The sequence below is a fragment of the Streptomyces sp. B15 genome (assembly GCF_018070605.1).
GTDB classification, from domain to species: Bacteria; Actinomycetota; Actinomycetes; order Streptomycetales; family Streptomycetaceae; genus Streptomyces; species Streptomyces smyrnaeus.
The window spans coordinates 1-41,940 of sequence record NZ_JAGPXJ010000068.1; the positions used below are offsets into that span (position 1 = coordinate 1).

General features: G+C 72.0%; 40 protein-coding genes. 17 read left to right on the forward strand and 23 right to left on the reverse strand.

Annotated elements, in window-relative coordinates; all coding sequences use genetic code 11:
* Positions 1 to 50 precede the first annotated feature (50 nt).
* From KBY19_RS25775 to KBY19_RS25800, 6 genes are all read right to left on the reverse strand, one after another.
* Positions 51 to 1,421, reverse strand: coding sequence for a sensor histidine kinase (locus KBY19_RS25775; RefSeq protein ID WP_210966807.1), 1,371 nt, complete (start codon positions 1,419 to 1,421; stop codon positions 51 to 53).
* A gap of 79 nt (positions 1,422 to 1,500) precedes the next feature.
* Positions 1,501 to 1,863: a cupin domain-containing protein gene (locus tag KBY19_RS25780; RefSeq protein ID WP_099882332.1), complete on the reverse strand. Its 363-nt coding sequence runs from the start codon at positions 1,861 to 1,863 to the stop codon at positions 1,501 to 1,503.
* Between the two features lie 185 nt (positions 1,864 to 2,048).
* Positions 2,049 to 3,716 carry a serine/threonine-protein kinase gene (locus tag KBY19_RS25785; RefSeq protein WP_210957494.1) on the reverse strand — a complete coding sequence of 556 codons (1,668 nt, stop codon included), beginning with the start codon at positions 3,714 to 3,716 and terminating at the stop codon, positions 2,049 to 2,051.
* Between the two features lie 44 nt (positions 3,717 to 3,760).
* On the reverse strand, positions 3,761 to 4,252 hold the full coding sequence (locus tag KBY19_RS25790) for a hypothetical protein (RefSeq protein WP_099882336.1): 492 nt from the start codon (positions 4,250 to 4,252) through the stop codon (positions 3,761 to 3,763).
* Positions 4,253 to 4,298: 46 nt separating this feature from the next.
* Complete coding sequence (locus tag KBY19_RS25795) at positions 4,299 to 6,461, reverse strand: serine/threonine-protein kinase (RefSeq protein ID WP_210966808.1); 2,163 nt, start codon at positions 6,459 to 6,461, stop codon at positions 4,299 to 4,301.
* 264 nt (positions 6,462 to 6,725) lie between these two features.
* Positions 6,726 to 7,484 (reverse strand): phosphoglyceromutase, encoded by a 759-nt coding sequence (locus KBY19_RS25800; RefSeq protein ID WP_099882340.1) that lies wholly within the window; start codon positions 7,482 to 7,484, stop codon positions 6,726 to 6,728.
* Between the two features lie 126 nt (positions 7,485 to 7,610).
* On the opposite strand from KBY19_RS25800, the gene KBY19_RS25805 reads away from it, so the two are divergent.
* Positions 7,611 to 9,086, forward strand: a complete 1,476-nt coding sequence (locus KBY19_RS25805; RefSeq protein WP_185017417.1) for an MFS transporter — start codon at positions 7,611 to 7,613, stop codon at positions 9,084 to 9,086.
* Here KBY19_RS25805 and KBY19_RS25810 read toward each other — a convergent pair.
* Together KBY19_RS25810 and KBY19_RS25815 are read right to left on the reverse strand one after the other, a co-directional pair.
* On the reverse strand, positions 9,048 to 11,126 hold the full coding sequence (locus KBY19_RS25810) for a GAF domain-containing protein (RefSeq protein WP_210966809.1): 2,079 nt from the start codon (positions 11,124 to 11,126) through the stop codon (positions 9,048 to 9,050). The two genes, KBY19_RS25805 and KBY19_RS25810, sit on opposite strands and share 39 nt — an antisense overlap.
* A gap of 10 nt (positions 11,127 to 11,136) precedes the next feature.
* Positions 11,137 to 11,967, reverse strand: coding sequence for a 3-hydroxybutyrate dehydrogenase (locus KBY19_RS25815; RefSeq protein WP_099882346.1), 831 nt, complete (start codon positions 11,965 to 11,967; stop codon positions 11,137 to 11,139).
* A gap of 241 nt (positions 11,968 to 12,208) precedes the next feature.
* Between KBY19_RS25815 and KBY19_RS25820 the strand changes: the two genes are divergently transcribed.
* Positions 12,209 to 13,204, forward strand: coding sequence for a PHB depolymerase family esterase (locus KBY19_RS25820; RefSeq protein WP_210957497.1), 996 nt, complete (start codon positions 12,209 to 12,211; stop codon positions 13,202 to 13,204).
* A 60-nt stretch (positions 13,205 to 13,264) separates the two neighbouring features.
* Here KBY19_RS25820 and KBY19_RS25825 read toward each other — a convergent pair whose 3' ends face one another.
* Positions 13,265 to 14,833, reverse strand: coding sequence for an oxidoreductase (locus KBY19_RS25825; RefSeq protein ID WP_210966810.1), 1,569 nt, complete (start codon positions 14,831 to 14,833; stop codon positions 13,265 to 13,267).
* A 187-nt stretch (positions 14,834 to 15,020) separates the two neighbouring features.
* On the opposite strand from KBY19_RS25825, the gene KBY19_RS25830 reads away from it, so the two are divergent.
* Entirely contained in the window at positions 15,021 to 16,325 is a 1,305-nt protein-coding gene (locus KBY19_RS25830; RefSeq protein ID WP_210966811.1) for an MFS transporter, read from the forward strand.
* 54 nt (positions 16,326 to 16,379) lie between these two features.
* Here KBY19_RS25830 and KBY19_RS25835 read toward each other — a convergent pair whose 3' ends face one another.
* Together KBY19_RS25835 and KBY19_RS25840 are read right to left on the reverse strand one after the other, a co-directional pair.
* The gene (locus tag KBY19_RS25835) at positions 16,380 to 16,856 is read right to left on the reverse strand and encodes a hypothetical protein (RefSeq protein WP_099882354.1); all 477 of its coding nucleotides are present in this window, start codon (positions 16,854 to 16,856) and stop codon (positions 16,380 to 16,382) included.
* A 12-nt stretch (positions 16,857 to 16,868) separates the two neighbouring features.
* Entirely contained in the window at positions 16,869 to 18,146 is a 1,278-nt protein-coding gene (locus KBY19_RS25840; RefSeq protein WP_210966812.1) for a helix-turn-helix domain-containing protein, read from the reverse strand.
* Between the two features lie 154 nt (positions 18,147 to 18,300).
* Here KBY19_RS25840 and KBY19_RS25845 point away from each other — a divergent pair, with 154 nt between their 5' ends.
* From KBY19_RS25845 to KBY19_RS25865, 6 genes are all read left to right on the forward strand, one after another.
* A complete protein-coding gene (locus tag KBY19_RS25845) occupies positions 18,301 to 18,552 on the forward strand; it encodes a hypothetical protein (RefSeq protein WP_307842752.1) in 252 nt (83 codons plus the stop codon).
* Positions 18,549 to 18,779 (forward strand): hypothetical protein, encoded by a 231-nt coding sequence (locus KBY19_RS25850; RefSeq protein WP_210957500.1) that lies wholly within the window; start codon positions 18,549 to 18,551, stop codon positions 18,777 to 18,779. Before KBY19_RS25845 ends, KBY19_RS25850 begins: the two co-directional genes overlap by 4 nt.
* Positions 18,776 to 18,898, forward strand: coding sequence for a hypothetical protein (locus KBY19_RS37335; RefSeq protein WP_282107118.1), 123 nt, complete (start codon positions 18,776 to 18,778; stop codon positions 18,896 to 18,898). Before KBY19_RS25850 ends, KBY19_RS37335 begins: the two co-directional genes overlap by 4 nt.
* A gap of 122 nt (positions 18,899 to 19,020) precedes the next feature.
* Positions 19,021 to 19,317, forward strand: coding sequence for a putative ATP-grasp-modified RiPP (tgmA, locus tag KBY19_RS25855; RefSeq protein ID WP_210966813.1), 297 nt, complete (start codon positions 19,021 to 19,023; stop codon positions 19,315 to 19,317).
* Between the two features lie 7 nt (positions 19,318 to 19,324).
* A complete protein-coding gene (gene tgmB / locus KBY19_RS25860) occupies positions 19,325 to 20,290 on the forward strand; it encodes an ATP-grasp ribosomal peptide maturase (protein ID WP_099882359.1) in 966 nt (321 codons plus the stop codon).
* Entirely contained in the window at positions 20,287 to 21,471 is a 1,185-nt protein-coding gene (locus tag KBY19_RS25865) for a methyltransferase domain-containing protein (RefSeq protein ID WP_307843623.1), read from the forward strand. Before tgmB ends, KBY19_RS25865 begins: the two co-directional genes overlap by 4 nt.
* A 132-nt stretch (positions 21,472 to 21,603) precedes the next feature.
* Here the strand turns inward: KBY19_RS25865 and KBY19_RS25870 are convergent, their stop codons facing one another.
* Both KBY19_RS25870 and KBY19_RS25875 read right to left on the reverse strand, forming a co-directional pair.
* Positions 21,604 to 21,852 carry a hypothetical protein gene (locus KBY19_RS25870; protein ID WP_099882361.1) on the reverse strand — a complete coding sequence of 83 codons (249 nt, stop codon included), beginning with the start codon at positions 21,850 to 21,852 and terminating at the stop codon, positions 21,604 to 21,606.
* On the reverse strand, positions 21,849 to 23,186 hold the full coding sequence (locus tag KBY19_RS25875) for a S8 family serine peptidase (RefSeq protein ID WP_210966814.1): 1,338 nt from the start codon (positions 23,184 to 23,186) through the stop codon (positions 21,849 to 21,851). Before KBY19_RS25875 ends, KBY19_RS25870 begins: the two co-directional genes overlap by 4 nt.
* A 276-nt stretch (positions 23,187 to 23,462) precedes the next feature.
* Between KBY19_RS25875 and KBY19_RS25880 the strand changes: the two genes are divergently transcribed.
* From KBY19_RS25880 to KBY19_RS25890, 3 genes are read left to right on the forward strand one after another with little or no spacing between them, the layout of a single operon-like run.
* Complete coding sequence (locus tag KBY19_RS25880) at positions 23,463 to 23,912, forward strand: phage holin family protein (protein ID WP_210966815.1); 450 nt, start codon at positions 23,463 to 23,465, stop codon at positions 23,910 to 23,912.
* Positions 23,909 to 24,286, forward strand: a complete 378-nt coding sequence (locus KBY19_RS25885) for a DUF3618 domain-containing protein (RefSeq protein ID WP_099882365.1) — start codon at positions 23,909 to 23,911, stop codon at positions 24,284 to 24,286. The genes KBY19_RS25880 and KBY19_RS25885 overlap by 4 nt, the downstream gene beginning before the upstream one ends.
* Positions 24,283 to 24,549 carry a DUF4235 domain-containing protein gene (locus tag KBY19_RS25890; RefSeq protein WP_099882367.1) on the forward strand — a complete coding sequence of 89 codons (267 nt, stop codon included), beginning with the start codon at positions 24,283 to 24,285 and terminating at the stop codon, positions 24,547 to 24,549. The genes KBY19_RS25885 and KBY19_RS25890 overlap by 4 nt, the downstream gene beginning before the upstream one ends.
* Before the next feature lie 180 nt (positions 24,550 to 24,729).
* Here KBY19_RS25890 and KBY19_RS25895 read toward each other — a convergent pair whose 3' ends face one another.
* Positions 24,730 to 25,242 carry a YbjN domain-containing protein gene (locus KBY19_RS25895; protein ID WP_099882369.1) on the reverse strand — a complete coding sequence of 171 codons (513 nt, stop codon included), beginning with the start codon at positions 25,240 to 25,242 and terminating at the stop codon, positions 24,730 to 24,732.
* The gene (gene mshA, locus KBY19_RS25900; protein WP_099882371.1) at positions 25,235 to 26,617 is read right to left on the reverse strand and encodes a D-inositol-3-phosphate glycosyltransferase; all 1,383 of its coding nucleotides are present in this window, start codon (positions 26,615 to 26,617) and stop codon (positions 25,235 to 25,237) included. Before mshA ends, KBY19_RS25895 begins: the two co-directional genes overlap by 8 nt.
* Positions 26,618 to 26,772: 155 nt before the next feature.
* Between mshA and KBY19_RS25905 the strand changes: the two genes are divergently transcribed.
* Positions 26,773 to 27,594: a class I SAM-dependent methyltransferase gene (locus KBY19_RS25905; protein ID WP_210966816.1), complete on the forward strand. Its 822-nt coding sequence runs from the start codon at positions 26,773 to 26,775 to the stop codon at positions 27,592 to 27,594.
* A 34-nt stretch (positions 27,595 to 27,628) separates the two neighbouring features.
* Here the strand turns inward: KBY19_RS25905 and KBY19_RS25910 are convergent, their stop codons facing one another.
* The 8 genes from KBY19_RS25910 to KBY19_RS25945 form a co-directional block, all read right to left on the reverse strand.
* Positions 27,629 to 28,918 carry a CHAD domain-containing protein gene (locus KBY19_RS25910; RefSeq protein WP_210957503.1) on the reverse strand — a complete coding sequence of 430 codons (1,290 nt, stop codon included), beginning with the start codon at positions 28,916 to 28,918 and terminating at the stop codon, positions 27,629 to 27,631.
* A gap of 111 nt (positions 28,919 to 29,029) precedes the next feature.
* Positions 29,030 to 31,240: an RNA degradosome polyphosphate kinase gene (locus KBY19_RS25915; RefSeq protein WP_247691428.1), complete on the reverse strand. Its 2,211-nt coding sequence runs from the start codon at positions 31,238 to 31,240 to the stop codon at positions 29,030 to 29,032.
* Between the two features lie 185 nt (positions 31,241 to 31,425).
* On the reverse strand, positions 31,426 to 32,400 hold the full coding sequence (gene mshD / locus KBY19_RS25920; protein WP_180289920.1) for a mycothiol synthase: 975 nt from the start codon (positions 32,398 to 32,400) through the stop codon (positions 31,426 to 31,428).
* Positions 32,397 to 33,827, reverse strand: coding sequence for a HAMP domain-containing sensor histidine kinase (locus KBY19_RS25925; protein ID WP_099886601.1), 1,431 nt, complete (start codon positions 33,825 to 33,827; stop codon positions 32,397 to 32,399). The genes mshD and KBY19_RS25925 overlap by 4 nt, the downstream gene beginning before the upstream one ends.
* A 56-nt stretch (positions 33,828 to 33,883) precedes the next feature.
* A complete protein-coding gene (locus tag KBY19_RS25930; RefSeq protein WP_099886602.1) occupies positions 33,884 to 34,639 on the reverse strand; it encodes a response regulator transcription factor in 756 nt (251 codons plus the stop codon).
* A gap of 50 nt (positions 34,640 to 34,689) precedes the next feature.
* The gene (locus KBY19_RS25935; RefSeq protein WP_099882381.1) at positions 34,690 to 35,838 is read right to left on the reverse strand and encodes a S1C family serine protease; all 1,149 of its coding nucleotides are present in this window, start codon (positions 35,836 to 35,838) and stop codon (positions 34,690 to 34,692) included.
* Positions 35,839 to 35,911: 73 nt separating this feature from the next.
* Positions 35,912 to 36,988 (reverse strand): LacI family DNA-binding transcriptional regulator, encoded by a 1,077-nt coding sequence (locus tag KBY19_RS25940; protein ID WP_099882383.1) that lies wholly within the window; start codon positions 36,986 to 36,988, stop codon positions 35,912 to 35,914.
* Positions 36,989 to 37,155: 167 nt separating this feature from the next.
* Positions 37,156 to 37,950 carry a response regulator transcription factor gene (locus tag KBY19_RS25945; RefSeq protein ID WP_099882385.1) on the reverse strand — a complete coding sequence of 265 codons (795 nt, stop codon included), beginning with the start codon at positions 37,948 to 37,950 and terminating at the stop codon, positions 37,156 to 37,158.
* A gap of 309 nt (positions 37,951 to 38,259) precedes the next feature.
* Here KBY19_RS25945 and KBY19_RS25950 point away from each other — a divergent pair, with 309 nt between their 5' ends.
* The 4 genes from KBY19_RS25950 (at position 38,260) to KBY19_RS25965 (ending at position 41,876) form a co-directional block, all read left to right on the forward strand.
* On the forward strand, positions 38,260 to 39,387 hold the full coding sequence (locus KBY19_RS25950) for an alpha/beta hydrolase (RefSeq protein WP_210966817.1): 1,128 nt from the start codon (positions 38,260 to 38,262) through the stop codon (positions 39,385 to 39,387).
* Between the two features lie 13 nt (positions 39,388 to 39,400).
* Positions 39,401 to 39,667 (forward strand): MoaD/ThiS family protein, encoded by a 267-nt coding sequence (locus KBY19_RS25955; protein ID WP_185017451.1) that lies wholly within the window; start codon positions 39,401 to 39,403, stop codon positions 39,665 to 39,667.
* Positions 39,664 to 41,052: a hypothetical protein gene (locus KBY19_RS25960; protein WP_210966818.1), complete on the forward strand. Its 1,389-nt coding sequence runs from the start codon at positions 39,664 to 39,666 to the stop codon at positions 41,050 to 41,052. Before KBY19_RS25955 ends, KBY19_RS25960 begins: the two co-directional genes overlap by 4 nt.
* Positions 41,053 to 41,159: 107 nt before the next feature.
* A complete protein-coding gene (locus tag KBY19_RS25965) occupies positions 41,160 to 41,876 on the forward strand; it encodes a DUF2993 domain-containing protein (RefSeq protein WP_099882389.1) in 717 nt (238 codons plus the stop codon).
* Positions 41,877 to 41,940: the final 64 nt, after the last annotated feature.

Below are 41,940 nucleotides of genomic sequence, written 5' to 3' on the forward strand. Positions count from 1 at the left end.
CGGTTCGACGGGTCAGGGCCCCGCCTCGCGCGCCCTCTCGCGTCCCCGCGCTACGGCCCCGCCTCGTACCCCGTCTCCGGAGGCGGCCACGGCAGCCGGACCAGCAGCGTGAACCTGCCGTTCTCCGGACCGTAGGCGAGGGTGCCGCCCTCGATCTCCAGCCGCTCCCGCAGCCCCGTCAGCCCGGCGCCGGCACCCGGGATCTCCGCTTCGCCGCGCCTCGGCTCGCGCGCCCCGGGCAGCGGGTTGCTGACCCGCACCGTCAGCTCCTCCCCCACGGTGCCCGCCACCCGTACCTGGACCGGGCTGCCGGGTGCGTGCTTGCGCGCGTTGGTGAGCCCCTCCTGAACCGCCCGGTAGGCGGTGCGCTGCAACTGGGGGCGCAGCGGCCAGCCTCCCTCGCCGTCGGCCCGCTCGGGAAGCTCCTGGTCGAAGCGGACAGTCTGGCCCGCGGCACGCGCCTCGTCGACCAGCTCACCGAGCCGGGTCAGATCCGGCTGCGGCCGCGCGCCGTCGGACGTTCCGACCGCCCCGCTGCCGCCGGCCTCGCCCGGGCGCCCGGCGGGGCAGGTGGCTTCCTCCTTCTCGTCCTCGCGCAGGACGTGCAGCACATCGCGCAGCTCCTCCAGCGCCTGGTGCGCGTTGTCGCGGATGACGGTGGCGCTCTCGGCGATCTCCGAGTCGTCCAACGCCGCGCCCTCGCCCGCCGCCGTGCGCCGTGTGCGGTAGGCGAGCGCGCCCGCGTGCACGGACAGCAGCGAAACGCGGTGCGCGAGCACGTCGTGCATCTCCCGGGCGATCGCCCGCCGCTCGGCCCGTCGCACGTCCGCCAGCCGCCGCTCATGGTCCGCCTGCGCGCGCACCGCGTCCTCCCGCAGCTTGAGCACCAGCTGCCGCCGGGCCCGGGTGGCGCTGCCCCAGGTGAAGAAGAGCAGGTAGAAGATGAGCACGAAGACGGCAACCGTCCAGCGCTCCTCGTGCGGCACCCCGTAGAACAGGACGTAGGGGAGCGTGGCCGCCAGATGCAGCAGCAGCACCAGCGCGGCCGGACGCAGCGGGATGCGCAGCGCCAGATTGAAGATGATCACGGCGAGCGCGCCGACGACGGTGTCGGTCAGTGCCGCGGCGGGCACCGCCGCCAGCGCCACACCCAGCGGCCACCGGCGCCGCAGCCACAGCGACAGGCAGGCCAGCGCACCCAGCGGCGGGTCGATCGCCACCAGCCAGCCGGGCAGGTACTCCTTGGCCTCAGCCTGCTGGAGCAGCGCCGCCCAGCACAGGACCGCCCAGCCGAACAGCAGGACGTCGACGACCCAGTCGCGGGCGCTGCGCCGCACCTGCCGCGGATCCGGCGGGCCGCCCGTGGTCAGTTCCCCGGGCAGCAGCCGCTGCGTCAGCGCCGAAACGGGGTGGATCGTCATGTTCCGAGCGTATGCGGGAGACGGCAGGGTGCCCGCCGGACCGGGGCCGGCCGGGCACCGTCGGGCATCGGGGCGCGAGTCAGCGCTTGGCGTACCCCGAGAAGCCCTGCCAGTCGACGAGGACACAGGGTTCCTGGCCGACGACCCAGGCGTCGTGCCCAGGCGGGCAGTCCAAGGCGTCACCGGGCCCGATCTCGACCTCTTCGCCGTCCTCCATCACGATCTTCATCCGTCCCGAGACGATGTACCCGGCGTGCGCCGCCTGGCAGCTCTCCGTCCCGGCGATCGGCTTGACGTGCTTGGACCACTGCCAGCCCGGCAGGAACGTCCCCCGGCCCACCTCGCCCCCGGCCAGGTTGACGACATCCAGTTGCCCCGTACCGCCCTCGAAGGGCCGGACCTCGTCCGGTGCGTCGAAGCTCTTGCGAACAAGTCCCGCCATGGCACGCCTCCCACATCGACCGTCCCCCGCCCCATCGTCCGGGGCCCGAAGCGTGATCGCATCCGGAAGGCCGGGCGGCGCGGATTGCGCCCGGGACGCGCGGTCGCGAGACCGTACCGGACTTCGCCGGGACCGGGCGCCGGACGAGCTCGGGGGACCGGGCGCAGACGACGGAACGCCTCCGCTCAGGTGCCGGGTCCGATCATGCCCATACACAAGCGGACGTTCAGTTCAGGTGATCCCTCCACGGTGAAGTAGTGATCCCTCTTGTTGTGGGGAACCCGCTCGCAGTCCTGCGAAGAACTCCGGCCCTCGATCCGGCCGACGACCACCATTCCGGAGGGTCGGCACCGCTTCACTGTCCATGCCCTCCCCTCGGTTCCTCCGTCGACGCAGTCGCCCCGGTCCGCGTTGTACGCGGCTCCGTCGCTGTGGCGGTACACGAGACAGACCGTCACATCGGGATCGCGGGCGGAATAGCGCCATTCGACGTGGTCGACGTAGTCGCACACGCTGCGGTCAGTGGTGTTGTCGAAAGCACGCAGGACCTCGAAAACTTCCCTCCCCCCGCACTTGGCCGGCTCGAAGTCCATCTCCTGCATAGTCCCGGTGTTGCGAAAGCAGTCGCCTCGAGAGACGTCGACGAATGGGTGACCGGACGCAGCTGTGTCAGCGGACGGGCCGGCTTGGGGTGTGCCTTCGGGGCCTCCGCTGTCGGTCAGCGCGGACGCTGTCCACCAGGCGCCGAGCACCACGACCACCGCGAGGGCGGCGACGGCCAGCCGCGCACGCCACGAACGCGAGGGACGTGCACCCGGTTCCGGGGCCGGTTCGGGTCCTGATTCCGGTTCCGCTTCCGGACTGTCCGTCGCTCCTGTTGTGAAGATCTTTGTCGGATCGAGATCGTGTGGTCCGGGAAAGACGGTGGTGGGTTCGATCTCGGTGTAGCGGCGCAGTTCCGACTGCTGCTCCCGGATGAGCGTGTGGACGGCTTCGGGCCACAGGGACGTAGTCCGGTCCGGCGGTGTACCGATGCCGGCCAGGACGGTTTGCGCATCCGGCCGCCGGGCGGGGTCACGCTCCAGGCATGCCTCGATCACACGAGACAGCGCGGCAGGAATCCGATCCAGATCCGCATGGGCCATCATGACGTTGAAACGAGTCTCTTCGCCGCTGGCGCCTTGGAAAGGATTGCGGCCCGTGGCAGCTGTCGCCAGCAGCGTCCCCAAAGAGAAGATGTCGCTGGCCGGAGTCAGCTCAGACATACCCATGGCCTGCTCGGGCGACATGAAGCCCGGGTTGCCGATCACCACGCCCGTACGTGTCACAGTCACCAGTTGGGTCTGCTCCGAGGCCCCGGCTTCCGGAACGATTGATCTCGCGATACCGAAATCAATCACCACCGGTCCGTCCGCGGCCAACAGAACATTGGCGATCGACAGATCACGATGAACGAACCGGGCAGCGTGGATATCGCGCAATGCCGTCGCGAGTCCTGCCGCAAGGTGCAGCACACTGTCTTCCGGCAGCACCGCGGCCTTCAACGCTCGCTGAAGAGTGGGCCCATGATGGAACTCATATGCCAGCCACGGCACTCCGGCATCGACATCCGCATCGACCACGTCGGCCGTACGCAGACTGCGGACTCGCTGCGCAGCCACGGCCTCACGGCGCAGACGCTGCCGGAACGAATCGTCGTAGGCGGCAAAGACATCACGCACGAGCTTGACCGCGACAAGGCCGCCCGCGGCATCAGTGGCCAGCAGCACCCGCCCCATGCCGCCCTCACCCAACACCGCACGAGTCCGGTACGACCCGACCACACGCGGATCAGACGGCGCCAGCTCCCACACAGACGGCCTCCCGCAGCTGTCCTGATTCGATTCGGCGAAAGGCGCTATTCAGCCGGGCCGACCATGTACAGCAACGTGTAGACCCCTGTGTCCTCCATGGTGGGCTCCCCCTTCTTGTCCATCGGGGCAGCAGTGAGATTGACATCCCATTTCTTGTTGACGAAACGGAAGAAACCTCTTTCGTTCATCGTCTTACTGCGGCCCTTCTGGGTGAACCCGTTGGACTCGAACTCGTTGAGCGTGGCCGTCACTGCCTTCTTGGGCAAGCCGATGACCTGCGCGCTGTGGTATTCGCCCTGAGTGGGTTCCGAGCCCGCCTTGATCTTGTAACCGAGCGGCAAGGGGATCTCCGGAGGCCATTCGTCGGGGACCTCGTCCTGCTTCTCCAGCTTGTCTTCCGACGCTTTGACGGAGGGGGCTGAGGAATCAGCGGTGCTGCCGGCCCGGGAGGGGCCGTCCTTCTGCTCATCGGAGCAAGCGGTCAGCAAGGCCAGGGAGATGAGGCCGGCTGCGAGTACGGCGCTGGGACGGCGCATGGGAGACAGGTCCTTCCGTCGTTGCGGGTGGGGGCGGAACGCGGGGTCAGTGCGCGACGGCCTCCGCCTTCTCCAGGGACTCGGCCAGCACCGGCATTCCGCCGGCCCAGCGGATCGACAGCACCGTCGGTGAGGCCGCCGAGGCGAACTCGTCGGTGCCGAAGAGTCGGGCGACACGCCCTGCCGCGAAGGCCGGCAGCGCGTTCAGTTCCTCGTTGGCCAGATCCCGTTCGGCCAGCTCGGACGTAGTGGAGTACAGGATGATGACATCGGATTCGAGCCCGTCCAGATCCTCGTAGTCGAGGGCGTACATCATGCCGTCGTCGTCGGTATCCAACTCGGGCACCGCGGCCGCCAGCCGCAGGCCCAACCCTTCGAGCACCCGGACGACGGGGCTGGCATCGGAAAAGACGTGGACCCTGTTCCGGGGTGGATCGTTGACGACCGCCGCGAAGGACAATCCGGGGAGCCCGTGCTGCTGCCCGAGTTCAGCCAGCCGGGCGTCGGATTTCGCGAGTAGCTCCTTGCCCTTCGCGGCCACGCCCAGCGCTTTCGCAGTAGTGGCGATGACGCCTTCCCATGGTTCCACCGAAGCACCCGCAGGGCGGGCCACGACCGGTGCGATCGCGCTGAGTTTCTTGTACTGCTCTTCGGTCAGGCCCGAGTACGGAGCGAGAATGAGGTCGGGTTTGGTCGCAGCGATCTGTTCCTCGGGGAACGCCCAGCTCGCCGAGCCACTCTTGCTGAAGAGGACGGGGGCATCGAGATCTTCGTCCTCGTAGGCTTGAGCCACCCAGGGCAGTATGCCCCTGCCGGATTCGGCTTCCTCCTCGGCGATGCCGACCGGGAACGTGCCCAGCGCGATCGCGACCTCGGCAGTGCCCCAGCCCCAGGCGGCCACGCGTTGCGGCCTGGACCGGACAACCGTCTCTCCGTAGTTGTGTTTGATCCTCACGGGAAAGGCGCCGGCTGCGGCTTCGGCTGGTTTCTCCCCCGCGGCTTCGCTGTCGTCACCGAACGACCAGGGTACGGCGACGGCTGCGGCCGCGGCTCCGGCTGCAGCGACTCCGGCGGCCAGCAAGCGCAGGCCGGTGCGCCTCGTCACCCCCGGGGTGGCCGGTGCGTCGGCCCGGGACGGATCGAGACTGGTGCTCGGTTCCGTTCCTGTTGTGAAGAGCTTTGTCGGGTCGAGGTCGTGTGGTCCGGGGAGGACGGTGGCAGGTTCGATCTCGGTGTAGCGGTCCAGTTCCGCATGTTGCTGTCGGATGAGCGTGTGGACGGCTTCGGGCCACAGGGGTGGGGTCAGGGTCGGTGTGCCGATAGTGGTCAGGAGGGTTTGCGCATCGGGCCGTCGGGCCGGGTCGCGGGCCAGGCAGGGCTCGATGACCTGGCGAAGTGCGGCGGGTACCTGTTCCAGATCCGCACTGGCCATCATGACGTTGAAACGGACCTGCTCGCTGCTTGTGCCCTGGAACGGATTACGGCCGGTGGCCGCTGTCGCGAGCAGAGTCCCCAGCGAGAAGATGTCGCTGGCCGGGGTGAGATCAGACATTCCCATCGCCTGCTCGGGCGACATAAATCCCGGATTGCCGATCACCATGCCGGTGCGCGTCACGGTGACCAGTTGAGTCTGATCGGATGCACCAGCTTCCGGGGCGACCGACCTGGCAATACCGAAATCAATCACCACCGGCCCGTCATCACCCAACAGAACATTGGCAGTCGACACATCACGATGAATGAACCGGGCGGCATGGATATCGCGCAACGCCGTCGCAAGTCCCGCAGCGAGACGCAGCACGCCGCTCTCCGGCAACGCCGAGGTCACGGCCAGCGCACGCTGAAGGGTGGGTCCCTGGTGGAACTCATAGGCCAGCCACGGCACTCCGGCATCGGCGTCCACATCGACCACTCGGGCAGTTCGACGACTGCGGACCCTCTGCGCAGCCACACCCTCACGACGCAGACGCTGCCGGAAAGTGCTGTCATAAGCGGCAAAAACATCACGCACGAGCTTTACCGCAACCAGACCGCCCACGGAATCAGAGGCGAGCAACACCCGGCCCATCCCACCCTCACCCAACACCGCACGGGTCCGGTACGACCCCACCATGCGCGGATCAGACGGCGCCAGATCCCACACGGACGGCCTCTCCCCGATGAAGGCTGATTCAAGGTGGTGCGACGTGACTTCGTTCCTGAGGATCACAGCCGGTTCTTCCGGAACCGGGAGCGTGCGTCACTGTAGTCGACGACGGCCAGAGCCCGTTGAGATTTCGACAAACTGGTGAATCGTCCGGAGCGGGTACTGAGCCTTTCCGGACCCGACGGCGCCGGCCGCGTATTGGACGGGTCTGCGAACCGGCGAAACTCCTGGTGGACGGGCCCACGGCCCGCAGACGGCCCACAGCCGACGAAGAGCCCCCTACCGGCGGAGAAACCGCAGGCAGGGGGCTTACTCGTGCCCCTGGTGCTACTTCTTGCCCTGGTTCTTCACCGCTTCGATGGCGGCCTTGGCGGCCTCCGGGTCGAGGTAGGTGCCGCCCTTCTTGACCGGGTGGAAGTCGGCGTCCAGCTCATAGGTGAGCGGGATGCCGGTGGGGATGTTGAGACCGGCGATGTCCTCGTCGGAGATCCCGTCCAGGTGCTTGACCAGGGCGCGCAGGGAGTTGCCGTGCGCGGCGACCAGCACGGTGTGCCCGGCGATCAGGTCGGGGATGATGCCGTCGAACCAGTACGGCAGCATCCGCTCGACGACGTCCTTGAGGCACTCGGTGCGCGGCCGCAGCTCGCTGGGGACGCCCGCGTAGCGGGGGTCGTCGCTCTGCGAGAACTCGGCGCCGTCCTCCAGGGCAGGCGGCGGGGTGTCGTAGGAGCGGCGCCAGAGCATGAACTGCTCCTCGCCGAACTCGTCGCGGACCTGCGCCTTGTCCTTGCCCTGGAGCGCCCCGTAGTGGCGCTCGTTCAGCCGCCAGGAGCGGCGCACGGGGATCCACAGGCGGTCCGCGGCCTCCAGCGACAGCTGCGCGGTGCGGATCGCGCGCTTCTGCACGGAGGTGTGCAGCACATCGGGGAGCAGGCCGGCGTCCTTGAGCAGCTCGCCGCCGCGGACCGCCTCCTTCTCGCCCTTCTCGGTGAGGTTGACGTCCACCCAGCCGGTGAACAGGTTCTTGGCGTTCCATTCGCTCTCGCCATGGCGGAGCAGAATCAGCTTGTACGGTGCGTCGGCCATACCTGAGAGCCTACGCGTCCCCCTGGGGGGCCCGGACGAGGTGGGGCCCCACCGCACAGCGGGACGGCGAAGTGTGGGGTGCCGCCACATGGGGGGCGGCGGCGGGTTTCCCTAGCGTGCGGCGGCATGGTCTCCCCTTCTTCGTCCCCAGAGTCGCCGGGGCGCGCGCCCGCCGCCGGTCCCGGTTCGCTGCGCCGGATCGTCGCGGCCAGCCTGGTCGGTACCACCATCGAGTGGTACGACTTCTTCCTCTACGGCTCGGCCGCCGCGCTCGTCTTCAACAAGCTGTTCTTCCCGGACTCCGATCCGCTCGTCGGCACGCTGCTGGCATTCCTCACCTACGCGGTGGGCTTCGCGGCCCGGCCCGTCGGGGCACTGGTCTTCGGTCACTACGGCGACCGCGTCGGCCGGAAGAAGCTGCTGGTCATCAGCTTGCTGCTGATGGGCGGTGCCACGTTCGCCATCGGGCTGCTGCCCACCCACGCGACAGTGGGCGCGTTCGCCCCCGTCCTGCTGACGGCGCTGCGGCTGGTGCAGGGCTTCGCGCTGGGCGGCGAGTGGGGCGGTGCGGTGCTGCTGGTCTCCGAGCACGGGGATCCGCGGCGGCGCGGCTTCTGGGCCTCCTGGCCGCAGACGGGGGCGCCCGCGGGTCAGCTGCTGGCGACCGGGGTGCTGGCGGCGCTGACGGCGCTGCTGTCGGACGGTGCGTTCGAGAGCTGGGGCTGGCGGGTGCCGTTCCTGCTCTCCGGTGTGCTGGTGCTGGTCGGTCTGTGGGTGCGGCTGGCCGTGGACGAGTCGCCGGTCTTCCAGGAGGCCCGCGCCCGTGCGGAGGCCCGCAAGGAGCAGGACCGCAAGGCCGGCGGGAGCGCCGTGGAGGAGCTGCCGCTGCTGGCCGTGCTGCGGCACCACTGGCGTGATGTGCTGGTGGCGATGGGGGCCCGGATGGCGGAGAACATCAGCTTCTACGTGCTGACGGCGTTCCTGCTGGTGTATCTCACCGACCATCTGGATCTGTCCAAGCAGACCGGGCTGAACGCGGTGCTGATCGCCTCCGCCGTGCACTTCGCGGTCATTCCGCTGTGGGGTGCCCTCTCGGACCGGGTGGGGCGGCGCCCCGTCTACTTCCTGGGCGCGGTCGGCGTCGGCGCGTGGATCTTCCCGTTCTTCGCGCTGCTGGACACCGGGGACTTCGGGTGGATCACGCTCGCCGTGACGGTCGGGCTGGTGCTGCACGGGGCGATGTACGCGCCGCAGGCGGCGTTCTTCTCCGAGCTGTTCGCCACCCGGATGCGGTACTCGGGTGCCTCGATCGGGGCGCAGTTCTCCTCGGTGGCGGCCGGGGCGCCCGCGCCGATGATCGCCACCGCGCTGCTGGCGGAGTACGACGGGTCGGCGATGGTGTCGGTGTATGTGATCGCCGCCGCGCTGCTGACCGTGGTGGCGCTGGCCTGCGCGGCGGAGACGCGGGACCGGGATCTGGCGACGGTGGGCGAGCCGGCGGCGGCCGGGGAGCAGGGCCGCCGGGATGCGGCCCCCGCGCCCGGCGCGGGCGGATCGCCCGACTCAGCCGCCGAGGGCACCCGTCAGCCGGTGGAGCCGTAGCGCGAGCTGGATCTCCAGCGCCCGATGCGGTTCCTGCCAGTCGTCGCCCAGCAGCCGGCCCACCCGCTCCAGCCGCTGGGCGACGGTGTTGACGTGGACGTGCAGCATCTCCTTGGCCCGTACAGGGCTCGCACCGCTGGCGAAGTAGGCGTCCAGGGTGGCCACCAGTTCGGTCCCGCGCCGCTCGTCGTAGTCGAGTGCGGGGCCCAGGGTGCGGCGTACGAAGCCCGCCACGTCCCGCGCGTCGGTCAGCAGCAGCCCGAGGAAGCCCAGGTCCTCGGCCGCGGCGCCCTCGCCGCTGCGGCCGAGCAGGCTGAGCGCCTCCAGACAGCGGCGGGCCTCCGGGTAGGCGGCGGCGACGGAGCCGGGGCGGGCGGCGGGGGAGGGCACGGGCGCGGAGGCGCCGACGGTGACCGGTCCGCCGACCGCGCGGCCCAGCTCGGCGGCGACCTGGCGGGCCGTTCCGGAGACGGCTCCGTCCCCGCCGTCGACGGTCCGTGCGGAGCCCGGTCGCCTCAGGGGCAGCAGCAGGACGGGGCCGCCGTCGCGGGTCGCGGCCAGGCCGTGGCGGGTGGCGGCGAGGTGGGTGGCCGCCGACCAGAGGCGCTGCCGGTCCACCTCGTCCGGTGGCTGGGTGCCCTGCCCGGAGGGGTCCAGTCGTACGGCCAGCACGGTGTGCGGGAGGTCCAGGTCGGCGTTGACCCGGGCGGCGCGGTCGCGCAGCAGGTGCGGGTCGCGGTGCGCGGCGTCCAGCAGGTCGTCCAACAGTTCGCCCCGCACCCGCTGTTCGGCCTCGCCCGCCGAGCGGCGGGCGAGTTGCAGCAGTGAGGTCACCATCGCGGCGCGCTCCAGGGTGCGCTGGTCGACGGGCGCAAGCTCGGCGTGCCCGTGCAGCAGCAGCGCGCCCAGCAGTTCGCCGCCCGCGGTGACGGCGGCCACCCAGGTGTCGCCCTCGCGTACGGCGTGGCCGTCGCGGCGCGAGCGCTCGATGGCCGACGTCCAGGCCGTGTCGGCCCGCTCCCCGTGCTCGGCGAACTCGGCTCGTTCGCCGAACTCGACGCGCCCGCCCAGCACCTCCGCCAGCGCCCGGGTCACATCGTCCACCCCGCCGCCGCGCAGCACCAGCTCCGTCAGCCGGTCGTGCACGTCGGAGGCGCGGCGGATGGTCTCGTTGACCGCCCGCAGCCCGGCCAGCGCCTGTGTCGTCTCGGACAGCAGCCGGGTGTTGTCGAGAGCGACGGCGGCGTGCGCGGCGAACGAGCGCAGCAGTGCGATCTGTTCGGGCTCGAAGACGCGCTCCCGCCGGTCGGCCGCGTACAGCACGCCGATGACCTCCCGGCCGCCGAGCAGCAGCGGCACTCCGAGAATGGCGATCAGTCCTTCCTCGCCGACGCCGCTGTCGATGGGGTCGGTGTGCTGGAAGCGGGCGTCGCGGGGGTAGTTCTGGGTCGCGTAGGGGCGCGCGGTCTGCGCCACGAGCCCGCCCAGGCCCTCCCCCATGCCGAGCCGCAGCTGTTGGAAGCGGGCGGAGACCGAGCCCTCGGTGACCCGCATATAGGTGTCGCCACGCTCCGGGTCGTTGAGCGTCATATAGGCGACCTCGGTGCTCAGCAGACGGCGGGCCCGCTGCACGATGGCCTGCAGCACGTCGTCCAGGTCGCGGAGCCCGGCCAGGTCGTGCACCGTCTCGAACAGCGCCGTCAGCTCGGCTTCCCGCCGTCGCCTGGCTTCGAGTTCGGCGCGGATACGCAACGCCAGCTGCTTGCCGCGCTCGGCAGCGGAGACCCCGCCCCCGGCCCACGCCCCGGTCCCGGGGTCGGCGCCGGTCCCGGGGTCGGCGCCGGTCCCGGGGTCGGCGCCGGGGAGCCGGGTGGCCGCGGACGCTGCGGGCGACGCCGGATCGCCGTACGCCGCCGGATCGTCGTACGCCTCGGCCGGGGCGCCGCGGGTGAGCAGTTCGAGGTAGCCGAGGCAGGCGGCCTCGGCCTCGGGGACGGCGGGCTCGGGGCCGTCCGCGCTGTTGTCGGTGGGGCTGCGCATGGCCACAGGGTCAGTGAGCACTCCACGCGCCGTCGAGGGGCAGGGCGGATCCGGTGAGGAAAGCGGCGGCGGGAGTGCACAGATAGGCGACCGCCTCGGCGACCTCCCACGGCTCCAGCAGCCGCTTGAGAGCCGAGTCCGCGAGCATGATGTCGGTGACGACCCGCTCGGCCGGAATGCCGTGCGCCTCGGCCTGGTCCGCGATCTGCCGCTCCACCAGCGGCGTGCGCACATAGGCCGGGTTGACGCAGTTGGAGGTCACCCCGTGGGGGGCCGCCTCCAACGCCGTCGTCTTGGACAGCCCCTCCAGGCCGTGCTTGGCCGCCACATACGCCGACTTGTAGGCGGAGGCCCGCAGCCCGTGCACGGAGGAGATGTGCACGACCCGGCCCCACCCCCGCGCATACATCTGCGGCAGCGCTCCCCGGGTGGTGCGGAAGGGCGCCTCCAGCATGAGGGTGAGCATCCGGTGGAACACCTCGGGCGGGAACTTCTCGATGGGCCGGACGAGTTGGGTGCCGGCGGCGTTGACGAGCACATCGGCGCCGTCCGCGGCGCGCTCGGCCGCGTCCAGCCCCGCGGGGGCCGTCAGATCGAGCGGGTGCAGCTCGACCGGCTCCCGGCCCGTGGCACCGTCCGCCCCCGCCACCTCCTCCGCGAGCGACTTGAGCCCCTCGGGGTCCAGGTCGACCGCGCGCAGCCGGGCCCCGGCCGCCGCGAGCCGCACGGCACAGGCCCGCCCGATGCCGCCGGCCGCGCCGGTGACCAGGGCCGTACGGCCGCTGAGGTCCAGGGAGACGGAGGGGGACTGCGCGGGCGCGGACTCGGGCTCAGGCGTCATGGCCGCAGCCTAGGGGCGGCTGCCGGCCGGCCGGATGTGGTGCCGACCCGCACTTCAAGAGGGCCGTATGTGCCGGTGACACACCCGGACCGGTGCGGCGTCGGCAATGTGGCGGTCGCACAGCGGCAGGGCGACGCGGCTGGCGGGCGCGCACGTTCGCCCCTCCCGGCCCGCGCCCTACGTTACGGCTGACCGGGCTTCGGGCCCGTATCCCCCACAGGCACCACGGAAGGAATCCCTCATGCGAACCTCCGTGCGCACCGCGGCAGTACTGCTGGCCGCCCTCACCCTCTCCGCACTCGGCGTCTCCGGCACCTCGTCCGCGTCGGCCGACGGGCGGCAGCACCGCGCCGGCGCCGCCACCCTGGAGCGCGTCACCGACTTCGGCACGAACCCCGGCGCCCTGTCCATGTACCGCTACACACCCGACGGGCTCGGCACCGGCCGCCCCGTGGTCGTCGTCCTGCACGGCTGCACCCAGAACGCGGCGACGTACTTCGACGGCGCGGGCTGGCAGCGGGCCGCCGACGAGCACGGCTTCTCCGTCGTCGCGCCACAGCAGGAGTCGGCCAACAACGCCAACCGGTGCTTCAACTGGTTCCAGTCCTCGGACACCGCGCGGGGCCGCGGCGAGGCGCTGTCCGTCCGGCAGATGGTCGAGCGCACCGTACGGGACCTGGACGCCGACCCCTCCCGGGTCTACGTCACCGGGCTGTCGGCCGGTGGCGCGATGACCTCAGCGCTGCTCGCCGCCTACCCCGACGCCTTCGCGGGCGGCGGCGTCGTCGCCGGGCTGCCGCACGGCTGTGCGACCTCCCTGATCGGCGCCTTCACCTGCATGAACCCGGGCGTCGACAAGACCCCTCGGCAGTGGGGCGACCTGGTACGCGCCGCGTACCCCGGATACACCGGCCCCCGCCCGAAGGTCTCGGTCTGGCACGGCACGGCCGACTACACCGTCGCACCGCGCAACTCCACCGAGTCCGTCGAGCAGTGGACCGACGTCCTGGGCGCCGACCAGACCGCGGACGCCACCCACCAACTGCCCGGCGGCACCACCCGGTCCGACTACCAGGACGGCGAGGGACAGACGGCGGTACGCCGATACCTGGTGGCCGGCATGGGCCACGGGACGCCGGTCAAGCCGAGCGAGGGCTGTGGGAAGGCGGGCGCCAACTTCCTGGACACCATCTGCTCGACGGACCACCTGCTGCGGGACTGGAAGCTGACCGGCTGATCCGTCGGTCGGTCCGGGGGTCGGTCCGGCCGTCGGTCCGTCGTCGGTCCGGCCCGGCCCTCAGTTCCGGCGCAGGATGACGGCCGCGGCCCCCGCGGTCACGATCGTGGCCAGCAGCCAGCCGAGGATGACCAGGACGAGGGCTATCCACTGCGAGGCGCCCGTCGTCCGCCAGGCCGCCTCCTGCCCGAGGTCGAGCACGGGCAGCAGCAGATCGAGCGTATAGATGAACGGCACCCACTGCGGTGCCTCGTCGGGCTTGAGGGCGGGCGGCGGGTTCTTCGCGAACCACACCGAGCCTGCCGTCAGCAGCAGGGTGAGCCACAGCACGGCGCGGCCGGGGCGGTAGCCGTAGCCCAGGGCGAGGTCCTGGATGTAGTCCCATACGCGCAGCGGCAGCGGCAGCATCCCCCGGCGCCGCCGGAGCTTGGCGAGGAGGACGGTGTGCGCGTCGGCCTCCTCGCCACCGGCCTGGAGACAGGCGGCGAGACGGTCGTACGGCTCCGGCGCGAACTCCGGGGTGGCCGCGTGCACCCACTCCAGCCGACGAGCCAGCGGAAAGGGGCCCCTGGGGACCAGCGTCTCGTAGGTGAAGCCGCGCAACTGCAACCGGCCGGACCCCGGCCAGCTCTCAGCCTTGTCGCTCAAGTGGCTCACGACGGCGTCCTGCAGCACGACCCTCCCCCTCTCCGGGGGCTCAGGGGTGAACGTCAACTGCGCGGCCTGCACCCCGCGCAGCGAGAACTCCTGCTCGTCCGTCATCTCCAGCCGGGCCCGCTCCAGGTCCACGGTTCCCCCGAAGGTCGAGCTGTCGAGGTGCACGTTCCCTCGGAGAACGGCGGGCCGCAACCGGGCGAGACGCGTCGTGGAGCCCGAGCCGGTGTCCGGGAGCGCCGCGTAGGGGGTCAGCAGGAAGTTCTCCTCGACGGTGAGCCTGGAGGCGGTGAGCACCGACCTTCCGCCCGGGTGGCTCAGCCGACAGCCGCGCAGGGACACCGTGCCGCCTACCCGGGCACCCCGCAGTGACAACTCGCCGTTGGCCTCCAGCAGATCGGCGTTCACGTCCTGACCGACGTTCAGTCCGTCGGCGTCCAGCGCCTTCTCATGCCGGTCGCCGCCCAGCTGGAGGCCCTCCAGGCTGAGGTCCGTTCCGATGTTGGCCTGTGCGAGGGCCATGCCACGGGACAACTCGCTCCTGGTCAGCCGCAGATCGCCCTCGACGGTGAGGCGCGTCGCTTCCACTCGCGGCGCCCAGCACCGGTGCAGGATCACCAGGCCCGCGCGACAGTCGACGAGCAGCAACGGTGACTCCAGTCGGCATTCCTGGAGTTCGACGGGGACGGTGATCTCCGAGTTGGACAGGTTGAGGTGACCGGTGATGCAGCAGCCCTGGAGCTTCAGCGCGGGCGCTCTGCCGGGCAGTGGAGGTGGTCCGTCGAGCAGCACCCGCGCGACGATCCGGGCCCGTACGGTGCGTTCGGGCCCCCAGGGGGCAGCGCCGAACGGGTCGTCGTCCCGGGCGTCCCCCGTACGGAGATCGTAGGTGCTGCCGTTCCGGTACGCCTGCCACAGCCCCGCTTCCGCCGCTGTCAGATCGTCCGGCGGTATCCCGTTGTCACGCTCGGCCACCCCGCTGCCCTCCCCGTCCCGGCCCGTGCCCCTGCGACAGAAGTTTCCCAGAAGGCCGCCACCCGCGGTCGATTGACGGAAGCCGTCAATTCGCTGGCGGCTCCACAACAGCGCCGGGTAACGTGCGCCTTGCTGTTACGCCACTTACATCCAGACGGGGTGTGCGGGCTTTCAAGGGGGAGCGGCCATGGGTTCAGGTGTCTCGTCCGGCAGACTCGGGCAGGCCGTGGCCAGGAGCGTCGGCGGCCTCCCCCGCCAGTTCTGGTGGCTGTGGACCGGGACGCTGGTCAACCGGCTCGGCGCCTTCGTAGCGACGTTCCTCGCGCTGTATCTGACCGTCGAGCGCGGCTACTCGGCCTCGTACGCGGGTCTCGTCGGTGCCCTGTACGGACTCGGCGGCGTCGTCTCCTCCATCGGGGCGGGCGTACTGACCGACCGCATCGGCCGACGGCCCACCCTGCTGGTCGCCCAGGTGTCGACCGCCGTGTCCGTCGCCGCGCTCGGACTGGTCAGCCACCCGGTGGCGATCGCCGCCGTCGCCGGCCTCGTCGGTATGGCCACCAACGCCTCCCGGCCCGCCGTGCAGGCGATGATGGCCGACATCGTCCGCCCGGAGGACCGGGTGCGGGCGTTCTCGCTCAACTACTGGGCCATCAACCTCGGCTTTGCGATCTCCTCCGCCGGCGCAGGGCTGATCGCCCAGTACAGCTACCACCTGCTGTTCTTCGGCGAGGCCGCGATGGTGCTGGCCACCGCGCTGATCACCTTCTGGAAGCTGGCGGAGTCCAAACCGCGGACCGCCGCGCCGGAACCCGGCCCCGGCCCCGCCGGCCGCGAGGCCGACATCTCCATGTGGACGGTGCTGCGGGACAGCCGCTTCATGGCCGTCGTCGCACTCAACCTCCTGCTGGCCACCCTGATCCAGCAGGCGTTCGTCTCACTCCCCATCGCCATGGGCCAACAGGGGCTGAGCAGTACCGACTTCGGCACCGTGATCGCCGTCAACGGCGTACTGATCGTGCTGCTGCAGCTCCCCCTCACCCGCTTCATCGAACACCGCGACCCCGCCAAGCTGCTGATCGTCTCGGCCCTGCTGACCGGGTACGGCTTCGGACTGAACGCGTTCGCGGGGTCGTCGGCGGCCTTCTACGCGTTCGCAGTGATGGTCTGGACGCTGGGCGAGATGATCAACTCCCCCACCCAGATGGGCCTGGTCGTCCGCCTCTCCCCCACCCACGGGCGAGGCCGCTACCAGGGCATGTACACCCTCTCCTGGTCCGTCGCCAACCTCGGCGCCCCCCTGCTCGGCGGCGCCGTCATCGACCACTACGGCGCCGACACCCTCTGGGCCGCCAGCGCGGCAATCGGCACCCTCGCAGCCCTGGGCTACGGCTTGCTGCTGCGCAGCATGCGGGCCGCCGAAGCGGAAGAGCCCGCCCCAATGTGCCCCGAACCCACGTCTCCCGCACCTGAACGGGAGCCGACGCACTGAGGGCAGCGGGCCCACCGCGCAGCGGGAGCCCGCCGGGACAGGAGCATTCGCCGTTCAGTCCCGTTCGGCGCCATCCGGCCACACGATCGTGACGGGAGTCCCGGTTCGCTGCGCATAGGCGACAACATCAGCCGTTCCGCCGAAGCCCCGGGCGGGCTGTCGGTCCCACACTGCGACCAAGTGGTCGGCGAGGCCGACAAGGATCTCGCTCCCGGCCATGTGTGCCTTCTCATCGGACCTGGTGAGCCCCGTCTCATGGATGTCGCTCGCCTGGCGCAGCAAACGGTCGTACGTGTCGTGGTGCCAGCCGGGCAACCCCTCGCGGTACTCCTGCGCAGGCACCACGGCTTCGAGCCTGCCACCGCGCTCAAGGACCAACTCGGCGAACCAGGTATCAGGTCCATCAGCCAAGCAGGAGATCCCCACCAGCTCTTCGCTCCGGTACTGCTGTATTCGGTCCCGCAGTTCGGCCCGCACGAGCCGTTCCGTCCGCTCAGACAATCCGCGGTGCCCGCTGATTCCCACGCGCATCACTACCCCACCTCACAGGTAGACGCCGTACAACCTGTCATCGAAGTCCCGGACCACCCGCGGCAGGGACGAGGAGCTGAAGGAACGACGCAAGGCGCGCGCCCGCTCGATGATCCGGCCCGAGCGGTACCGTACGCCGGTCTCGACGGCCTGTGCGCCCAGCATGAACGCGGCATCGGGCCGCCCGGCCGCAAGATGCGCCGATGCGATGTCGAGCACGTGCAGCGCACGCGCCTTGTCGTGCCCGGACGACCACACGGGCGCGGCCTCGTCCTGGGCCCCGAAGACCCAGCCGGCCAGGCCAAGGCGCGCACCGCACGTGATGCGAGCTGCGGCTACCTTGGCGGCACTGAACGAGAACACCCAGGGCCACGGGGGCGTTTCGCCGGTCGGAATCCGCTCTGCCGATCGCGCAGCACGCCCGAGTGCCCGCTCGCATCGGTGCCGGTCCCCACCGGCCGCGTGGGCCAGCGCCTCGACGGTGGCGAGCCACGCGTCAGCGATACCGGGGCCGTCGGCCCCGAGGTGGTGGCGCGCTGCGTCGACCAGCGAGAGACCCTGCTGTGCGTTTCCCGCGTAACTCTCGAACTGGGCCAGGCTGCCGACCTGGTACGCGCTCAGGAGCGGGTCCCCGGCATTCCGCGCGGCCGAAACGGCCGTTCCGTACCACGTGCGAGCCGATCCATAGTCGCCCATGTCCCATGCCAGCCACCCTGCGAAGCTCGCCGCCTCGCTGCCCACGGCGGCCAGGCGGGCACGTTGACCACCTCTCGCGTCACCGGCAACAGCTTGGGTCAGCCGCAGGTGCGCTTGCACTGCCTCCGAAAGCCGCCGGGATGACGTCGTACCGTCCATACGCCGATAGGCGCTGGTCGCGAGCCGGAGTGCAGCGGCCCGTCCGCCCGCGGCTGTATCCGCGTCCGCGTGAGCGGGAGTGCCGCCGAGCGCTGCGAGTGCTGGACTCGTCACAGCTGCCGCTGTCCCGGCGAGGAATTCGCGCCGTTCCACGTCCTCTGTTCCATCCTCCGGTGCGGCTGGCATCGCCATGTGTTCCGCCAGGCCGACCAGCCGCGCCGGGATCTTCAGATGAGCAGCCACCCTGGCAAGCTGCGTCATGTCGTACGAGGCGTTGCCGCGCCCCTCCAGGCGAGACACTGCCGACTGACTCAGGCCACACGCCTCACCAAGCTGCCGCTGGGACACATTTCGTGCGGTACGGGAGATTTTGACCACCCGCCCGTAGTCCCCCTTCCTCGCCGCTTCCCGCAGAGCGTTCGTCGACCAATCCATCCGTGCCACTCCTCCGTGGTACAGGCGGCAACCGCGCCGCCCTGTGCCGCTATGCGCTGCGCGCATACACGGATGCACGGGGCGGGTCCCCACTGGATACCTGAATTACCGCGCGCTTCGGTCTTAACACCATCTGTGACCAGGGAGGCACGTCATGCAGGGAATGCAGAGTGACGCGGCGACCTACCGACCCGGCGTACACGTCATCGACCGGCGCACCGGTGAACTCGGCCGCGTCATGGACCACGAAGGCTCTCACCTGCAACTACGCCCGCCGCACGGCGGAGTCGAATGGGACTGCCCGCCGGACGCTGCCCGGCTCGCCACGCAGGCCGAGCGGCGGGCGGCGGGAGTCGCCGCCAACGGGACGGAGTGCCGCCCCTTGGCCGAAGGAACCGGCAAGTGACGCCCCGCAAGGTGCTCTCGGTCGTCCGGGGCTGGTGCGCCTACTGCGAGGCCGACCGCGACGACACCGTGCAAGTGGCGGTCATCGAGCGGGGCTCGGGCCCCGCGCGCGGCCTGCGCCTGTGCCTCGTACACGCGAGTCAGTACGCCCGCACCCGCCACACCCCGCCAGGGCTCGCGGCTGAGGTCACGCGCCTGTGGAAAGAGCGAGAGGAGCCCGCCCCGTGATGCACACACTGCGGCGCCGCGTCATGACCACCTGCGGCATCGCCGGGCCGTTTCTGCTGCTCGCGATCGGCTTCGGTACCGGATTCGTCATCGCCGCCGCGCTCCGCGGCCCCTCATGACCCCCGCCCGCGCCGGAGAGCACCTTCCCTCACAGGACCACCCCGGCGCGGGCGGGCCACGCCCCACCCACGGCGACCGAACGGGTCAGGGTCGCACCACACATCAACAGAGAGGCACGCACATGCACGCTTCACTCCTCACGCGGGAAGCCTTCCCGCTCACGCCCGCTGGGGGCCGCACCCCGCACAGCAGCGCACCGGCCAGCGGGCCGGACTCGCGTCCGTGGGTGCTGCGCCTCGCCCGCGTTCCCGACGCCGCGCAAGCGATCGTGAAGCCCCCGGCGGTCTACGACAACGAGTTGCAGATGTCGCGCGGTCTGTACGGCGGCCCGCTGCCCTACATGCAGACCCACACCCCCACCGTCCCCGACGGCGACCCGAACTCCCCGCCGCCGCTCGACGAGGGCCCGAAGGACTGATGCCCTCATGCCCACCGTCCTCGTGATCGCAGCGCAAGACGACTGGCCGACCGATCGCGTCGTCAAGGCCCTCACGGACGGTGGTGCGGAGGTGTTCCGCATGGACACCGCCGAGTTCCCGCAGCAGCTCACCCTTGCCGGGCGCATCGATGCCCGGCAAGGGTGGGCCGGCGGGCTCACCACCGCACACCGCGCCGTCGACCTGGCCGACATCACCGCCGTCCACTACCGCGCCCCCAATCCCTTCGACCTGCCCGCCACCATGTCCGAGCCCGAACGGCGGTTCGCCGCCGCGCAGGCCCGCGCGGGGCTCGGCGGCGTCATCACCGCGCTCGACTGCCGATGGGTGTCCCACCCGGCCGCCATGTCCCGGGCCGAGTACAAGCCGCTCCAGCTCGCCACCGCCCGCGCCTGCGGGCTGGCCGTGCCGGCCACACTCGTCACGAACAATCCGGCCGCCGTCCGATCGTTCGTCGGCGAGGTGGGAGGCCGGGCCGTCTGCAAGCCGGTAGCAACCCCCGTGTTCATCGAGGGCGACCAGCTCAAGACCGTCTACACCCGCCGCATCGCCGAGGAAGACCTCGCCGACCTACGCGGTATCGACACCACCGCGCACCTCTTTCAGGCATGGGTCGACAAAGCGCACGAGGTGCGGCTCACCGCCGTCGGCGAGCGGCTGTTCACCGCGGAGATCCATGCGGACAGCAGCGCGGGACGCACCGACTGGCGCAGCGACTACGCCTCGCTCACCTACGAGGCCACCACGGTCCCCGACGATATCGCCGAGGGCGTGCGACGCTACATGCGCCGGCTCGATCTACGGTTCGCCGCGCTCGACTTCATCGTGAGCCCCGACGGTTCCTGGACGTTCCTTGAGGCCAACCCGTGCGGGCAGTGGGATTGGATCGAGCACGCGACCGGCCTCCCCATCGCGCAGGCCATCGCCGACGAGCTGCGAGGAGTCGCCCCGTGACCGCCCCCACCATCGACCGGGCCCGCCCGTACATGGCAGCCCTCGCCGACCAGCTCACGGCGGCAGGCGCCACCCGTAGCCGACGATGGGACGACGCGTTCAGCAGCGTTCCCCGGCACCTGTTCGTGCCTCGCTGGTACGAACAGGAGACAACCGAACGGGGTATCGCCGTATGGCGCGAGCGGCAGGCCATCACGGACGCCGACCTCACCGCCGTCTACCGCGATCAGACCCTCGTGACCGCGCTCGACCCGGCCACCGCCGAGCAGGTCGACGACACGGCATGGACCGGCATCCCCACCTCATCCAGCACCCTGCCGAGCCTCATGGCCGGCATGCTCGAAGACCTGGCGGTCGAAGACGGGATGCGCGTCCTTGAGATCGGCACCGGCACCGGCTACAACGCCGCCCTTCTCAGCTGTCGACTCGGCGAGCACCTGGTGTACTCCGTCGATGTCGACCCCGCCCTCGTCGAGACAGCGCGGCAGCGTCTCGCCGAGGCCGGTCATGTGCCCCAACTCGCGGTCGGCGACGGCTCGCACGGACACCCGGCAGAGTGCACGTTCGACCGGATCATCGCCACCTGTTCCGTGCCCGCCCTCCCCGCCGCGTGGCTCGGCCAGAGCGGGCCCGGCACGGTCGTACTCACGGATGTCGACCTCGGCGTCGAGGGTGGGCTCGTGCGCCTCACCGTCGACAACCAGGGACGGGCACTCGGCCGCTTCACCGGCACCAGCGGCCGGTTCATGGCCGCCCGCACCGACGCCGCCGGCTACGCACCACCACAACGGACCGAACGGGCGCCGGCAGTGGAGACGCGACGGACAACCGTCACCGCCGCGGACCTCCGAGCCAACTACCCCTTCCGCCTGCTGCTCGCCTTCCACCTGCCCAGCACACAACTCGTGTATCACGTCGACGACGCCGGAACCATGGCGCTCCAACTCCAGCGCGCTGACGGGTCATGGGCACGGGCCCCGCTCACCGCGGACGGCCCCGCCACTGTCACCTACGGCGGCGACCCGGGTCTCTGGCGGGAGGTCGAGGCCGCGTGGCGCTGGTGGACCCACGCGGGCCGCCCCGCGCAGGATCAGTTCGCGTATGTCCTCGAGGCGGACGGCAGGGTCCATGTCCGGCACATCCCCGACGGGGCCCGGTGGGATCTGCCCGCGAGGGCATGAGCGTCCGGCAACCTCGGGCAGCGCCCTCGGTGCCGCCCTCACCCTGGGTAGCGACAGCGAGCGTCTGGTGCGTTCCCCACGGCGGCGAGACCCACTTGGGCGGGAACTCACCGAGGCGAGGGCTGTTCGAGGTCACTGGATCGGGGAATCGGGCGGGGGTAGCCGAATGGTGTGGTCGCGGTCGATGGATTCGACGCCGTCCACCGCTTCCAGGGTGGGGAGCCGGTCCTCCGCGACGGTGCCGGAGAGAGTGCCGACGACCGGCTGTTCCCTCGAGACCGTCAGCCCTGCCTGCCGCAGGGCCCCGACCACCTCCGCGAACCGGTCGGGGTTCACCGCGAGGATGACCCCGACCCGCGCGGAGCGGGACGGCTCACTCACGGCGCCTGGAGGAGACCGGCGCCCACGTCCCTGGCGGGCTGCGCGAGTGGGAACGCGCCGGCCAGCAGACCGGTCCGCAGATCGGCCGCGGAAGCGTCGGAGTGCGCTTGGGCCAGCAGTGCGAGGACTCCGGCGACGTGCGGTGTGGCCATGCTGGTACCGCTCATGACCTGGTACCCGCCACCGGGAGCAGCGGAGTGGATGTCCGCGCCCGGCGCTGCGATGTCCACCTCGCCGCCGCCCTGCCCGTTGATGCCGCCGTTGGAGAAGAACGACGGCGTCAGCGCCTTGTCGAGCGCGCCGACCGCGAGGATGGAGGGGCAGTTGGCCGGCCGGTTGACGGGGTCGATGTGCGGGGGGCGATGGCTCTCGTTACCCGCGGCTGCGACGATCACCGTCCCCCGCCTGAGCGCACGCTGGGCCAGCTTCTCGTAGGTCTGTGGAAAGAGCTCACCCCGTCGGACCCGGGCACCGAGCGACAAGGAGATCACCCGCGCGCCGTGGGCGAGCGCCCAGGCCATGGCCGCCAGGATGTCGCCGTCACTGCCGTCGCCGAAGTTGTCGAGCGCCTTGGCAGCGAGAATCCGCGCGTCACACGCCACGCCGTACCGGGGTCCCTGCCTGGGCTCGGCCGGGCCGGCAGCGGTGCCGATGCAGTGCGTGCCGTGGCCGTGGCCGTCCTCGACGCTCTCACCCTGCACAAAGGAGGCGGTCGCCTCGATGTGCGGGGCCAGATCCGGGTGGCGGGGGTCGACACCGGTGTCGACGACGGCAACCTTCACCTCACTTCCCGTCAGGCTGGACCGGTTGCTCCGTATCGCCTGGAGGCCCCAGGTCCACTTGCGCTCGTCGAACGCCGGGCCCTGGGCAGCAGCCATTTCGGCTCTGCTGTGGTGGGCGACCACTTCCTCGTCGCTGCGATACGCCGGGAAGAACTCGGTCGGCGCCTGCTGCGGAGCGGTGATCGGCAAGGCGTGGACCCTGCGCTCCGGCTCCGCCGCGATGATCGACGGCTCCGCCTCGGCCGCGGCCACCAGCGCGTGACGCTGCTCGGGCCGCACCTCGACCACGGCGGCCCCGAGTACGTCGAAGAGCACCGAGACATCGGGGCGTTGGAGGAGTCCCGCGACGCTCGACGTCTCGGTTCCGCGGACGCGTTCGACGGACGCGATGTCGGCGGCGGAACGAAGGGCGTTCAGTCCGCTCTCCTGGTCGCTCGGGTCGAGCACCACCACATAGCGGCCCGTGTACTCCGTGTTCTGACCCGGGAGATGGCCATTGGGTCGGCCAGGCTGCTCGCCGAAGGCGTGCCCGTCCATAGGTCCGTTCACCATGGGATTCCCGCTTCCTCTGTGCTTCCCCCCTGTCTGCGGCCGTGGCCGTAGCCTTGCCCGACGCCACCGCCGTAGCCGTTGCCGTTGCCGTGGGCAGCACCGCCCCTCTCACCGTCACACCGGGTCCGAGGGCCCGCAACATGGGGCGGCGACGCTCCGCGCCGTCCCATTCGGCAGGGGCGCAGTCGCATAAGCCGACAGGGCGGGGGTACCGACGGGAACCGGGTGACCCACGAGAGACGGCGTACAGACGTACCAGTCGAAATGGAGTCGGCCATGACCACGACACATGAGGCCCCGCCTCGCACGGACACAGCCACCGAAACCCGCAGGAACACAGCCGCCGACGAGTCGGTGAGCCACCTGGTGCAACAGGCCTCGGGGCAGCTCTCCCAGCTCGTACGGCAGGAGTTGCGCCTGGCGCAGATCGAGATGCAGCAGAAGGGCAAGCGCTTCGGCCTCGGCGGGGGGATGTTCGGCGGGGCGGGCCTGATGGGCTTCATCGCGCTGCAGGCGCGGGCCGCCACCGCCATCGTCGCCCTCGATCTGGTGCTGCCGCTGTGGCTGGCGGCCCTGGTGGTGACCGCTGCGCTGGCAGTGATCGCGGGCGTGCTGGCTCTCGCCGGCAAGGGCCAGATCAAGAAGGGCACTCCACCGGCCCCGGAGCGCACCGTAGCGAGCGTGAAGGCCGACGTGGCCGAGGTGAAGGAGAGGTCCCACCGATGACGCACCACACCAACAGCCACGGTTCCGCACCGAGCACCGAAGAGCTGCGGGCCCAGGTGGAGGAGACCCGGCGGGAGCTGGGCGAGACCGTCGAGGCCCTGGCCGCGCGTGCCGACGTCAAGGCGCAGGCCCGGTACAAGGCCGCCGAGCTCAAGAAGAAGGCGCGGTATCGGGGTGCCGCCGCGCGGGAACAGCTGTCCGGGGCGGCTCACGTCATGGGCGAGAAGGCCCAGGAGAGGACTCCCGAGCAGGCCAGGGCCAAGGCACAGCAGGCGGCGGAGCAGACGCGTGGCAGTCCGGCCGTACCCGTTGCCACGGGACTGGGGCTGTTCTTGGTGATCCTCTACTTCCGTCGCAGCAGGAGGCATCGATGAACGCGGTCAAGATCGCCTACAAGCCCTTCGGCATGCTGCTGGGAGCCGGTGGCGGCGCCTTGGCGGGCGCGGCGTTCCAACGGGTCTGGAAGGCCACCGGCCACGAGGAGGACGCCCCCGAAGCCACCGACCAGGACCGGGCGTGGCGCGAGGTGTTGCTGGCGGCGGCCCTGCAGGGGGCGATCTTCGCGGCGGTCAAGGCCGCGGTCGACCGGGGCGGCGCCACCACGGTGCACCGTCTGACCGGCACCTGGCCCAGCTGAGGCCCCGCGGCACCGGCCGCCCCTGGCGGCTCAGGCACCGGCCCGCCGCCCGGCGGCTCCGGTGCCTCCCGCTGTGCCGCCGCGGCCCGGAGGCCTCCGGCGGCTGCGCCGGCCGCTGCGGCAGCGGCGGGTGCGGCAGCGGCGGGTGCGGTCGCCCCCGCCCCGCCTCTGACGGCTTTTCTACTCCCGCTCCGTCAGATGCGTGAACGCGTCCAGGTTGCGGGTGGACTCACCCCGCGAGGTGCGCCAGGCGTACTCCTTGCGGATGGCGGTGGCGAAGCCCATCTCCAGCAGGGTGTTGAAGGAGCCGTCCGCGTTCTCCAGGACGCTGCCCAGCAGCCGGTCGACCTCCTGCGGAGTGACGGCGGCCAACGGCAGCCGGCCCGCCAGATAGATGTCACCGTGCTGGTCGATCGCGTAACCGACGCCGTACAGCTTGGTGTTGCGCTCCAGGAGCCAGCGGTGCACGGCGGCATGGTTCTCGTCGGGGTTGCGCACGACGAAGGCGTTGACCGAGAGGGAGTGCGCGCCGACCGCCAAGGAGCAGGTGGTCTGCAGCTTGCGGGTGCCCGGGAGCGTGACGACATAGGTGCCCTCCGCGGGGCTCTCCCACTCCAGCTCGGCGTCCCTCAGCGTCTGCTCGATCGCCGCCCGTGCCGCGGCGGCTGCGTCAACAGCGTCAACGTCACCCATGCGGCGATCGTAGGCGACGGCGCCGCTCCTGCAACGCGGCGGCGTACACCTCCGCGGTGGCCTGGGCCGCGGCGTCCCAGCCGAAGCCCTGGGCGTGCCCGGCCGCCGTGGCACCCAGCCGCTCGGCCAGCGACGGGTCGGCGGCGAAGCGGCGCAGGGCGCGGGCGTACTCGGCGGGATCGTGCCCGGCGACGAGATAGCCGCTGGCGCCGTCCCGTACGGCGACGGGCAGCCCGCCCACGGCGGCGGCCACCACGGGCGTGCCGCAGGCCTGGGCCTCGGCGGCGACCAGCCCGAACGACTCGCTGTAGGACGGCATGACCAGGACCGAGGCGGCCCGGTACCAGTCGGCGAGCTGCTCCTGGCCGACCGGGGGCCGGAACATCACCAGGTCGGCTATCCCGAGCCGGGCCGCGAGCTTGTGCAGCCCTTCCGGCCTGGCCAGACCGCTGCCGCTGGGTCCGCCCACCACGGGGACGACCATGCGCCGCCGCAGCGACGGGTCCTCGTCCACCAGCAGGGCGACGGCGCGCAGCAGGATGTCGGGCGCCTTCAGCGGCTGGATGCGCCCGGCGAACAGCGGGATCAGCGCGTCCTGGGGCAGGCCGAGGCGGGCGCGGGCCGCCGCGCGGCCGTCGCCGGGGCGGAAGCGGTCGAGGTTGACACCGGGATGGACGACGGCGGTGCGGTCGGGGGAGGCCTCGTAGTGGTGGACGAGCTCGCCCGCCTCCTCGGCCGTGTTGGCGATGAGGCGGTCGGCGGCGCGCACGATCTGCGTCTCACCGATGACGCGGGCCGCCGGCTCGGGGGTGTCGCCCTCGGCGAGCGCCGCGTTCTTGACCTTCGCCATGGTGTGCATGGCGTGCACGAGCGGGACGCCCCAGCGCTGCGAGGCGAGCCAGCCCACGTGCCCGGAGAGCCAGTAGTGGGAGTGCACCAGGTCGTAGTAGCCGGGCCGGTGACCGGCCCACACCTGCATCACCCCGTGCGTGAAGGCACACAGCTGCGCGGGCAGCTCCTCCTTGGACAGGCCCTCGTAGGGGCCGGCGTCGATGTGCCGTACGAGGACGCCGGGGGTCAGCTCGACGGTGGGGGCGAGCGCGCCCGTGGTGGCGCGGGTGAAGATCTCGACCTCGGTGCCCTGCGCGGCGAGCTGCCGCGCGAGTTCGACGATGTAGACGTTCATCCCGCCCGCGTCGCCCGTACCCGGCTGGTGGAGGGGGGAGGTGTGCACGCTGAGCATCGCGACCCGACGGACCCGCCGCGGGCCGGACAGCCGCAGCAGCGGGGTTCTGGGCTGGTGCGGGAGTCCTGAGCGGCCGCCGCGCCGCTGACCGAGCCGGGACACGTCGAGCCGGGACACGTAGTGGCTCACGGTTCCGATGCCTCCTCCGTTGCGGACGGTGGGATACGGGACCAGGCCGTACGCGGCCCTCGACGGGGAACAGCGAAAAGGTTGCCTCCTCTTCCCTCTTCGCCCGGTATTTTGCCAAACCGTGACACACGGATGCCGCTGCGTATCCTCGAGGCATGCCGCGTACCCCCGCACCGTCCCGCCCAGTCGGAACGGTCACGCGCGGAACGACGAACCCGAACCGGCTGCGGCGGATGGACCGCTGGATCGCCGCCGCGCACGGTCCCGCGCTCCGCCGCTCCCCCACACCGCCCACCGCCGTCGACCTCGGCTACGGCGCGGCGCCCTGGACCGCCGTCGAACTGCTGGAACGGCTCCGCAAGGTGCGCCCGGACGCCCGGGTGTACGGCGTCGAGATCGACCCGGAGCGGGTGGCGGCGGCCCACCCGTACGAACGTGCGGGGCTCGCCTTCGTCCGCGGCGGCTTCGAGCTCCCCGTCGAGGGGGCAGGCGGCCCACGGCCGGCGGGGCTGACACTGATCCGCGCGGCGAACGTGCTGCGCCAGTACCCGGAGGCGGAGGTCCTCCCCGCGTGGCGGCGGCTGTGCGGCCGGCTGGCGCCGGAAGGGCTGCTGGTCGAGGGAACCTGCGACGAGATCGGCCGCCGCCACGTCTGGGTGGCGCTCGGCCCCGAAGGCCCCCGGACGGTCACCTTCGCGGCCCGTCTCGCCACCCTGACCGCCCCCTCCGACCTGGCCGAACGGCTCCCGAAGGCGCTCATCCACCGCAATGTGCCCGGTGAGCGGATACACACGTTCCTCAGCGACTTCGACCGCGCCTGGGCCACCGCCGCTCCCTACGGCGCCCTCAGCGCCCGGCAACGCTGGGTGCGTGCGGTACGCGCCCTGGCCGCGGACTGGCCTCTGGCGGACGGCCCCCGTCGGTGGCGTCAGGGTGAGGTGACGGTGCGGTGGAGTGCGGTGGCGCCTGTGAGGTGACGTTCCTGGAGGGGAGCCCCTGTCCGTCGTCCGGCTAGAGAGGGTCGCCTTGCCTCCAGTGGTGGCCGAAGGCGAAGCGGGCGGCCTCCACCTCGTGGCGCTGGTCGGCGTGCAGGACCCCGAGGGCGTAGGCGGTGGCGGGGGCGATGCGCGGGGTGGCGGCGGCCGAGGCGGCCGCCGCTGCCGCGGCGGCGGCGTCACGGTGCCGCTCCAGCGCCTCACCCGCCGGGCCCAGCCGCGGATCGGGCTCGGCACAGGGGCCCAGCACCTCCTGCGCGTAGCGGTGCAGCCGCAGCAGCACCCGTACGTGATCCCAGGCGGCGTCCTGCCGCGCCTCGGTGCCCAGCGACCGGGCGAGCGCGTCCGCGTTGTACGGGGCTTCGGCGCGGGAGAGGGGCAGCGCGGCGACGGCCTCGGTGAGCTTGCGGCGGGCCTGGTCGGCCAGCGGGGGAAGGACGGCCGCCGCCGGCCGGTCGGCGGCCTCGCCCCCCGGGCGGAACGGGGCCTCCGAGGCGAGCAGCGCGACGGCGTCCGCGACCGCGTGGAAGCGGGCCGAGCCCAGCGCCTGGAGCGCGGCCGAGTGGGCCCGCGTACGGGACAGGGTGAGCCGGCGCTCCAGCAGCGCTCCGGCACGGGCCGCGCCCACCGGCAGGGCACCGCGCTCACGGGTCGCCACGCCACCGCGGCTGCCGCCGCCGCCCGACTGGCCGGTGCCGCCCGCCCGGCCCCCGGTGCCGCCCGGCGCGGCGGCGGAGGCCCCCGGCGGGCGGGCACCCGCCTCGCCGGGCGGCGCCTCGCCCTCGCGGCCCGTCCCCCCGCCGCTCGCCAGCCGGTGCAGGGCGCCCAGCAGCCGCTCCAGCCGCGCCGCGTAGGCGTACTCGCTGGCCAGCGCGCCCGCCAGCCAGCTCAGTTCGGTACGCAGATCGTCGGCCCAGACCGGGTCGAGCAGCGAACGGTAGGTGATCAGCGCCCCGTTCAACCGCCGGGCGGCACCCCGGAGGGTCTCGACGGACGCGGCGGCGCGGGCCGGATCGGCCGTGCCGGACGCACCCCCCGAGCCCGGGCCGGACGCGCCGGACGCGGCGCCCGTGCCCTGCGCATGGTCCCGCAGTCCGCGCAGGAACTCCGCGGCGCGCTCGTGCAGATAGCCACCGAGCACCTCGGCGGCCGTGCCCGCGAGCGCTTCCGGGTCGGCGGACGCACTCGTCGCCGTGCCGGGGGCCGGCTGGGTCGCCGTGCCCTGTGCCGTGCCCGTCCCGACGGCCTGCGCGGGCTCCCGCGTGCCGTGTCCGGACCCGACGACCACGTCCCGGCTCCGTCCCATCACGTCCCCTTCCCCGCACGGCGCGCGTTCCCCGCACCGTGCACGCGTGCCGAACCGCACTCACGTCGCTGCACCGACCTCAGCTCCCCAACAGCCGCCCGGCCCCACGCGTCACGTCCGCGTCGCCGGACCACGCTTGCGCCGCCGCCCCTCGATCAGCATTTCCTGCACGTTGGACAGCCGCTGCCCGTTCTCGTCGTGGGCGTGCCGCGTCCACTCGCCGTCCGGACCCAGATGCCAGGAGGCGGTGGCGTCCGACATGCCCGTGACCAGCAGCCGGTCGAGGGAGGCCCGGTGCGCGGCGTCGGTGACCCGCACCATCGCCTCGATCCGCCGGTCGAGGTTGCGGTGCATCATGTCGGCGCTGCCCAGCCACACCTCCGGCTCGCCGCCGTTGCCGAAGCAGAAGACCCGCGAGTGCTCCAGGAACCGGCCCAGCACACTGCGCACCCGGATGTTCTCGCTCAGCCCCGGCACCCCGGGCCGCAGTGCGCAGATCCCGCGCACCCACACCTCCACCGGCACCCCCGCCATGGAGGCGCGGTACAGGGCGTCGCACACGGTCTCGTCCACGATCGAGTTGACCTTGATGCGGATGTACGCCTCGCGCCCGGCCCGATGGTGGGTGATCTCCCGCTGGATCCGGGAGACCAGTCCGTCCCGCAGGGAGTGCGGAGCGACCAGCAGCCGACGGTAGGTCTCCCGCCGCGAATACCCCGACAGCCGGTTGAACAGGTCGGACAGATCCGCGCCGACCTGCTGGTCGGCGGTCAGCAGCCCCAGGTCCTCGTACAGCCGGGCCGTCTTGGGGTGGTAGTTGCCGGTGCCCACGTGCGCGTACCGGCGCAGCACCTCGCCCTCCTGCCGCACCACCAGCGACAGCTTGCAGTGCGTCTTGAGACCGACCAGCCCGTAGACGACGTGGCAGCCGGCCTCCTCCAGCTTCCGCGCCCACTTGATGTTGGCCTGCTCGTCGAAGCGGGCCTTGATCTCCACCAGCACCAGCACCTGCTTGCCGGACTCGGCGGCGTCGATCAACGCGTCCACGATCGGCGAGTCGCCCGAGGTGCGGTACAGCGTCTGCTTGATCGCCAGCACGTCCGGGTCGCCGGCCGCCTGCTCCAGGAACGCCTGGACGGAGGTGGAGAACGAGTCGTAGGGATGGTGCAGCAGCACATCGCGCTCGCGCAGCGCCGCGAAGATGTCAGGGGGCGAGGCGGACTCGACCTCGGCCAGATCCCGGTGGGTGCCGGCCACGAACTTCGGATACTTCAGCTCCGGGCGGTCCATGGCCGACGCGATCCCCGACAGCCCGGTCAGATCCAGCGGCCCCGGCAGCGCGCAGACCTCCGCCTCGCTCACCTTCAGCTCGCGGACCAGCAGATCGAGGACGTACGGGTCGATGGACTCCTCCACCTCCAGCCGTACGGGGGGACCGAACCGGCGCCGCATCAGCTCCTTCTCCAGGGCCTGCAGCAGGTTCTCCGCGTCGTCCTCCTCGACCTCCAGGTCCTCGTTCCGCGTCACCCGGAACATGTGGTGCGCCAGCACCTCCATACCGGGGAACAGCTCCTCCAGGTGCGCCGCGATCACATCCTCCAGCGGGACGTAGCGGTGCGGCGAGGCCTCCAGGAAGCGCGGCAGCAGCGGGGGCACCTTCACCCGCGCGAAGTGGTTGTGCCCGCTGACGGGGTTGCGGACGACGACCGCCAGATTGAGCGACAGCCCGGAGATGTACGGGAACGGATGCGCCGGGTCGACCGCCAGCGGGGTGAGGACCGGGTAGATCTGCCGCCGGAAGAGGGTGAACAGCCGGGCCTGTTCCTTCTCCGTCAGCTCCGCCCAGCGCAGCAGCTGCAGCCCCTCGGCGGCCAGCGCCGGGGCGATGTCCCGCTGATAGCAGGCGGCGTGCCGCGCCATGAGCTCCCGCGAACGGTTCCAGATGCCCTCCAGCACCTCGCGCGGCTTGAGCCCCGACGCGCTGCGGGTCGCCACACCGGTCGCGATCCGCCGCTTGAGACCCGCGACGCGGACCATGAAGAACTCGTCGAGGTTGCCCGCGAAGATCGCCAGGAAGTTCGCCCGTTCGAGCAGCGGCGTCCCGGGGTCCTCGGCGAGTTCGAGCACCCGCTCGTTGAAGGCCAGCCAGCTGCGTTCGCGGTCCAGGAAGCGGTCGGGCGGCAGATCCGTCACCGCCGCCTCACCGTCGGGGCGGTCCCGGTCCCCCTCGTACACATCGGCGTCGGAGTCGAGGTCCGGGTCCAGGCCCAGGTCGGGGCCGGCCCCGGGGACGTTGCTGGAGACGTTGCCGGGGTTGGTCATAACGCCATTGTCGACGCTCTGCGCTGCGAGGCTCTCTGCGAGGGAGGACCGGACCATTCCGCGAGGCTCGCACGCGAGTTTGAATCAACGGTTACGTCGACATGGCATCGCGGGGTGCCCCGGGTGGCGTACCGGGGGGATATGCCCCGTGCCCCCCGGGCCGCCGCTCCCGCGCTGCCCCAGCGTCACGTTTCCGTGCGGTACATCAGGTCCGTCTCGTGGGTGCGGAAGCCGAGGTTCTCGTAGACGCGGACGGCGGCGGTGTTGTCGGCGTCCACATAGAGCATCGCGGTCGGCAGGTCCCGCTCGTCGGCGAGATACCGCAGACCGATGGTGGTGAGGGCCTTGCCGAGGCCGCCGCCCTGCGCCTCGGGGCTGACGCCGAGGACGTAGACCTCGCCCAGTCCCTCCGCCGAGTGCACCTTCGTCCAGTGGAAGCCGATCAGCCGCCCGTCACGTTCGGCGAGGAAGAAGCCGACGGGGTCGAACCAGGGCTCGGACTTGCGGTCGTCGAGGTCGCGCTGGGTCAGGGTGCCCTGCTCGGGGTGGTGGGCGAAGGCGGCGGCGTTGAGGGCCAGCCACGCGGCGTCGTCCTCGCCGGGGCGGAAGGTCCGCACGGTCACCCCCTCCGGCAGCACGGGGTCGGCCAGTTCGAGCCCGGCCAGCGGGCGCCGCAGCTGCCGCAGCTCGCGGAAGAGGGTCATGCCCAGGCTCTGGGCCAGGTGCCGGGCGGCGGGGTGGCCGCCGTGCGCCCAGACCCGGAGCCGCCGCCCGGACAGTTCCAGCAGTGTCTGCCCGAGCCGCCTGCCGTGGCCGTTGCCGCGGCGCGTGGGTGCGACGACGAGCTCTCCGGCGGGGGCCTCCACCGGGTCGGTGTCCTCCAGCTGCGCGTAGCCGGCCAGCACCCCGTCGCCGTCGCGCAGCATCAGATGGCGTACGCCCGGGCGGGCGCCGCCGCGCAGTTGGAGCCTGCCCTGCTCGGAGACGGCGGGCTGGCCGTCCTCCCGCGCGGCGGCGTCGATCAGTGCCTGGACCTCACGTACGCCCTGCGCGGACACCTCGTCCACAACATCCACGTCACTCATGGGAACGACCCTACGGCCGAACGCACACGAGTGAACGCCGCGTCCCCTTCCCGGCTTCCGTTCTTCGTGTGTCAGCCGGGCGGCTCGGCGGGCGGCGGGGTGGGCGCCCCGGGCAGCCGCAGCACCGCCTCGGTACCCGGGCCGCCGTCCGCGGGGTGCCGGAGCCGCACATCACCGCCGCTCTGCCGCACGGTGCGGGCGACGATGGACAGTCCGAGACCCGAACCGGGCAGGCTCCGCGCCGTCGGCGAGCGCCAGAACCGGTCGAAGACGTGCGGGAGTTCGTCGGCGGGGATGCCGGGCCCCTGGTCCCGCACGGTCAGCACCCCGTCCCGCAGCACGGTGTGCACGGTGCCGCCCTCCGGGCTGAACTTGATCGCGTTGTCCAGCAGATTGACGACGGACCGCTCCAGCGCCGCGGGTTCGGCCCGTACGTACCAGGGGGCCAGCTCGGTCGTCAGCGTCAGCCGGGGCCCGCGCGGACGGACCCGTTCCACGGCACGCTCGGCGATCTCGTGCAGGGCGACCACCCCCGTCCGGGAGGGGGCGTCCGGGGCTGTGGTGCCGCCCTTGTCACCGGAGCCCTCCTCACCGTCCGGCATCGTCTGCGGGCGGGAGAGCTCCTGCAGATCCCCGATCAGCTCGGCCAGCTCGGCCATCTGCGCCTGCACGGACGACAGCAGCTCCCTGCGGTCGTCCTCGGGGAGTGGCCGCCCGGTCTCCTCGCTGCGCACCAGCAGGTCGATGTTGGTGCGCAGCGACGTCAGCGGGGTGCGCAGCTCGTGTCCGGCGTCCGCGATGAGCTGCTGCTGCAGTTCCCGGGAGGAGGCCAGCGCCTCGGTCATGGCGTTGAAGGAGCGGGACAGCCGCGCGATCTCGTCGTGGCCGTCCGTCGGGATGCGTACCGCCAGATCCTCGGTGCGGGCGATGTGCTCGACGGCCTCGGTGAGCCGGTCGACGGGCCGCAGCCCGGCGCGGGCCAGCGCCACACCGGCGCCGGCCGCACCCAGTACCCCGGCGCCGCCGACCAGGCCGAGGATCAGTGCGAGGTTGCGCAGCGACTCGTCGATCTCGGCCATCGGCCGGGCCACCGACACCGCGAGCCCGGTGCCCGCAACCGGTGTGGTGCGCACCCGGTACTCGGTGCCGTCGGAGGCGCGCGCCGTGTGCAGGGACTCGCGCCGGCGCCGCTCGGCCACCCGCACGTCGGCGTCGGTCACATCCAGTTTCCGTCCGACGATCACACAGCTGCCGCCGGAGGTGTCCACCACCTGCACGGTGGCGCCGAAGGGGTTGGGCGCGGGCTGGTCGGGCGGGGTGCACTGCCCGGACTGCACCCGGTCGACGACCGTGCCGGGCGAGACGGAGTTGTCCCGCAGCGAGTCGTCCAGCGAGTTGAGCAGCTGCGCGCGCACCAGGAACCAGCAGGCCAGCGCGCAGGCGGCGACCGCCAGCGCCACCGTTGTCGCGGCCAGCAGCGCGAGGCGTCCGCGCAGCGGCATGGAGACGGCGCGGGCGCCCTTGCGGCGCAGCCGGAACAGCGCGCTGCGCCGAGAGCTCACGTGTCGTCCCTGAGGACGTAGCCGACGCCGCGCACCGTGTGCACCAGGCGCGGTTCGCCGCCCGCCTCGGTCTTGCGTCGCAGATACATCACATACACGTCCAGCGAGTTGGACGACGGCTCGAAGTCGAAGCCCCAGACGGCCTTGAGGATCTGTTCCCGGGTGAGCACCTGGCGCGGATGGGCGAGGAACATCTCCAGCAGCGTGTACTCGGTGCGCGTCAGCTCCACCGGGCGCTCGCCCCGGGTCACCTCGCGGGTCCGCAGATCCATCCGCAGATCGGCGAAGGACAGCGTCTCGGGCTCCTGGGCCGCCTCGGCCTGCGCCTGGGCGCGGGCGTAGGAGCTGCGCCGCAGCAGCGCCCGGACGCGGGCGAGGAGTTCGTCCAGTTCGAAGGGTTTGACCAGGTAGTCGTCGGCGCCCGCGTCCAGTCCGGTGACGCGGTCGCCGACGGTGTCGCGGGCGGTCAGCATCAGGATCGGCACCCGCTGCCCGGTGGCCCGCAGCCGCCGGGCAGCGGTCAGCCCGTCCATGCGCGGCATCAGCACATCGAGGACGACGAGATCGGGCCGGTGCTCGGCCACCTTCTCCAGGGCCTCGGCACCGTCGGCGGCCAGCTGGGTCTCGTACCCCTCGAAACTCAGGCTGCGGCGGAGCGCGTCACGGACGGCGGGCTCGTCGTCCACGACGAGGATGGTCTGCCGCTCGGACGCCGAAGGGGAGGACGAGGAGGATGCGATCTCGGAGGCCATGGCTCCCAGCTTGGCACCGTCCCGACCGTCGGGCAGGTGGAGCACCGCCCTCACGCACCGCCCTCCCGCAGCGAGCCCAGGTCCTGCTTCACATCGTCGACCGGGATGGCGAAGCCCAGGCCGACGCTGCCCGCGCTGGACGTGGAAGCCTGGCCGTCCCCGGAACCGGAGGAGAAGATGGCCGAGTTGATGCCGATGACCTGCCCGGACATGTTGAACAGCGGGCCGCCGGAGTTGCCCGGGTTGAGGGAGGCGTCGGTCTGTATGGCCTTGTAGGTGGTGGTCTCCCCCTGGACGCTGCCGTTGTACTGACCGCCGTCGTACTCGAACGGCCACCCGCCGCCGGGTCCGCCGCCTTGGCCGCCCTGCTGCCGGCTCTGGTCGCCGTCCTCCTTGGGGACCTTCACCTCGCGGTCCTTGGCGGAGACGATGCCGCTGGTCACGGTCCCGGACAGGCCCTCGGGGGAACCGATGGCGACCACCTGGTCGCCGACGCCGACCGCGTCCGAGTCGCCGAGCGCCGCGGGCTTGAGATCGTCCTGCCCATCCACCTTGAGCAGCGCCAGGTCCTTGTCGGCATCGGTGCCCACGACCTCGGCCTGTGCCGTCTTGCCGCTGCTGAAGGTGACCCGCACCGTGTCGGCGCCGGACACGACGTGGTTGTTGGTGACGATCTCGCCGTCCTTGGTGATGATGACGCCGGAGCCGGTCGCCTGTCCGGAGCTGCTGGTCGACTTGATCTCCACCACGCTGTCCCGCACGTTGTGCACCACCTCGGACACCCCGCCCTTGGCGGTCGCGTTGCTGCCACTGGCGGCGGGGGCCGCGGCGCTGGTCCCGCCGTGGCCGTCCAGGAGCTGCTCCATCCCGTAGGCGGTGCCCCCGCCGATCACGGCCGCGACCGCGGCGACGGCGGTGAGCAGCGCGGCCGGGCGCCGCATCCGGCCGCGCGGCGGGCGGCCGTGCCCGGCGGGGAGGGCGTCCCCGGGAGCTGCGGAGGCGCCGGGGGCCGCTGAGCCGGTGGGGGCGCCGGGGTCGGCGGGGAACGTCGCGTACGGCGGCGAAGCCGGCGGCGGCGGGGGTACGGCACCGTGGGCCGCCGTGCTCTGTGCGCTCTCCGTGCTCGCCGGGCCCTGCGGGGCGGGCCCGGGGTACGGCTGCTGTCCGGTGTGCGGGGTCTCCCGTTCGAAGTTCTCCATGCCACCGAGAGTGGTCCCGCAATATGAGAACGGGCTGAAGAGGCCCTGAGAAAGCTCCGAGTTCCTGCCGGCGTCAGGCCGGACGGCACCCGCACGAGCGCCGGACGACGAGGCCGGACGGGAACTGCCGCACCCTGCCCTTGCCGACCTGGGCGTGACCGCCGGCGGCAGCCGCGGGGACGCCGCCGTTGCGCCCGCCGGGAATCCGCAGCGAGTCGTCCAGCACCAGGTCGACGGCGGCCTTCGCCATCCCCTCGCGGTCCGAGCCGACGGTGGTCAGCGGAGGGTCGGTCAGCGCCGCCTCCTTCACATCGTCGAACCCCGCGACCGCCAGCTCGCCGGGCACGTCGATGCCGAGCTCACGCGCGGCCCGCAGCACCCCGATGGCCTGGTCGTCGGTGGCGCAGAACAGCGCGGTGGGCCGGTCGGGGCCGCTGAGCAGGTCCAGCGCGATCCGGTAGGTGTCGTACCGGTTGAACGGGGACTGGAAGAGGCGGCCCTCCACGGACTTGCCCGCCTCCTTCATCGCCCGGGCCCAGCCCTCGACGTGATCGGTCACCGGGTCGCCGTGCTCCGGCGTGGTCTCCGTCCCGCCGAGGCAGGCCACGTAGGCGTGGCCGTGCTCCAGCAGATGCCGGGTGGCCAACTGGGCGCCGCCCACGTCGTCGAGGACGACGGCGACGTCGTCGATGGCCTCGGGCCGCCGGTGCATGAGGACGACGCGGGCGTCCCACGCGTCGATCTCCGTCGCGGCGTGCTCGCTCGGGCCCGCGCTGATGAGGATGAGGCCGGAGACGCGCATCCCGAGGAACGCGCGCAGATAGTGCACCTCGCGCTCGTCCAGATAGTCCGAGTTGCCGACCAGGACCATCTTTCCGCGCTCGGCCGCCGCGCGTTCGACGGCGTGCGCCATCTCCGCGAAGAAGGGCTGGCGTGCGTCGGGGACGACCAGGCCTATGAGGTCCGTACGCCGCGACGCCATGGCCTGCGCGACCCGGTCCGGTCGGTACCCCAGCTCCTTGATGGCGGCGAGCACCCGCTCGCGGGTCGCCGGCGCGACCGGGCGGGGACCGTTGTTGATCACATAGCTGACAACGGCTGTCGAGGTCCCCGCCACTCTTGCCACGTCGTCCCGCGTCACCTTGGCCACGCCGAGAGTCTACGCGGGATGAGCCCTCTCACCACTCCGCCGCATGCCCACTTCTTGCCGCACACTTTCCCGCCGCGACGGTGCTCAGCCGCCTCCTACCTGTCCGGCGGTGCCGAACTCACCCGCACCGCGGGTCGGCCCGGCACCGCCGGACAGATACGACGTGGCTAGTCGCCGTTGCGGCGGGACGAGGGAGCGCCCGATGAGGACGCGGCCTCCCTTGCGACGCGCTCCGCCTCATCCGCCACGGACGACTCCGCGGAGTTGGCGCCCTCGCTCTTCTCGGCCGCCTTCTCGGGAGAGACGAAGCGGTAGCCGACGTTGCGGACGGTGCCGATCAACGCCTCGTGCTCCGGGCCCAGCTTGGCCCGCAGCCGCCGCACATGGACGTCGACGGTACGGGTGCCGCCGAAGTAGTCGTAGCCCCACACCTCCTGAAGGAGCTGGGCCCGGGTGAACACCCGCCCGGGGTGCTGCGCCAGGAACTTCAGCAGCTCGAACTCCTTGAAGGTCAGGTCCAGTACCCGCCCCTTCAGTTTCGCGCTGTAGGTCGCCTCGTCGACCGACAGATCACCGTTGCGGATCTCCATCGGGCTGTCGTCGGCGGCGACCTGCTGACGGCCGGTGGCCAGCCGCAGCCGGGCCTCCACCTCGGCGGGCCCCGCCGTCTCCAGCAGGACGTCGTCCACCCCCCACTCCGCCGTCACGGCGGCGAGCCCGCCCTCCGTGACGATCAGCATCAGAGGGCAGCCGGGCCCGGTGGAGCGCAGCAGCTGACACAGGGACCGCACCTGGGGAAGGTCGCGGCGGCCGTCGACCAGGATCACGTCGGCGGACGGGGCGTCGACCAGCGCGGGCCCCTCGGCGGGGGCGACGCGCACATTGTGCAGGAGCAGCCCCAGCGCCGGCAGCACCTCGGAGGAGGGCTGGAGTGCGTTGGTGAGGAGAAGCAGTGAACTCATGCGGTGACACCCGCCCTCGGGGAGAGGGACCACGTGATCCGGGTGCCACATGGTTGGTGCGCTTTCGAACGGCCTCGGTTCCGGTCTCGGTTCTGCACGGTTCGCTTGCCCATGACGTCGAGTTCCCTCCTGGCGCCCTGCGCCGGGGCGCCACCCGGGCCGTCGCCCGGGGGAATATGGCGGCACTGCTTCGTACGGCACTGCCCGAGGGCCGGGCCGCGGCCTGTCCTACCGGCCTCGACCCCCAGAAAGCACAAAAGGACCCGGGGGCGACGCTGCCCGGATCCTGCTTGCCAGCAGAATACCCACATGAGAGTCGGAGCGGCATGTGACATCGCTCGCGCTCCCCGGCCGGGCGTCACGGACAGTGCCCAGGCGGGGGCGGTGCGGAGGGAGTTGCGGACGGCGGACGGAGTCCGCATCGAGGCCCGGTACGAGCCGTACGCGGGGCGGGCCGCGGACCGCGGCCCGGACCGGGATCCGGGCGTCATCGTGCTGGCGCACGGCTTCACCGGCTCCCTCGACCGGCCCGCACTGCGCCGCGCGGCCACCGCGTTCACCGCGCACGCGGCGGTCGTGACCTTCTCCTTCCGGGGGCACGGCCGCTCGGGCGGGCGCTCGACGGTGGGCGACCGGGAGGTGCTGGACCTGGCGGCGGCAGTGGCGTGGGCGCGGACGTTCGGGCACCGCCGGGTGGCGACCGTCGGCTTCTCGATGGGCGGCTCGGTCGTTCTGCGGCACGGGGCGCTGCACCGGACGGAGCACGGCAACGGTCACTCAGCGTCATCCTCTCGCCCAGTGGTGCACAGGGGGCGCACAGTCGCGCACCCGGTTGACACGGGGGACACGGAAGGTGGCACCGGCACTGCGGCCTCCCCCACCGACGCCCCGCCCGCCGACGCCGTCGCTGCGGGGCACGGCGGCACCCACGCGGACGCCGTGGTCGCCGTCAGCGCACCCGCCCGCTGGTACTACCGGGGCACGGCACCGATGCGCCGACTGCACTGGGCGATCCAGCATCCCCTCGGCCGCCTCGTCTCCCGCTACGGACTCCGCACCCGCGTCCACCACCGGGACTGGGACCCGGTCCCGCTCTCCCCCGTCGCCGCGGCCCCGCTGCTCGCCCCGGTGCCGCTGCTGGTCGTCCACGGCGACCAGGACCCGTACTTCCCGGTCGACCACCCCCTCGCACTCGCGGACGCGGCGGACCCGGAGTCGTCCGAGCTGTGGCTGCTGCCCGGTTTCGGCCACGCCGAGAACTCCGCCGACGCCGCACTGCTGGAGCAGATCGGTGACTGGGCGGCCACCCGGCTACGCGCACCCGCCGCGAGGCCCCATCATGGGAGCCGCGACGCGCACGGCCCACGCGCCGCCGACAGCACGACGGAACAGACACCGGGCCACACACAGGACGCCACCGAGGGCACGGACGGCTGAGAGGGACCCCACCATGGCCAGCGGCACGATCCGCTACTGGGCGGCGGCGAAGGCCGCGGCAGGCACCGCCGAGGAGCCGTACGACGCCGACACCCTGGCGGACGCGCTGCGGCGCGCCCGCGAGACCCACGCCGAGCAGCCGGAGTTCGCACGCGTACTGCTGCGCTGCTCCTTCCTGGTCGACGGCGACCCGGTCGGCACCCGCGCCCACGAGACCGTCCCCCTCAGCGAGGGCGGGACCGTCGAGGTGCTCCCTCCGTTCGCGGGGGGTGCCCGATGAACGACGGCCGGTACCAGGAGTCCTACGACGGCGGGTACGACGAGTACGGCCGCCCCGTCCCGCAGGCCGACGCACAGCCGCTGCCACCGCACGAGCCGTGGCCGGCCCCCGCCCCGTACGAGCCCTACGGCACCCATGGGGCCTACGGGGCTCACGGTTCCTACGAGCCCTCGTACGGGCCGACCCACGAGGTGACCTACGAGGTGACCCGGATCGACGAGCCCGGCCCGCACAGCACCACCGGCCACCCCCCGGCCCCGTACCCCACGTACGAGGCCACCGGCTGGAATGCCGGTGCGCTCCCGCACGAGGCCCCGGCCCCCCATCAGCCCCTCCCCGAGCCCTCCGGCCAGCCCCGGCCCGGGACCGCCGCTCCCCTGCCACCGGAAGACCACTCCGCGCCTCAGCCGATGCCTCAGCCCCAAGCCCAGCCCCAGCAGCACCCGCACCCGCACCCGCACCCGCACCCGCACCCGCGGCAACCACAACCACAGCCGCAGCCCTACGGCACCCCGGCCGACCCTGCGCAGCACAGGCAGGCCGCCCCGCATCCGCAAGGCGCCCAGGGTGCGGCACAGACCACCGCCGCCCCTTCGGCACTCACCGCCCCGCGCGGGGCGAGGGAGCGCACCGGGTCGCCGATCATCGCGCCCGGGTTCCAGCCGGCGGCCGTCACCACGGTGCTGGCCGCGCTGCTGGCCGGGGCCGCGCCGCTGGGAAACGGGGCGCTCACCGGCGCCCTGGTGCTGCTCCAGGCGCTGACGGCGGCCGGCTGGTACCGGCTCAACGGCATGTGGCCCGCCCGCCAGGGCATCGCCCTCGCGTTCGTGGCGGGGCTGACGGCCGACGCCGGGCTGCTGCTGACCGACGGCTGGAAGCATCTGCCGTCCGGAGCCCCGGGGAACGCGCCGACGGTGCTGCTCGGCGCGGCCGGTGTCTGGTGCGTGCTGTCCCTCGTGCTGCAGTTGCGCAACAACTCCAGCCCCGACGAACGCCTCTACGCGCTCACCGCCGGCTTCGCCGCCATCGGTCTGACGGTGCTGGCCGCCGGACTGCTGACCACCGAGCCGGACGCCGTGACGCTGGGCGCCGCGGCCGTCGCGGTGGGCACGCTGGTGCGCGCCGTACCGCTTCCCGCGCCGGTCTCGATCCTGTTCGCGCTCGCCGCCGCCGCAGGGGCCGGAGCGGCGACGGGGCAGCTGAGCGGGGTGGATCCGGTCCCGGCCGCGCTGATCGGCCTGGGCGCCGGTGTCTGCGCACTGCTGGGCCTGCGGGTGGCCAGCTACGACTGGCCCTCCCGGTTCGTCCACATGACAGCGGGCGTCGCCCTCCCCCTCACGCTGGCCACTCCCGCGGTCTATCTGCTGGGCCGCTTCGTGTTGTAACAACGCCCCACCAACCTCAGCAGCACCACGCCTCCCCCGGTCGGCGGAGGCTTCCTGCGGGTTACGCTCGCAGCCAGCCAGCCGACTGTGGGGGGATTACGGACACGATGCGCGCACTTCGCATACTGCTTGTGACCCTGGTGGTACTCGCCGGACTCTTCGTGGCGGCCGACCGCATCGCGGTGAACCTGGCCGAGGACGAGGTGGCCAAGAAACTCAAGGGACAGCTGGGAGCAGCCTCCTCCGATGACCCGTCCGTCTCCATCGAGGGCTTCCCGTTCCTCACCCAGGTCGTCACCAAGGAACTGGACAAGGTGAAGATCGAGGTGGCGGATGTCACCGCCACGACGAGCGACCGCCAGGTGCGACTGAGCAAGGTCACCATGGAGGCCGACGACGTGCGGCTGTCGAACAACTTCGGCACAGCGGTCGCGGAGCGGGCCACCGGCACCGTGCACCTCTCCTACGCGGATCTGTCCAAGGCCGCCGACGAGGGTGTGCAGGTCAGCTACGGCGGCAAGAGCACCTCCGGCAAGGACCAGGTGAAGGTCACCGCCAGTGCCGTCCTCCCGATGCTGGGCCGCACCGTCGAGCGCAGCGTCTACAGCACCGTCAGCGTGACCGGCGGCGACACGGTACGGCTGCACGCCGACAAGGTGCCCGGCTCCCGGATCCCCGGTGTCGAGGACGCGATCCGCAAGAAGATCGACTTCGACCGCAGGATCGACCGCCTGCCCGAAGGGCTGAAGCTGGAGAAGGTCGAGACCACCAAGGACGGGGTGGACGTCTCCATGACGGGCACCGACGTCCGGCTGGCCGGCTGACCCACCCGCCCGACCCCGGGACCCGGGCGAGATCCCCGGTCCCGGAATACGAGACAGCCGGGTC

Coding starts and splice junctions, on each gene's coding strand:
- KBY19_RS25965 (WP_099882389.1), top strand. CDS start 41,160: ATGCGCGCACTTCGCATACTGCTTGTGACCCTGGTGGTACTCGCCGGA.
- KBY19_RS25790 (WP_099882336.1), bottom strand. CDS start 4,252: ATGCGCCGTCCCAGCGCCGTACTCGCAGCCGGCCTCATCTCCCTGGCC.
- KBY19_RS25805 (WP_185017417.1), top strand. CDS start 7,611: ATGGTCTCCCCTTCTTCGTCCCCAGAGTCGCCGGGGCGCGCGCCCGCC.
- KBY19_RS25935 (WP_099882381.1), bottom strand. CDS start 35,838: ATGGAGAACTTCGAACGGGAGACCCCGCACACCGGACAGCAGCCGTAC.
- KBY19_RS25910 (WP_210957503.1), bottom strand. CDS start 28,918: ATGGGACGGAGCCGGGACGTGGTCGTCGGGTCCGGACACGGCACGCGG.
- KBY19_RS25840 (WP_210966812.1), bottom strand. CDS start 18,146: ATGGATTGGTCGACGAACGCTCTGCGGGAAGCGGCGAGGAAGGGGGAC.
- KBY19_RS25955 (WP_185017451.1), top strand. CDS start 39,401: ATGGCCAGCGGCACGATCCGCTACTGGGCGGCGGCGAAGGCCGCGGCA.
- tgmB (WP_099882359.1), top strand. CDS start 19,325: ATGCCCACCGTCCTCGTGATCGCAGCGCAAGACGACTGGCCGACCGAT.
- KBY19_RS25810 (WP_210966809.1), bottom strand. CDS start 11,126: ATGCGCAGCCCCACCGACAACAGCGCGGACGGCCCCGAGCCCGCCGTC.
- KBY19_RS25820 (WP_210957497.1), top strand. CDS start 12,209: ATGCGAACCTCCGTGCGCACCGCGGCAGTACTGCTGGCCGCCCTCACC.
- KBY19_RS25945 (WP_099882385.1), bottom strand. CDS start 37,950: ATGAGTTCACTGCTTCTCCTCACCAACGCACTCCAGCCCTCCTCCGAG.
- KBY19_RS25885 (WP_099882365.1), top strand. CDS start 23,909: ATGACGCACCACACCAACAGCCACGGTTCCGCACCGAGCACCGAAGAG.
- KBY19_RS25960 (WP_210966818.1), top strand. CDS start 39,664: ATGAACGACGGCCGGTACCAGGAGTCCTACGACGGCGGGTACGACGAG.
- KBY19_RS25815 (WP_099882346.1), bottom strand. CDS start 11,967: ATGACGCCTGAGCCCGAGTCCGCGCCCGCGCAGTCCCCCTCCGTCTCC.
- KBY19_RS25800 (WP_099882340.1), bottom strand. CDS start 7,484: ATGGCCGACGCACCGTACAAGCTGATTCTGCTCCGCCATGGCGAGAGC.
- KBY19_RS25895 (WP_099882369.1), bottom strand. CDS start 25,242: ATGGGTGACGTTGACGCTGTTGACGCAGCCGCCGCGGCACGGGCGGCG.
- KBY19_RS25915 (WP_247691428.1), bottom strand. CDS start 31,240: ATGACCAACCCCGGCAACGTCTCCAGCAACGTCCCCGGGGCCGGCCCC.
- KBY19_RS25835 (WP_099882354.1), bottom strand. CDS start 16,856: ATGCGCGTGGGAATCAGCGGGCACCGCGGATTGTCTGAGCGGACGGAA.
- KBY19_RS25775 (WP_210966807.1), bottom strand. CDS start 1,421: ATGACGATCCACCCCGTTTCGGCGCTGACGCAGCGGCTGCTGCCCGGG.
- tgmA (WP_210966813.1), top strand. CDS start 19,021: ATGCACGCTTCACTCCTCACGCGGGAAGCCTTCCCGCTCACGCCCGCT.
- KBY19_RS25925 (WP_099886601.1), bottom strand. CDS start 33,827: ATGCCGCTGCGCGGACGCCTCGCGCTGCTGGCCGCGACAACGGTGGCG.
- KBY19_RS25875 (WP_210966814.1), bottom strand. CDS start 23,186: ATGGTGAACGGACCTATGGACGGGCACGCCTTCGGCGAGCAGCCTGGC.
- KBY19_RS25880 (WP_210966815.1), top strand. CDS start 23,463: ATGACCACGACACATGAGGCCCCGCCTCGCACGGACACAGCCACCGAA.
- KBY19_RS25890 (WP_099882367.1), top strand. CDS start 24,283: ATGAACGCGGTCAAGATCGCCTACAAGCCCTTCGGCATGCTGCTGGGA.
- KBY19_RS25905 (WP_210966816.1), top strand. CDS start 26,773: ATGCCGCGTACCCCCGCACCGTCCCGCCCAGTCGGAACGGTCACGCGC.
- KBY19_RS25780 (WP_099882332.1), bottom strand. CDS start 1,863: ATGGCGGGACTTGTTCGCAAGAGCTTCGACGCACCGGACGAGGTCCGG.
- KBY19_RS25950 (WP_210966817.1), top strand. CDS start 38,260: ATGAGAGTCGGAGCGGCATGTGACATCGCTCGCGCTCCCCGGCCGGGC.
- KBY19_RS25930 (WP_099886602.1), bottom strand. CDS start 34,639: ATGGCCTCCGAGATCGCATCCTCCTCGTCCTCCCCTTCGGCGTCCGAG.
- KBY19_RS25830 (WP_210966811.1), top strand. CDS start 15,021: ATGGGTTCAGGTGTCTCGTCCGGCAGACTCGGGCAGGCCGTGGCCAGG.
- KBY19_RS25845 (WP_307842752.1), top strand. CDS start 18,301: ATGCAGGGAATGCAGAGTGACGCGGCGACCTACCGACCCGGCGTACAC.